At 31.9% G+C, this 57,671-nt stretch carries 54 protein-coding genes and 1 tRNA gene (2 of these 55 only partly in view); 31 read left to right on the top strand and 24 right to left on the bottom strand.

The genetic code is table 11. The features are described from left to right. Positions 1-238 carry the start of an ABC transporter ATP-binding protein gene (locus Q9Q97_RS02455; protein ID WP_306154056.1) on the bottom strand. The gene continues 458 nt to the left of window position 1, outside the view, so only the first 238 of its 696 coding nucleotides appear in the window; it begins with the start codon at positions 236-238; the stop codon falls past the left edge of the window. A gap of 80 nt (positions 239-318) precedes the next feature. Further along, positions 319-1,779 carry a DUF5687 family protein gene (locus Q9Q97_RS02450; RefSeq protein WP_306154054.1) on the bottom strand — a complete coding sequence of 487 codons (1,461 nt, stop codon included), beginning with the start codon at positions 1,777-1,779 and terminating at the stop codon, positions 319-321. Between the two features lie 128 nt (positions 1,780-1,907). Between Q9Q97_RS02450 and Q9Q97_RS02445 the strand changes: the two genes are divergently transcribed. Then, positions 1,908-2,960 carry a ferredoxin--NADP reductase gene (locus tag Q9Q97_RS02445; protein WP_306154052.1) on the top strand — a complete coding sequence of 351 codons (1,053 nt, stop codon included), beginning with the start codon at positions 1,908-1,910 and terminating at the stop codon, positions 2,958-2,960. Positions 2,961-3,111: 151 nt separating this feature from the next. After that, on the top strand, positions 3,112-3,423 hold the full coding sequence (locus Q9Q97_RS02440) for a hypothetical protein (RefSeq protein WP_306154050.1): 312 nt from the start codon (positions 3,112-3,114) through the stop codon (positions 3,421-3,423). A gap of 174 nt (positions 3,424-3,597) precedes the next feature. Here Q9Q97_RS02440 and Q9Q97_RS02435 read toward each other — a convergent pair whose 3' ends face one another. Then, on the bottom strand, positions 3,598-4,605 hold the full coding sequence (locus Q9Q97_RS02435; protein ID WP_306154049.1) for a glycosyltransferase family 9 protein: 1,008 nt from the start codon (positions 4,603-4,605) through the stop codon (positions 3,598-3,600). A 40-nt stretch (positions 4,606-4,645) separates the two neighbouring features. Continuing rightward, positions 4,646-5,251, bottom strand: coding sequence for a DUF4254 domain-containing protein (locus tag Q9Q97_RS02430; protein ID WP_125718547.1), 606 nt, complete (start codon positions 5,249-5,251; stop codon positions 4,646-4,648). 111 nt (positions 5,252-5,362) lie between these two features. Here Q9Q97_RS02430 and upp point away from each other — a divergent pair, with 111 nt between their 5' ends. Further along, positions 5,363-6,016: a uracil phosphoribosyltransferase gene (upp, locus tag Q9Q97_RS02425; RefSeq protein WP_306154046.1), complete on the top strand. Its 654-nt coding sequence runs from the start codon at positions 5,363-5,365 to the stop codon at positions 6,014-6,016. Here upp and Q9Q97_RS02420 read toward each other — a convergent pair. Continuing rightward, complete coding sequence (locus tag Q9Q97_RS02420) at positions 6,011-6,940, bottom strand: DUF6427 family protein (protein WP_306154044.1); 930 nt, start codon at positions 6,938-6,940, stop codon at positions 6,011-6,013. The genes upp and Q9Q97_RS02420 overlap by 6 nt on opposite strands. A gap of 141 nt (positions 6,941-7,081) precedes the next feature. Between Q9Q97_RS02420 and Q9Q97_RS02415 the strand changes: the two genes are divergently transcribed. Further along, a complete protein-coding gene (locus Q9Q97_RS02415; protein ID WP_110308163.1) occupies positions 7,082-7,312 on the top strand; it encodes a uracil phosphoribosyltransferase in 231 nt (76 codons plus the stop codon). Positions 7,313-7,352: 40 nt separating this feature from the next. On the opposite strand, the gene purD is transcribed toward Q9Q97_RS02415, so the two are convergent. After that, positions 7,353-8,627 (bottom strand): phosphoribosylamine--glycine ligase, encoded by a 1,275-nt coding sequence (purD, locus tag Q9Q97_RS02410; protein WP_306154041.1) that lies wholly within the window; start codon positions 8,625-8,627, stop codon positions 7,353-7,355. A gap of 96 nt (positions 8,628-8,723) precedes the next feature. Here purD and Q9Q97_RS02405 point away from each other — a divergent pair, with 96 nt between their 5' ends. From Q9Q97_RS02405 to Q9Q97_RS02380, 6 genes are all read left to right on the top strand, one after another. Next, positions 8,724-9,005: a type II toxin-antitoxin system RelE/ParE family toxin gene (locus Q9Q97_RS02405; RefSeq protein ID WP_306154040.1), complete on the top strand. Its 282-nt coding sequence runs from the start codon at positions 8,724-8,726 to the stop codon at positions 9,003-9,005. Between the two features lie 12 nt (positions 9,006-9,017). Further along, on the top strand, positions 9,018-9,323 hold the full coding sequence (locus Q9Q97_RS02400) for a HigA family addiction module antitoxin (protein WP_306154039.1): 306 nt from the start codon (positions 9,018-9,020) through the stop codon (positions 9,321-9,323). Next, on the top strand, positions 9,323-10,633 hold the full coding sequence (locus Q9Q97_RS02395; RefSeq protein ID WP_306154037.1) for a phenylacetate--CoA ligase family protein: 1,311 nt from the start codon (positions 9,323-9,325) through the stop codon (positions 10,631-10,633). Before Q9Q97_RS02400 ends, Q9Q97_RS02395 begins: the two co-directional genes overlap by 1 nt. A 40-nt stretch (positions 10,634-10,673) precedes the next feature. Next, the gene (locus Q9Q97_RS02390) at positions 10,674-11,195 is read left to right on the top strand and encodes an ORF6N domain-containing protein (protein WP_306154036.1); all 522 of its coding nucleotides are present in this window, start codon (positions 10,674-10,676) and stop codon (positions 11,193-11,195) included. A 185-nt stretch (positions 11,196-11,380) separates the two neighbouring features. Beyond that, positions 11,381-12,469, top strand: a complete 1,089-nt coding sequence (wecB, locus tag Q9Q97_RS02385) for a non-hydrolyzing UDP-N-acetylglucosamine 2-epimerase (protein WP_306154035.1) — start codon at positions 11,381-11,383, stop codon at positions 12,467-12,469. Continuing rightward, the gene (locus Q9Q97_RS02380) at positions 12,469-13,656 is read left to right on the top strand and encodes a glycosyltransferase family 4 protein (RefSeq protein WP_306154034.1); all 1,188 of its coding nucleotides are present in this window, start codon (positions 12,469-12,471) and stop codon (positions 13,654-13,656) included. The genes wecB and Q9Q97_RS02380 overlap by 1 nt, the downstream gene beginning before the upstream one ends. Before the next feature lie 56 nt (positions 13,657-13,712). Here the strand turns inward: Q9Q97_RS02380 and Q9Q97_RS02375 are convergent, their stop codons facing one another. The 3 genes from Q9Q97_RS02375 to Q9Q97_RS02365 all read right to left on the bottom strand — a co-directional run bounded on the left by Q9Q97_RS02375 (position 13,713) and on the right by Q9Q97_RS02365 (position 17,072). Beyond that, the gene (locus Q9Q97_RS02375; protein WP_306154032.1) at positions 13,713-14,696 is read right to left on the bottom strand and encodes a UDP-glucuronic acid decarboxylase family protein; all 984 of its coding nucleotides are present in this window, start codon (positions 14,694-14,696) and stop codon (positions 13,713-13,715) included. 74 nt (positions 14,697-14,770) lie between these two features. After that, positions 14,771-15,886, bottom strand: a complete 1,116-nt coding sequence (locus Q9Q97_RS02370) for a glycosyltransferase (protein WP_306154030.1) — start codon at positions 15,884-15,886, stop codon at positions 14,771-14,773. Between the two features lie 82 nt (positions 15,887-15,968). Continuing rightward, positions 15,969-17,072: a glycosyltransferase family 1 protein gene (locus tag Q9Q97_RS02365; RefSeq protein WP_306154029.1), complete on the bottom strand. Its 1,104-nt coding sequence runs from the start codon at positions 17,070-17,072 to the stop codon at positions 15,969-15,971. 120 nt (positions 17,073-17,192) lie between these two features. Between Q9Q97_RS02365 and Q9Q97_RS02360 the strand changes: the two genes are divergently transcribed. From Q9Q97_RS02360 to Q9Q97_RS02345, 4 genes are read left to right on the top strand one after another with little or no spacing between them, the layout of a single operon-like run. Beyond that, positions 17,193-17,441, top strand: coding sequence for a hypothetical protein (locus Q9Q97_RS02360; protein WP_306154028.1), 249 nt, complete (start codon positions 17,193-17,195; stop codon positions 17,439-17,441). 42 nt (positions 17,442-17,483) lie between these two features. Next, positions 17,484-18,716: an oligosaccharide flippase family protein gene (locus Q9Q97_RS02355; RefSeq protein ID WP_306154026.1), complete on the top strand. Its 1,233-nt coding sequence runs from the start codon at positions 17,484-17,486 to the stop codon at positions 18,714-18,716. Further along, entirely contained in the window at positions 18,713-19,615 is a 903-nt protein-coding gene (locus Q9Q97_RS02350; RefSeq protein ID WP_306154025.1) for a hypothetical protein, read from the top strand. Before Q9Q97_RS02355 ends, Q9Q97_RS02350 begins: the two co-directional genes overlap by 4 nt. Beyond that, positions 19,612-20,829 (top strand): O-antigen ligase, encoded by a 1,218-nt coding sequence (locus Q9Q97_RS02345; protein ID WP_306154023.1) that lies wholly within the window; start codon positions 19,612-19,614, stop codon positions 20,827-20,829. The genes Q9Q97_RS02350 and Q9Q97_RS02345 overlap by 4 nt, the downstream gene beginning before the upstream one ends. On the opposite strand, the gene Q9Q97_RS02340 is transcribed toward Q9Q97_RS02345, so the two are convergent. The 6 genes from Q9Q97_RS02340 to Q9Q97_RS02315 form a co-directional block, all read right to left on the bottom strand. Continuing rightward, positions 20,773-21,963, bottom strand: a complete 1,191-nt coding sequence (locus Q9Q97_RS02340; protein ID WP_306154021.1) for an O-antigen ligase — start codon at positions 21,961-21,963, stop codon at positions 20,773-20,775. The two genes, Q9Q97_RS02345 and Q9Q97_RS02340, sit on opposite strands and share 57 nt — an antisense overlap. A 36-nt stretch (positions 21,964-21,999) precedes the next feature. Next, positions 22,000-22,980 (bottom strand): hypothetical protein, encoded by a 981-nt coding sequence (locus Q9Q97_RS02335; RefSeq protein ID WP_306154020.1) that lies wholly within the window; start codon positions 22,978-22,980, stop codon positions 22,000-22,002. A gap of 7 nt (positions 22,981-22,987) precedes the next feature. Continuing rightward, positions 22,988-24,667, bottom strand: coding sequence for a hypothetical protein (locus Q9Q97_RS02330; RefSeq protein ID WP_306154018.1), 1,680 nt, complete (start codon positions 24,665-24,667; stop codon positions 22,988-22,990). An 80-nt stretch (positions 24,668-24,747) separates the two neighbouring features. Then, positions 24,748-25,230 (bottom strand): transposase, encoded by a 483-nt coding sequence (locus Q9Q97_RS02325; RefSeq protein ID WP_306154017.1) that lies wholly within the window; start codon positions 25,228-25,230, stop codon positions 24,748-24,750. Positions 25,231-25,442: 212 nt separating this feature from the next. Beyond that, positions 25,443-26,930: a GH3 auxin-responsive promoter family protein gene (locus Q9Q97_RS02320; RefSeq protein ID WP_306154015.1), complete on the bottom strand. Its 1,488-nt coding sequence runs from the start codon at positions 26,928-26,930 to the stop codon at positions 25,443-25,445. Between the two features lie 11 nt (positions 26,931-26,941). Further along, a complete protein-coding gene (locus tag Q9Q97_RS02315) occupies positions 26,942-27,448 on the bottom strand; it encodes a peptidase (RefSeq protein WP_306154013.1) in 507 nt (168 codons plus the stop codon). A 213-nt stretch (positions 27,449-27,661) separates the two neighbouring features. On the opposite strand from Q9Q97_RS02315, the gene Q9Q97_RS02310 reads away from it, so the two are divergent. Beyond that, the gene (locus Q9Q97_RS02310; protein WP_008465789.1) at positions 27,662-27,841 is read left to right on the top strand and encodes a twin-arginine translocase TatA/TatE family subunit; all 180 of its coding nucleotides are present in this window, start codon (positions 27,662-27,664) and stop codon (positions 27,839-27,841) included. A gap of 158 nt (positions 27,842-27,999) precedes the next feature. On the opposite strand, the gene Q9Q97_RS02305 is transcribed toward Q9Q97_RS02310, so the two are convergent. Next, positions 28,000-30,123, bottom strand: a complete 2,124-nt coding sequence (locus Q9Q97_RS02305; RefSeq protein WP_306154009.1) for a Tex family protein — start codon at positions 30,121-30,123, stop codon at positions 28,000-28,002. 114 nt (positions 30,124-30,237) lie between these two features. On the opposite strand from Q9Q97_RS02305, the gene Q9Q97_RS02300 reads away from it, so the two are divergent. Beyond that, the gene (locus Q9Q97_RS02300) at positions 30,238-30,507 is read left to right on the top strand and encodes a DUF1294 domain-containing protein (protein WP_306154008.1); all 270 of its coding nucleotides are present in this window, start codon (positions 30,238-30,240) and stop codon (positions 30,505-30,507) included. Positions 30,508-30,649: 142 nt separating this feature from the next. On the opposite strand, the gene rpiB is transcribed toward Q9Q97_RS02300, so the two are convergent. Continuing rightward, the gene (gene rpiB, locus Q9Q97_RS02295) at positions 30,650-31,081 is read right to left on the bottom strand and encodes a ribose 5-phosphate isomerase B (protein ID WP_306154006.1); all 432 of its coding nucleotides are present in this window, start codon (positions 31,079-31,081) and stop codon (positions 30,650-30,652) included. A gap of 812 nt (positions 31,082-31,893) precedes the next feature. Next, a complete protein-coding gene (locus Q9Q97_RS02290) occupies positions 31,894-32,127 on the bottom strand; it encodes a putative signal transducing protein (RefSeq protein ID WP_306154004.1) in 234 nt (77 codons plus the stop codon). Positions 32,128-32,237: 110 nt separating this feature from the next. On the opposite strand from Q9Q97_RS02290, the gene rnr reads away from it, so the two are divergent. Genes rnr through Q9Q97_RS02275 form a run of 3 tightly spaced genes read left to right on the top strand, consistent with a single transcriptional unit; the run spans position 32,238 to position 35,807 of the window. Beyond that, positions 32,238-34,421 (top strand): ribonuclease R, encoded by a 2,184-nt coding sequence (rnr, locus tag Q9Q97_RS02285; protein ID WP_306154002.1) that lies wholly within the window; start codon positions 32,238-32,240, stop codon positions 34,419-34,421. A gap of 22 nt (positions 34,422-34,443) precedes the next feature. Further along, positions 34,444-35,112 carry a head GIN domain-containing protein gene (locus Q9Q97_RS02280; protein WP_306154000.1) on the top strand — a complete coding sequence of 223 codons (669 nt, stop codon included), beginning with the start codon at positions 34,444-34,446 and terminating at the stop codon, positions 35,110-35,112. A gap of 14 nt (positions 35,113-35,126) precedes the next feature. Next, a complete protein-coding gene (locus tag Q9Q97_RS02275) occupies positions 35,127-35,807 on the top strand; it encodes a LysE family translocator (RefSeq protein WP_306153999.1) in 681 nt (226 codons plus the stop codon). A gap of 272 nt (positions 35,808-36,079) precedes the next feature. On the opposite strand, the gene Q9Q97_RS02270 is transcribed toward Q9Q97_RS02275, so the two are convergent. Both Q9Q97_RS02270 and folB read right to left on the bottom strand, forming a co-directional pair. Continuing rightward, positions 36,080-36,150 (bottom strand) — tRNA-Cys (locus tag Q9Q97_RS02270). 94 nt (positions 36,151-36,244) lie between these two features. Next, a complete protein-coding gene (gene folB / locus Q9Q97_RS02265) occupies positions 36,245-36,604 on the bottom strand; it encodes a dihydroneopterin aldolase (protein WP_306153998.1) in 360 nt (119 codons plus the stop codon). A gap of 107 nt (positions 36,605-36,711) precedes the next feature. On the opposite strand from folB, the gene Q9Q97_RS02260 reads away from it, so the two are divergent. The 5 genes from Q9Q97_RS02260 (at position 36,712) to Q9Q97_RS02240 (ending at position 41,504) form a co-directional block, all read left to right on the top strand. Beyond that, entirely contained in the window at positions 36,712-38,829 is a 2,118-nt protein-coding gene (locus Q9Q97_RS02260) for a glutamine--tRNA ligase/YqeY domain fusion protein (RefSeq protein WP_306153997.1), read from the top strand. 1,092 nt (positions 38,830-39,921) lie between these two features. Beyond that, complete coding sequence (locus tag Q9Q97_RS02255; protein ID WP_306153996.1) at positions 39,922-40,401, top strand: hypothetical protein; 480 nt, start codon at positions 39,922-39,924, stop codon at positions 40,399-40,401. 93 nt (positions 40,402-40,494) lie between these two features. Further along, on the top strand, positions 40,495-40,821 hold the full coding sequence (locus Q9Q97_RS02250) for a YtxH domain-containing protein (RefSeq protein ID WP_306153994.1): 327 nt from the start codon (positions 40,495-40,497) through the stop codon (positions 40,819-40,821). A 74-nt stretch (positions 40,822-40,895) separates the two neighbouring features. Further along, a complete protein-coding gene (locus tag Q9Q97_RS02245; RefSeq protein WP_306153993.1) occupies positions 40,896-41,246 on the top strand; it encodes a competence protein in 351 nt (116 codons plus the stop codon). A gap of 3 nt (positions 41,247-41,249) precedes the next feature. After that, a complete protein-coding gene (locus Q9Q97_RS02240; RefSeq protein WP_306153991.1) occupies positions 41,250-41,504 on the top strand; it encodes a DUF6327 family protein in 255 nt (84 codons plus the stop codon). Positions 41,505-41,526: 22 nt separating this feature from the next. Here the strand turns inward: Q9Q97_RS02240 and Q9Q97_RS02235 are convergent, their stop codons facing one another. Both Q9Q97_RS02235 and gltX read right to left on the bottom strand, forming a co-directional pair. Continuing rightward, the gene (locus Q9Q97_RS02235) at positions 41,527-42,510 is read right to left on the bottom strand and encodes an SPFH domain-containing protein (RefSeq protein ID WP_306153990.1); all 984 of its coding nucleotides are present in this window, start codon (positions 42,508-42,510) and stop codon (positions 41,527-41,529) included. Between the two features lie 257 nt (positions 42,511-42,767). Continuing rightward, on the bottom strand, positions 42,768-44,273 hold the full coding sequence (gene gltX / locus Q9Q97_RS02230; protein WP_306153988.1) for a glutamate--tRNA ligase: 1,506 nt from the start codon (positions 44,271-44,273) through the stop codon (positions 42,768-42,770). 163 nt (positions 44,274-44,436) lie between these two features. On the opposite strand from gltX, the gene Q9Q97_RS02225 reads away from it, so the two are divergent. The 7 genes from Q9Q97_RS02225 to Q9Q97_RS02195 all read left to right on the top strand — a co-directional run bounded on the left by Q9Q97_RS02225 (position 44,437) and on the right by Q9Q97_RS02195 (position 56,134). Beyond that, positions 44,437-47,835, top strand: coding sequence for a DUF4175 family protein (locus Q9Q97_RS02225; protein WP_306153986.1), 3,399 nt, complete (start codon positions 44,437-44,439; stop codon positions 47,833-47,835). Further along, positions 47,832-48,251, top strand: coding sequence for an rRNA maturation RNase YbeY (gene ybeY, locus Q9Q97_RS02220; protein WP_306153984.1), 420 nt, complete (start codon positions 47,832-47,834; stop codon positions 48,249-48,251). Before Q9Q97_RS02225 ends, ybeY begins: the two co-directional genes overlap by 4 nt. Positions 48,252-48,969: 718 nt before the next feature. Then, on the top strand, positions 48,970-50,841 hold the full coding sequence (gene mnmG / locus Q9Q97_RS02215; RefSeq protein ID WP_306153982.1) for a tRNA uridine-5-carboxymethylaminomethyl(34) synthesis enzyme MnmG: 1,872 nt from the start codon (positions 48,970-48,972) through the stop codon (positions 50,839-50,841). 343 nt (positions 50,842-51,184) lie between these two features. After that, positions 51,185-52,033: a bifunctional 2-polyprenyl-6-hydroxyphenol methylase/3-demethylubiquinol 3-O-methyltransferase UbiG gene (locus Q9Q97_RS02210; RefSeq protein ID WP_306153981.1), complete on the top strand. Its 849-nt coding sequence runs from the start codon at positions 51,185-51,187 to the stop codon at positions 52,031-52,033. Positions 52,034-52,270: 237 nt separating this feature from the next. After that, the gene (locus tag Q9Q97_RS02205; RefSeq protein ID WP_306153980.1) at positions 52,271-52,855 is read left to right on the top strand and encodes an OmpH family outer membrane protein; all 585 of its coding nucleotides are present in this window, start codon (positions 52,271-52,273) and stop codon (positions 52,853-52,855) included. Positions 52,856-52,957: 102 nt separating this feature from the next. Next, positions 52,958-55,237 (top strand): helix-turn-helix domain-containing protein, encoded by a 2,280-nt coding sequence (locus tag Q9Q97_RS02200; RefSeq protein ID WP_306153978.1) that lies wholly within the window; start codon positions 52,958-52,960, stop codon positions 55,235-55,237. Between the two features lie 135 nt (positions 55,238-55,372). Then, positions 55,373-56,134 (top strand): hypothetical protein, encoded by a 762-nt coding sequence (locus Q9Q97_RS02195; RefSeq protein WP_306153977.1) that lies wholly within the window; start codon positions 55,373-55,375, stop codon positions 56,132-56,134. 42 nt (positions 56,135-56,176) lie between these two features. Here the strand turns inward: Q9Q97_RS02195 and Q9Q97_RS02190 are convergent, their stop codons facing one another. Continuing rightward, a complete protein-coding gene (locus Q9Q97_RS02190) occupies positions 56,177-56,620 on the bottom strand; it encodes a hypothetical protein (protein ID WP_306153976.1) in 444 nt (147 codons plus the stop codon). 120 nt (positions 56,621-56,740) lie between these two features. Beyond that, a protein-coding gene (locus Q9Q97_RS02185) for an SPOR domain-containing protein (RefSeq protein WP_306153975.1) crosses the window boundary here: on the bottom strand, positions 56,741-57,671 show its 3' portion. Its footprint extends 41 nt past the window's final position; 931 of the gene's 972 nt are visible here — the last part of the coding sequence; its start codon lies beyond the right edge, outside the window — the gene reads right to left on this strand; it ends in the stop codon at positions 56,741-56,743.

The raw sequence follows: 57,671 nt of genomic DNA, 5'->3' as shown, positions 1-57,671 counted from the left end.
CTAAAAAAGATCCTGTAAAAGATTTCCATTTTTCGCTTGTATTTACTTGAATATCATTACTTTTAATATATCCCGTTGAAGGCTGAATAAGGTCTAAAAGTAGACTGAAAAAAGTGGTTTTCCCTGCTCCGTTATTTCCCACTAATCCGAAACTCTGTCCTTTTGGAATTTCTAGATTACTGATATTTAAGACTGTAGTTTCGTTATATTTTTTTGAAAGCTGATTTACTTGTATCATTTTAATTTTAGATTTTTGATTGTAGATTTTAGATTACTAATTATCTAATTGACTAATTCTCTAATTAACTAATTGGCTAATTAACTCTTTTGTTTATAAGCACTTATCGTACTGTACTTCTCTATTTTGTATCTCTTTTCTATTAATGAAAAAACTTTTTCTTTAAAAATAAATCCAATAACTCCTGCTCCAGCTACGAGAGACAATCCAATCATTTTGTTTCCGAAATAAAGTCCTAACGCATACAATCCTAGAGGCAACAAAATTTTTGGCAACGACAAAAGCATTGCACTTACATTAAACGCTTTTTTATCTCCAAAAGCTCCGCCAGCATTACTTAAATCGATTGGAGTTTTGGTAAATGCCCCGCCTAAAAGAACCAAATGAGAATTTACTCCAATATTGTAAATGGCTCCTACAACAATAGTTAAGTAAACCTCCCATCCAAAAAACAAATAGAACGATGCCAATAGGGTCGAAATGAAAGTCGCTATAACAATAAGCCACCACTTAGAAGTAATGTAGCCTCTGTACGGAATATTCTGTGTCATCATTAATTGATAATACGAACTATCCCAACTTGGCACAAACTGCCCGAAGACAAATAGAAATCCTCCCGAAACAAATATTCCCGCAAAAATATGCATCGCTTCTGGCTGGTGCGTGTTTCCGAAAAAAATCAATCCGTAGAATAAAAAAATCACACTCATTAAAATAGTGGTTTTTGATCTTTTATTTCTTTTGATGAGTTTAATATCATTTTTAAGAAAAGTGCCTAAAGTTCCAAACTGATTGAGCCACGAAAGATTTTCTGTCGAAGCAATATCTTGTTTTACAGAAAGTCCTGCATCGAGATATAAGTTTTTTTCGAAGTATTTAAAAGTAAAAAAATGCAACGCAATCAATACTAAAATCGGAACCAAAAATAAGCCGTCGATGTCATAAAAGCTTTGAAAAAATGGAGTTGTAAATAATGTAATATCAAATAATTGATAATACTGCGCACCTCCTAGAGCTACAATCAATATTAAAAACAGGGCGAACAGTTTGTCAATATTGCTTAAAATAATATTCAGAAAATTGTTGATGTAAATGATAGACATTACTCCCAAATGCCAGAAAATAATTTCAATAACATCGTAGCCGTTTAAAATCAAGACAACCGAAAACGGAATAAAAAATAAAGCATGAATCCAGTTAAAAAAAGACAAAACCGTTTTGCCTAAAGAAAAATGGACAATCGTTGGTTTCTTTAAAGGAAGAACCAGTAATGGCTTAATATTCAAGACTGGGATTGGCTGCAATAAGAGTCTAATTACTAAATCAAATAGGAAGTAGTAAATCAGAAATTTATTAATGGTTAGTAGTGGCTCCAGTTTCATTTCTTTAAGCATGTAAAATGCCCCAACTCCCATACCAATAAAAATTAATGAAAAATAGGCCATCAAAAAGCCCATTATGATTTTCATTGCCAGATTTTTACCGAAAGATGCCGATCTAATAAAAGCTTTCCATTCGAGATAAATAAACTTCTTAAACATGGTTTATGGTTTTAGTATTTTTGTAGTAAGAGACCAAATGTAGGAAAACGTTACAAAAAAAGTTAAAAAAAATAATTTAGTGGTAAACTTTTAATAGTGGTTTGCTACTTTTGCATAAAAATTCTATCATGCCTTCATTCTTAAAACTTATAATTAAAGAGGTTAAACGCGAAACTGCAGAGGCTGTTTCGATACTTTTTAATGTTCCTGAAGAACTAAAACCAGACTATAAATTTGTAGCTGGTCAATATATAAATTTAAAATTAACACTTGACAATCAAGAAATTAGACGTGCTTATTCTATTTGTTCTGCACCAGACAGCGGCGAACTAAGAATTGCTGTAAAAGCGGTAAAAAATGGTCTTTTTTCTCAGTTTGCCAATACTAAATTAAAAGCTGGAGATGTTCTTGAAGTAGGACAGCCAGAAGGTAAATTTACTTTTGAGCCAGATGCTGAAAGACAAAAAAACTACGCAGCATTTGTTGCAGGAAGCGGAATTACTCCTGTTCTTTCTATCATAAAATCGGTTTTAAAAAATGAGCCAAAAAGTTCATTTGTATTGGTTTACGGAAACAAAACTCCTGAAAACACGATTTTTCATCAAGAACTTCACGATTTGCAATTGCAATACGTAGGCAGACTTTTTGTGCATTATGTATACAGCCAAGCGAAAGCTGAAAACGCATTGTTTGGAAGAATTGAAAAATCGACTGTGAATTTTGTTTTGAACAACAAACACAAAGAACTTGAATTTGATAAATTTTTCCTTTGCGGACCAGAAGAAATGATTAATACCGTTTCTAATGTTTTGAAAGAGAAAAATGTAAAAGAATCTGCAATTAAATTTGAGCTTTTTACTTCTTCTTCTGAAGAACATGCAATTCAGGGTTCTCAAGAAGGACATACAAAAATTACGGTTTTAGTTGATGACGAAGAGACTACTTTCGAAATGTCTAAAAAACAAACTATTCTAGATGCCGCACTAAAACAAGGTGTTGACGCTCCATATTCTTGTCAAGGCGGAATCTGCAGTAGCTGTTTAGGACGCGTTACAACTGGTTCTGCAGAAATGACTAAAAACTCTATTTTAACGGACAGCGAAATCGCAGAAGGTTTAATTTTGACTTGTCAAGCACATCCAACATCTGAAACCATTTATGTGGATTACGATGATGTGTAATTTGTAAAATTCCAAAAAAATATAAATTCCAAATTCCAATGTTAAAATTGAGATTTGGAATTTTTTTTATCGATAATTTATAATCTTTGTCAAAGTTTTCATTTTCCATTTGGGATTTGGAATTTAAAAATTTGGGATTTTATTTTATGTTATGAAATCAATTCGAGAAATATTTAGAAATAATAGAGATCTTCTGGAAGAATCTGAAGTACAACAACTTGTTTCTTATTGTGAAGAACTTCAAGACGAAATTGTAGAATTAAAATTTCAAAAAACGGAGAATAAAGAACTTGCTTTAATTGACATGATTAAAGAAGTTATAAAAGGTTGCGAAGCTTTAGACAAAGAACAAATGGAGCACGAAAGGTTTGGCTATGATGCCCCAGATTATAAATCAACTATTGCGTACTTACAGCGATATATTCATAGCCGATGCCGTGAGGAGAAGATTTGGATAGGATAGTTAAATTCCAATCCAAAAATTCCAAATTCCAATTTTTGACTTGAGTTTATCTTTGTCAAAGTTTAAAACTTTGACAAAGATTTTCGCAAAGATTTTCAAATTGGAATTTGGACACGAGCGACAGCGAACTGGCGAAGCAATTTTTTTTACTGGAATTTTTCTTTCTATTGGAATTTAAATTTGTGCTTCAATTTTAGAAACAACATTTTCTGGTAAAATAGTTCTCATCGCATCCTCATAACCTTCCACAATCTTATTTCCATAAACCGAAGTTGGGAGTTTCGGATATTGATTTCGGTCTGAAGTCAGTGCGTTTTCTAAGCTTTGGTTGAATGGTAAAAATCCCGCAAACGGATGCGTAGCGCCCCAAAGCGTGACTACTTTTACACCCAACATTGCTGCAATATGGGCGTTTCCAGAATCCATAGAAAGCATCACATCAAGGTTGCTGATTAACTGTAATTCCTGCTGAAATTTGATTTTCCCAGCCATATTAATTACATTTTCAAAGGGTTGCGAAATTGAATCTAAAATTTCGATTTCTTTCTTTCCTCCGCCAAAAAGTAAAATTTTGTACGACGAATTTTGAGCCAGTTTTGCAATTACTTCTTTCATCAAATCTAACGGATAAACCTTAGAATCGTATTGAGCAAAAGGAGCAATTCCGATTAATTTTTGGTTTTTGTTTCCGATAATTTCTAAAATTTCCGAACTTAAAATTGCTTTTTCAGGAAAAGTCGGATTTGATAAATCTAACGGAAAACCCAGTTCTTCAAACAATTTTGCGTGTCTTTCAAACATCGTTGGCAGTTGTTTGAAAATCTTATTTTCAGATCGAGTTAATTCTTTTTTTTCTTCTCTTCCTTTGTCAACCGTTGCTCTTTTTTTTCCGCTTAAAGCGAAAAGCAAACTCACAATCTTAGATCTCAACACATTATGAAGATCTGCAAAAGCATCTATTTTGAGTTTTTTTACATCAGAATATAACTTCAAAAGTCCTGGAAAACCTTTATGTCTTTCTTTTTCGTCAAAAGCAAAAAAATCAAGATTGGGAATTCCGTCAAAAAATGGTTTGAAAAAAGGACGTGAGATAACCGTCAATTTCACGTTTGGATATTGTTTTACAAAAGCGCGTAAAACAGGAACCGTCATGGCGACATCTCCCATTGCGGATAGTCTCATGACGGCTATATGCTTAATTTTGCTAGACAAGTCTGCCAAATTATTTTTTGTTTTGATATAAAACTGGGTTCAATTCATCGTCGTTGTACATTTTCATTTGTTTGTACACTTTCATGAATTTATCTCCGTTTTCAATATCTGTCAGTAATTCTTCAATTGCTGTAGATAAATCTGTTCTTTGTTCTAAAAGAATGTTTAATTTTTCCTGACATTTATCTCTATGCTCCTGAGAAGCCTCTGCACGAGTTGCTTCTTCATGCATGTGATAAATTTTTAAAGCTAAAATAGACAATCTGTCAAATGCCCAAGCTGGACTTTCAGAATTGATTTTTGCTCCGTCTTTTACTTTTACATTACTGTATTTTTGTAAAAAGTAACTATCAATATATTCCACCATATCAGTACGTTCCTGATTTGATGCGTCGATTCTTCTTTTTAAAGTTAATGCCGCAACTGGATCAATCTGCGGATCACGAATAATATCTTCAAAATGCCATTGAACGGTGTCAATCCAGTTTTTAAGATATAACAAATGCTCGAACTTATCTTTTGGATAAGGATTATTGATTGGCTGATCTACATTATCAAATTGATGATAATCTTTGATGCTTTGTTCGAAAACAGAATATGCTAATTTTGAAAACATGTCTTTATTTTTTTTACTAAACAAAGATACTTTTTATACTTTTATACTTTCAAAAAAAGCGTTAATTTTTCAATTATTCATAAAAAACAATTGATCTTCTAAAAAAATAGTATGAAAATCCATTATATCTCTGAGAACAACAGTGTGTTAAATCATTTTTTAGGACAGATCCGAAATGTAGATGTTCAAAACGACAGTATGCGCTTTCGCAGAAATATTGAGCGCATTGGCGAAATTATGGCTTATGAATTGAGCAAAATTTTACCTTATAAACAGATTGAAATCCAGACTCCTCTGGGAATTAAGAAGACAACAGAAATTGATGCCGATTTAGTTTTATGCCCTATTTTAAGAGCCGGACTGCCGCTTCATAACGGTTTTCTAAATTATTTTGATCACGCAGAAAACAGTTTTGTTTCTGCTTGCAGATTCCATCCAAACAATGACGATGAATTTGAAATTCGAGTTGAATATCAAGCAATTTCAGATTTAAACAACAAAACGGTTTTACTTCTTGACCCAATGCTTGCCACTGGCCAATCGATTGTGGCAGTTCATAAAAAATTAGTCGAAAATGCTACTCCAACAGAAATTCATATTGTTGTAGTTATTGCTGCTCCTGAAGGTATTGCTCACCTAGAAAAAAATCTTCCAGAAAACTGCCATTTATGGGTTGCCTCTTTGGACGAAAAACTAAATGAGAAAAATTATATTGTTCCTGGACTTGGCGACGCTGGCGATCTTGCTTACGGAAGTAAATTATAATTGAGAGAAAAAAGTAAATAAACTACACACAATCAAGGTGTAATATACAATTTCGTTATTCAGTTTTTGCTGCATATATTCTACATGACTCGTTGCCATAATAGTTAATGGGGCAATGCTAAACAATAATAAATCATTGCTTTTATTTGGCGAAATGATGTATACAAAAGCCGCTATAAAAAAACAAGCCACAATTTTCTTATACGAAGAATGTACAATTTGCGGTCTGTTTGATAAAGTCATTAACATCGAAGTAACAAAAAATAAAGCAACTGCAGTGTAGATTGAAAGTGCTGCGTTTTCGTAATTATTCTTAAAATAATCAATTCTAAAATCAACAACAGCTCTTTCTTGAATGAAAGCTACGGCATCGAGATTTATAATTAAAGATGTCATGTAAAATAAAATCGCTACTGCCAAAAGTGCTATAAAAGGCAAAACCCAGTTTCTATAATCTCTTGAAACGTGAAAAACAATAGATATGTAAACCAATATTAGGAAGAGAATGCTCCAAAATTGAAATAAAGAGGCTACAAAAATCCAAAATGCCGCATCAAATATTTTTTCTTTCGAAGATTTTAACGATTGAAGCGAAATTAATCGTCGAAGTGCCAATAAAATGAAAAAATTGGCATATATAATATTTGGGTTATTAAATATCGTTGGAAAAAATAAAATGAACAATAAGTAGAAAAGTATCGCGTAACCATTGTCTTTACTGAGTCCGTTCTTTTTTACAATAAAATTAATCATAAAAAAAGAAGCCAAAATAAAGCATAATAAACTCACTTTTTGGAAAGCCAAAAAATAAGAAGTAACCCAAGAAGGGTCTTTAATTTGGAACATAAAAAAGAAAACCAGTATTAAAATTACAACCAATGAATAATTTAATGGCGTAGATTTTTTAAAAACACTTGTTATCATAAGGATATTTTATACTTTTGTGATTGTAAAGATACTACTTGTTTAAAAGGAAAAACCTAACAAGTTGAAAAAAGATTTGGTTCGCCGAATTTTATCTTCAAGGCATTACACAACAATAAATAACATATAATTTTTAAAATTATGACAGCTTTTTTCGAAGGAATTCAATACCTATTCGTTAACATTTTGTTTGCTCCTCTTGACTTTTTACGTCGTTTGGAATTAATTACATGGTTTGGTGCAAACACTATCAACTGGATTTTTATGATCATCTGCTCTGTAGCAATCGTATATTGGATTAAACAATTACGCATTTTTGATGATGCTGGAACAGAAAACCAAGATACAACAGCTCATTCATTTTTAAAATAAAAACCAAACCCTTAATTAAAAGGGTTGGTCTGTTTTATTTTTAAATTAGATCGAAGCCAATATCTTTTCTAAAATACATCTTATCAAAGCTTAGTTTATCTATGTTTTGGTAAGATTTTTTTATGGCCTCCTGGAAATTATCTCCATAAGAAGTTACAGCAATTACACGTCCTCCATTAGTAACGACATTTCCATTATCTAATTTTGTTCCTGCATGAAAAACAATAGAATCTGTAACATTTTCTAAACCAGAAATTACTTTTCCTTTTTCAAAATCTTCAGGATATCCGCCAGAAACAACCATTATCGTTGTAGCACTTCTTGGATCAACTTCCAGATTAAAATCTCCTAACTTTTGATCTGCAACAGATAAAAACAATTCAACTAAATCTGACTTTAATCTCGGAACCACAACTTCGGTTTCAGGGTCACCCATTCTTACGTTGTACTCAATAACGATTGGTTCTCCTTTTACATTGATTAAACCGATGAAAACAAAACCTTTGTACTCGATTCCATCTTTTTGGAAACCTTCGATTGTTGGTTTTACAATACGAGTTTCAATTTTTTCCATTAAAACTGCATCAACATAAGGAACTGGAGAAACTGCTCCCATTCCGCCTGTGTTTAAACCTGTATCTCCTTCTCCAATACGTTTGTAATCTTTTGCCGTCGGAAGAATTTTATAGCTTTTACCATCAGTTAAAACGAAACAGCTTAATTCGATTCCATCCAAGAATTCTTCGATAACAACTTTAGAACTTGCTGTACCGAATTTTGCGTGAACCAGCATGTTTCTTAATTCCGTTTTTGCTTCTTCAAGATCTTGAATAATCAAAACCCCTTTTCCAGCTGCTAATCCGTCTGCTTTTAAAACGTATGGAGGCTGTAAAGTTTCTAAAAACTCACATCCTTTTTCAACCGTTTCAGCTGTAAAACTATCATAAGCTGCAGTCGGAATATTATGTTTCATCAAGAATTCTTTAGCAAATTCTTTACTTCCCTCCAATTGTGCACCTAATTTAGACGGTCCAATAACCGGAATATGTTTTAAACTTTCGTCATTTTTAAAATAATCGTAAATACCTTTTACCAACGGATCTTCTGGTCCTACGACTACTAAACTTATATTTTCTTTCAGCACTAATGCTTTTACTGCTTCAAAATCTGTTGCAGAAATGGCAACGTTTTCAGCAATTGCAGCAGTTCCTGCATTTCCAGGTACTACAAAAAGTTTTTCGCAAAGCGGACTCTGAGTCATTTTCCATGCAAATGCATGTTCCCTTCCGCCTGATCCCAATAGTAAAATTGTCATGGTGTTGTTGTATTTAGTTGTGGTGCAAAAATAGTGGGTTTTAACCTTAAATAATAATTTATTTTACCTACCTTTGGCGTTAGTAATGCGAAAGGTATGATAATTTCATTTGGATCTAAAGACACTGAAAAAATTTGGAACGGTATTGTTGTCAAAAAGCCTTCAATAGAAATACAACAGATTGGAAGAAGAAAACTTAGAATGCTTAATAACTCGCAGAATATTGCTGATTTGAGAATCCCACCTTCTAATCGGCTAGAGAAACTTTCTGGGAATCTTAAAGAATTTTATAGTATTAGAATTAACAGCCAATGGCGAATAATTTTTTGTTGGGAAAATGGAAATGCTTCAAACGTAGAAATTGTAGATTATCATTAAAAAATTAAAGAAATGGAAAAATTAAAAAACATACATCCTGGTGAAATTCTATCAGAAGAATTTTTAACTCCGTTAAATATTACGCCTTATCGTTTATCAAAAGAATTAAAAATTCCTCAAACAAGAATATCAGAAATTATTAAAGGAAATCGCAGAATTACTGCTGATACTGCTTTACGTTTAAGTCAATATTTTGGAAATTCTGCTAAATTCTGGCTGGGTCTTCAAGATGATTTTGATATTGAAGAAGAAGAAACTATTAAAGGTCAGGAATTGAGATCAATCAAGCCCTATGACGATATTAAAGAAGCCATTTAATGATTCGACTCTTTGATATTTCACTACAACTAAATGGTTTTCCGATAAAGAAAGCCAAAGCTGAGTTGGATAAAATTGTTCATTTCTCCGAAGAAGAATTTGCAGTTTTTCTTGAAAATAAAAAGAAAGAAATTGTTGATTTTCATCTAAAAAATAATCCTTTTTATAACGAATTGATTGGCAATAAAATTGTAGAAAAATGGGAAGATCTTCCTATTCTAAACAAACAAAATCTTCAAAAACCACTTGAAAAAAGGCTTTCTAAAGGCTATACTATAGAAAATGTTTACCTCAACAAAACTTCAGGATCAAGTGGAACTCCTTTTGTTTTTGCCAAAGACAAATATTCACATGCTCTGACTTGGGCATCAAATATTATGCGTTTTGGCTGGTTTGGAATTGATTTTAATCATTCTTACCAAGCACGTTTTTATGGAATTCCTATGGATTTTATTGGATATCGAAAAGAGCGATTCAAGGATTTTCTAACGCATCGTTATCGTTTTCCTGTTTTTGATTTATCTGATGAAATTCTTGAAAAATTTCTTGAAAAATTCAAGACCAAAAAATTCGATTACCTCAACGGATATACCAGTTCTATCGTTTTGTTTGCTAAATATTTAGAAAGAAAAAATATCATTTTAAAAGAAATTTGTCCAACTCTAAAAGCTTGTTTTGTCACTTCGGAAATGCTTTTTGAATCAGATAAAAAACTCTTAGAAAAACAATTCGGGATTCCAATCATTAATGAATATGGCGCTTCTGAACTTGATTTAATTGCTTTTGAAAACCCACAAGAAGAATGGCAAGTAAATGCTGAAACTCTTTTTGTTGAGATTCTAGACGAAAATAATCATCCTGTTCCACATGGAACGGAAGGCAAAATTGTAATCACTTCTTTATTCAATAAAGCAAATCCGTTTATCAGATATGAAATTGGCGACATAGGAATTTTGGATGAAAAAAGTACTTCACAAAAACCAATTCTTAAAAAATTAATTGGAAGAACCAATGACGTTGCGATTTTGCCAAGTGGGAAAAAATCTCCGGGCTTGACGTTTTATTACGTTACCAAAAGCATTATTGAAGACGACGGAAATGTAAAAGAATTTATCATCAAACAAACGAAGTTAGATACTTTTCAAATTGAATATATTTCTGAAAATGAATTAGTTTCAGAACAAATTCAAAAAATTGAAGAAGCGATTTGTTTGTATCTGGAACCTAACTTAAACTTTACTTTTACCAGAAAAACGGTTTTAGAAAGAACTAATAGAGGAAAACTAAAACAATTTAAATCTTATATTTAATATAAATAAAATCTTACATTTGTTTTTTTAATGAAAACTTATGTACGGTCAATCTTTACTTTCTGAAGAAACAATTTCAGACAAAATATATTTTATCCGTGGGCAAAAAGTCATGCTCGCATTTGATCTAGCTATTCTTTACGATGTTAAAACTAAAAGATTAAATGAACAAGTAAAAAGGAATTCATCTCGATTTCCAGAAGACTTTATGTTTCAACTTACTGAGATTGAATTTGAAAACTTGAAGTCGCAAATTGCGACTTCAAGTTGGGGAGGAAGCAGAACATTTCCTTTTGCATTTACAGAACATGGAATTCTTATGCTTTCAAGTGTTTTAAAAAGCGATAAAGCCATCCAAACCAATATTCAAATTATGCGTATTTTCACGAAAGTGAGACAAATGCTTTTAGACACAACCGAAATAAAAGTAGACATACTTCAGATTCAGAAGAAGTTAGAGAATCATGATAAAAATATTGAATTGGTTTTTTCTTATTTGGATGAATTGACAGAAAAGAAAGAAAATGAAACTGAAAGAGTGAAAATTGGTTATAAAAAGTAAATTACAAATTCTTCAAGGTCGCAAATTGCGACCTTAAACTTGATGTCACAATTTTTGACTTCAAGATTGTAATTAATTCATTTAAATTTTAAAATATTAAGAAAGCGCTTCAATCTATTTAAAATCCAATTTAAACTTTACTTTTGCCATACAAAAAAGTTTATCCTACTTATTGAAGCTAATCTATGAAAATTACCATAATTGCGGGCGCAAGACCTAATTTCATTAAAATCGCACCGATTATTAATGCCATAAAGAAAAAGCAAAATGAAGGCTTTGATATCTCATTTCGTTTGGTGCATACGGGTCAGCATTATGATAAAAATTTAAGTGATACTTTTTTTGAAGAATTAAATATTCCTCAACCCGATGTAAATCTCGAAGTAAAAAGCGGTTCGCAGGCCGAGCAGACAGCGGCGATTATGATTGCTTTTGAAAAAGAACTGATTCAGAATCCTGCTGATTTGGCTTTAGTAGTTGGCGATGTGAACTCCACAATGGCTTGCTCTATTGTTGCCAAAAAATGCCATACAAAGGTAGCTCACGTTGAAGCCGGAATTCGTTCTGGAGACTTATCAATGCCAGAAGAAATAAATAGGATGCTTACAGACAGTATTACTGATTATTTTTTTACAACCTCAACTTCGGCTTCAGAAAATTTATTAAAATTGGGTTCAGATCCTGAAAATGTTTACTTTGTGGGCAATGTAATGATCGATACTTTATATCAAAATATAAACAGAATTTCGGCTCCTGATTTTTGGAATGAACATCAATTAAAAGAGAAAAATTACATCATTCTAACATTGCATCGTCCTGCAAATGTTGATGAAGTTTCATCGCTTATTGAATTACTTCACGGAATTGACTTGCTTATAAAAGATAAAAAGATCATTTTCCCTATTCATCCCAGAACGCAGGCAATTTTAAAAGAAAGTAAAAATGACTTTAAGAATATCATTTTTGTTTCACCTCAGGGTTATTTGAATTTTATGTTTTTAATTAAAAATAGTTTTGCAGTTATAACAGACAGCGGTGGAATTTCTGAAGAAACTACCGTTCTTGGGATTCCTTGTTTTACCATGCGTGATAATACTGAAAGACCTGAAACAGAAACTATTGGAACTAATAAAGTTGTAGGAACTTCATTAGAAAATCTGAAAAAAGTTTTTGGTTCTTTTTTACAAAATGGACTAGAAAAAAGGGGGATTCCCGAATTATGGGACGGAAAAGCATCTGAGAGAATTGTTTCTATTTTATTGGATAAAAAATAATGAAAGACATCCTTATAATATCCAATTATTATCCGCCTGAAAAAGGTGCTGCTGCTAATAGAATAGAACAGTTAGCTTTGAAATTAAACCAAAATGGGTATACTGTTTCGGTGATTTCCCCTCTGCCCAATTATCCAAAAGGAAAACTTTTTCCAGAATATAAAGGCAAATTTTCGTTTATAGAAAAAATCCAGAACATTACTTTAAAACGTCTTTGGATTTATCCGAGTAACAGCTCTAATATTTTTAAAAGAATTATATCTACTTTTTCGTTTTCGACCACTTTATTTTTCTATTTATTGTTTGTCCGAACTCCCAAAAAAGTCATAGTACAATCACCTCCATTACTATTATCCTTTACAGCTGTATTAGCTCTTTGGATAAAAAGAAAAAAGATAATCCTAAATGTTTCAGATCTCTGGCCAATTGCAGCAATTGAACTCAGCGTTTTGAAGAAAAATAGTGTTTCACACAAATTTCTGTGCTTTATGGAGCGTTTTATTTATAAAAAAGCAACTCATATTTTTGGTCAATCTAATGAAATTATCTCGCATATTCATTCCATATTTCCAGATAAAAAGTGTTTTTTATATCGCAATTATCCAGATCATGTTATTGAAAATATTGTTGATAAAAAGCAGAGTTCTGATGAGCCAATAAAACTGTTTTATGCCGGTTTACTAGGAGTTGCGCAAGGTGTTTATGAAATTATTCAGCAATTGGATTTAGAAAACCTTAATGTCGAACTTCATATTTTTGGTGATGGCGCCGAAAAAACTGAAATCTTAAATTATATAAATAAAAAACAAAGTAATAAAATTGTTTTTCATGGAATGCTGGAGCGAAATGTCCTTCATGAAACTTTACAAAACTTGGATATTGCTTTTGTTCCTCTCAAAACCAGAATTTATGGATCTGTTCCTTCAAAAATATTTGAATACACCGCTTTAGGTTTCCCTGTTCTGTACTTTGGTGGCGGTGAAGGAGAATTTATTGTAGAAGAAAATAATCTCGGTTGGGTTGTTCACGTTGAAGATTTTGAATGCCTAAATAATGTTTTAAAACAAATTTCTCAAGTTGGAAAAGATGAAATTCAAAACATGAAAAAATCAATTTTTATTCATGCAAAATCTCATTTCAATCTTAACGAACAAATGAAACAATTAATTGAAAATGATGCTTTTTAATTTCATTTTCATTGAAAAATAAAAGGGGAAATATTTGATAATATTTCCCCTTTCTTTTATTTAATGTAGCTTGAAAAATCTTTATGTTCTTCTTTTGAAAGTTCTTCTGGCGATAACGATCTGAAATAATCGTAAGTGATTTTCATTCCTTCAGAACGACTTACTTTTGCTTCCCAACCTAATAATTCTTTTGCTTTTGTCGTATCTGGCTGACGTTGCAACGGGTCGTTTATTGGCAACGGATGATACACTACTTTCTGATTTGTTCCTGTTAGTTTTATAATTTCTTCTGCAAAATCTTTGATTGTAATTTCGTCAGGATTTCCAATATTTACAGGATATACATAATCAGAATGCAGTAATCTGTAAATCCCTTCAACCTGATCGTCTACATAGCAGAAAGAACGCGTTTGCATTCCGTCGCCAAAAATGGTTAGATCTTCTCCACGAAGCGCTTGACCGATAAAGGCAGGAATTACGCGACCGTCGTTTAATCGCATTCTTGGTCCGTAGGTATTAAAAATACGCACGATTCTAGTTTCTACACCATGAAACGTATGATACGCCATCGTGATTGATTCCTGAAAACGTTTTGCTTCATCATAAACCCCACGCGGACCAATTGTGTTCACATTCCCATAGTATTCTTCAGTCTGCGGATGCACTAAAGGATCTCCGTAAACTTCAGAAGTTGATGCAATCAAAATTCTTGCTTTTTTAACTCGCGCTAAACCTAATAAATTATGTGTTCCTAATGACCCAACTTTCAAAGTCTGAATCGGAATTTTCAAATAATCTATCGGACTTGCCGGTGAAGCAAAATGTAAGATATAATCTAAATCACCTGGAACATGAACAAACTTCGTAATATCATGATGATAAAATTCGAAGTTCTCCAATTTGAATAGATGTTCAATATTTTTAAGATCTCCTGTAATTAAATTATCCATTCCGATTACAAAGTAACCTTCTTTGATAAATCTATCACATAAATGTGATCCTAAAAACCCTGCCGCTCCAGTAATAAGTATTCTTTTCATTGTCATTTTTTATACGAGAACAAATGTACTTTATTTAAAAAAATATTTTTCAATTATATCTCAATTTATCTGTCCTATAATGTTTGATAGTGTTGCTTAAATTTTTCTTCAACAAACTCTTTTATTTCTTTTTCAAACCGCTGTTTTGAAAATTTAACCGCATGTTCGCGAATTATTTTAGGATCAAAGGTTTTAGTCTGAAAATTCAATATTGCTTCTTTAATTTTTTGAGAAGATTGTTCCTCAAAGAAAATTCCTGTTTCATTTTCAATCACAGTTTCGAGCGTTCCTCCTTTGTTCAAAGCTATAACTGGAGTTCCACATGCTTGGGCTTCAACTGGAATAATTCCAAAATCCTCTTCGGCAGCAAAAACAAATCCTTTTGCTTTCTGCATTAAACTTCGAAGCTTTTTATTTTCTACAAAACCAACAAATTCAATATTTTCTTTTGCAATTTTTTGAAGTTTTTCGATCTCTGGTCCTTCACCAGCAACAATCAGTTTAAGATGTGGTAATTCATTAAAAGCTTCTACAATTAATTGCGTTTTTTTATACGGAACCAGCCTAGAAGCTGTCAAATAATAATCTTCTTTTGTTTCTTCTAAACTAAAAAAATCAATATCAACAGGTGGATAAATTACAACGGATTCTTTATTGTAGGTTCTTTTTATTCTTTGAGCGATATGTTTCGAATTTGCAATAAAGTAATCTACGTTCTCTGAATTAGAAAGATCCCATTTCTGAATTTTATCTAAAACCGATTTTGCGTACAAGCCTTTTAAACCTTTTGTTAATCCGGCATCTTTTAAATATTGTTCTCTCAAATCCCAGGCGTAACGCATTGGAGAATGGCAGTAACAAATATGAAGCTGGTTCTTTCCTACTTTTATTCCTTTTGCAACTGCAGACGAAGAACTGATGATTAAATCATAATCACTCAAATCAAATTGTTCAATGGCTATTGGAAATAACTGCAGAAACTTACGATGGTTCTTCTTAACGGTAGGAAGCTTTTGAATAAAACTTGTTTTGACTTTTTTACCATTTAAAATAAACTTTCGATCTTCATCACTCAAAAAATCTATTAAAGCAAAATGATCAAAATCATTCCAAATTGAGTTTATAGAATGAATCACCTTTTCGGCACCTCCATTTACATAATACCAATCGCTGATTAGGGCTTTTTTCATTTTTGTTTATTGGGCAAGTTTTCGGACAAGATAGTAAAAAAATAATGTTTTAATCGTTATTATTTTTCTGAACAAAGTAAGTTCATTTATTGTTATTTATGCTATTAAGAATAGTATTAAATCCTTCTAAATGTCTTTTTACAGATTTATTCCAAGTAAATTTCTCTAATTGAGTTTTCGAATTGTCTACTATTTGAGCATTAAACCCTGGATTTTCTAAAGCAAAACTGATTTTTTGAGCTAATTCCTCTTCATTTTTCGGATTAAAATAAACCACTGCATTACCTCCTACTTTCGGAAGACTTGCTGCATTAGAACTAATTACAGGAGTTTTCGCCGCAAGTGCTTCTAATATTGGTAACCCAAAACCTTCATATAAAGAAGGAAAAACAAATAATGATGCCTTTTGGTAATAAACTGGTAAATCTTGATCTCTAACTTGACCTGAAAAAATAATGTTCTTTTCTAAATGATTCGCTTTTATATAGTTTTCTACCTGATTGTCTTCAGTAATAAATCCCTCTTTTTTTCCAACAATCAGCAGTTTATATTTTTCTTTTAAAATAGTTGATAAAGAATGATAGGCTTTTAATAAAACGATTAGATTTTTATGTGGTTTTACATTTCCAATGTACAAAATATAGTTTTCAGGAAGTTGAATAGCGCTTTCTTTTCCTTTTTCAAAAAAAGGAACATCTACACCGCAATACACCACTTTTATTTTTTCTAATGAAGCATCTGTATGTTTTATAATTTCATTTTTTGAAAACTCAGAAACTGTAAAAATTAAATCTGCTTTTTGAACTGCATTTTTATATAACAAAAAAGCATATTTCCTTTTAAGAAATGACATTGGAGAAATTCCGGTAAGATGATTTACATCGTGAATGGTAACAGCCTTTTTTTTGGCTCGTATTGGGAAAATTGGAAAATTGAAATGAGGACACCAGAAAACGTCACATTTTGGTATTTTAAAAGGATATAAAAATTGTCCCTTTAAAGAATACATTTCAGAATTAAATTCTATAATTTGGACTTCTTTACTCCAATCAAAAACTGCAATTTCGTTTTTGTTTCCAAGGACCGTAACGGTTTTAAATTCTGAAATTATATCTGGAATTACATTTTTTATATAAGTTCCAATACCTGAAGCATTTATCAACCGGGCATCAATTACTAATTTCATCTATCTTAAAACTTTACAAACTGTTTCAAAAGTAAGTTTTAAAATTAAATCCTGTTAATTTTTTTACTTAAAAACATATTCCTCTTTGATAAAAAAAATTACTTTTGAAAAAAAATCCAAATGAAAAAATTAGCCTTTATAATCAGTGCATCTTTGTTAATCGTTTCTTGTCAGGAACCTCAGAAAAAAGAAGAGGAAAAAAGTCAAATTGGTAAATATCAAATGACTGTTATCCAAAGAACAGATACTGGAGAAGTTTGTTTATTTGTTTTAGATACAGAAACCGGAAGAGTTACTATGCGAAATGATAAATCTGGTTCATGGGCGCCTCAGGGAGCTCCGGATGATTCTATAGATAAATCACTTTAATAATTTGGCTCCAAAGATTTGGAGCCTTTATTTTCTAAAATTGTGATTAAAAATATCTTCTATAGCTTTAGTATTAATTTTATTAATTTTCTATTTCCTTTAATTCTTATTCCATTTTACATTCATGTATTTGGAATTACAAATTATGGGCTAATCGCTATTTCGTTTTCTTTAATCAATTATATTTCTGTAATTAATGATTATTCTTGGAGCGCTTTAGGCCCAATTAAAATTGGAAAACTCAATTCAGATGTTAATGCTATCAGCAAATATATTTCGACAGTAATAAATACTAAGTTTTTATTAACCATTCCTACTTTCTTATTGCTCTTTTTATTGGCGCATTTATACAAGGATATTAGCAGTAATTCTCTTTTTTTTCTTTCGCTGTTTGCCATGCTTTTTTCTCGCACGCAAAATGCGCACTGGATATTTATTGGTTTAAACAAAGTCAAAATATATTTTATCATAAACTCCATATTTAAAATCAGCTGTCTGTTAACTATTTTATTTTGTGTAAAAAGCAAGGATTCTTTTCAAATCTTATTTTTTATTCTTGGTTTTTTTGATTGTGTAATTTTTTTTACTGCTTACATTTATTTGTTTGCAAAAGAGAATTTTACCTATTCTTTAACGTCTTTCCAAGAAATTTACGAAGAGCTTCAATACGGTTTCAAAATGTTCTTGACCAATTTGACAATTTGTTCTATTTTAAATTCGGGAACTCTTATTTTAGGTGCATTTTTTAACTCTAAAATTGTTGGGATTTACAGCGTTGCCGAAAAAGTTATCATGCTCGGAAAACATGCTATTGGAGTATTATTTCAAGGGGTTTTTCCAAAAATTTGTACTGTTGGTGCGCGTTCCATTTCTGAACTCAATAAAAACCTGAGACAGATTTTTAAATATTATATATTGGTTTTCGCTGCTGGAACCTTATTTTTAATTGTTTTTTCAGAGCAGATTATTTCTGTTTTAAGCAGTTCGCATATTTTAGAATCGAGCCGTTATTTAATATTACTTTCTCCCATTCCTTTTATTGCATCTCTTAATCAGTCGGCTTATATGTCGTTGCTGATGCATGAAAAAAAGAATATCTATTTTACAGGCTATTTTTGGGGGTTGTTAATTAATATTTCTCTTTCGTTTCTTTTATCTTATTTCTTTAAAATTGAAGGAATGATTGCCGCACTTATTTTAACCGAATTATTTATTACATTGTTTCTTAATTATAAAGTGCTTCGTAATAAAAATTTAAATTTCTTTCGCAAATGATTAAAGTTGGATTTCTAGTTTCTTACGATTTTAAATACTTATACAAATCGATACCTTTAGTATATGAGGCTTCTGACTTGATTGTACTTGCTGTTGATAAAGATCGCCTAACATGGAGTGGCAATCCGTTATATATTGATCCTCTTTTTTTTGATTGGGTAAAAGAATTTGATACTTTAAAAAAAATTGTAATCTATGAAGACGCCTTTTATATAGCCAAAAATACTCCTGCTGAAAATGATACCAGAGAAAGGAATTTACTCGCAAAAGCAATGGGCGAAGGAGGCTGGCACATTCAAATTGATAGCGACGAGTATTTTAATGATTTTAAAGGTTTTGTTTCTTTTTTAAATGAGAAAAAACAATACTTAAAAAATCCTAAAAAACAGCCAATTGAAATTCATGTGCAATGGATTACGCTGTTTAAAAAAGTAAAAGGCGGTTTTTTATATATTAAAGATTCTTTGGATGCTGTTGAAGTGGCTACGAATTATCCAAAATACAAATATATGAGAGCCACCAGACACTCCAAAAAAATTATAACCAAATTTATTTTACTTCATCAATCTTGGGCAAGAGACGATGACGAAATTTATACCAAAATAACCAATTGGTCACACAGAGACGATTCTGATAATGTGGCATTTTTCGAATTTTGGAAAAATATCAGTTTAGAAAATTATAAAGAGGTTACTAATTTTCATGAAAATGATCCAACCAAGTGGAAAGCATTGGAGTTTGTCTCCGAAGCTGAACTCGATTCTTTAAAAATAAATATTAGTGATTTTCAATTATTTAAATTAAAAACGAAAAAATATTTAGTGCAGTTTATACGAGAAAATTTATCTGCTTCAACTCAGGAAAAAATTAAAACTATTTTTAAAAAATTGGTCAAATGAAAGAAACTCAAATAAATAAGATCATTGTTTATTTCTTGTATCTTTTGGCTTTTGCTTCATGCTTTTATATGTTCGAAGCAATACAAGCCATTATAATGTCTGCAGCAAGTTTCTTTTTACTGCTTCAATATACTTCTAAAAAAAAACTGCTTTCAATAAAGACATTGCCCTTTATTTTATCGTTTTTACTTTTACTGATTTACAATCTTTTTTATTTCAATTCCAGAAGTTTACAGAGCATTTCAAATAGTCTTTTGATTTTTGTTGTTCCCATTTTCAGCCTCTTTCTTTATGATTCTTCTTTTTTTAAAAAACATAAAAACAATATCCTTTTAAGTTATTCTTGCTGCATTTCAATACTCAGTATTTATATTCTTGGGTTTTATATTAATGATATTCCAAATCATCATTTTAACTGGTATTTTGCACGTTTTAATTTAGAAAAGAACATTCATATTCACGGCACCTACATTAGTTTATGGATTGCCGTTGCATTACTTTTTGTTTTTGATTTTCTGGCTAAAAATAAAGACCTTCATGCAAAGTTTAAAATCAGTTTACTAATCCTCGCCTTTTTATTGCTGGCAAGTATGGTTGTAATTAATGCAAGAATGATTCTTTTTTCGACTTTGATTCTGATTGCTTTAAACGCTTACTTTTTGTTTGTTAAACAAGGTCTTTTTAATAAAAAAATCATTCTAATCCCTCTTGTTTTGTTATTTACCGGAGTTATCTTTTTATCACAGCGCTATAAAGATGATCTAAAGTTTTTGAATAAAAATAAAATCGAAAATTCTTCTAGATATACCATTTGTTATTGTTCCTTAAAAGTGATTAGAAATTCAAATTTCTTGGGCACAGATAATAGTACGATACAGCCAAAACTCAATGACTGTTATGATGAATATGGTTTTGAGGATTTATCAAAAGAAAAATTAAACTCTCACAATCAATATCTTGATTATTTTATGAAAGGAGGAATTTTGCTTTTTATTGCTTTTATAGTGACGCTTTTTGTAAAACTCCGATATGCTTTGAAAAGTAAAAACTACCTCTATTTTTCGATTTCCTTATTGTTTACTTTTTCTTTTTTGACAGAAAATATTTTGGTACGCCAATACGGAATTTATCTCTTTTTGTTCTGTGATATTTTATTCCTAGGTTCTGTTTTGATTAATGAAAGCCATTGTACAGATGAAATAGAAAAAAACTAAAGTCGGAATTAATAACATACAGCCGTCACTAAAACAAACAAAGAGATAAGTTAAAATGCCAAATAAATAGACCTGATTATTGTTTTTGGTTTGAAAAAACAAGTAAACCGGAGCAAAAAAGGATACACAAAAAAGCAGTAAACCGACAATGCCAAACTGCCTGAAAATAGACAAATAAACAATTTCTTCGATTATTTTATAGGGTCCGTTTCCAAACAAGGTAATCTCATTGAATTTTCTGATCTGAAGCATTCGTCCTCCTAGATTAGAATCTAAAATAAAACCTTCTAAAGAACCGTATTGGAAATATTTTGTCATAAGAAAAGATCCGATAACCAATAATAATACTACTCCAGCCAGATAAACCTTGACAAGTTGCTGGAGTCTATTTCTATAAATCATTAAAAAATAGAAAATTAGACCTATCCAAACGGTGCGGGACAAAGTTAAAATCAAAGCTAAAATGACCACAAAAATTTTAATCTTTGAGGTTGTTCTTTTGTAAAAAACAGGAAATAACATTAGCGTGCAAACCCCAAAAATATTTCCATTATTGTAGGTTGAAATCAATTTTGAAACCGATCCTCTTCTGTTAAATTTTGACCCCGCAAGTTCTCCTAAATCGTCTGCATTAACTGTAATATAAGGTATTTCTAAAAAATGACCCATATATTGCTTGTATATAAACAGAAAAATTCCGTACAAAGCAACAATGAAAACGGAATTGGCTATTAGTTTTTCTATATAATCAATATCAATCTTGGTTAAAAAATAACCCAATATGATGTAAAACAAGAAAGGCAGAAAAACAAAACTAATATAAAAGGCAATAAAATTTCCTATAGATCCTTCATAGCCAAAAAGCAATAAGTGAAAAGAAAAATAAACAACAAAAGGAATTGTTGCCACAAAGCACATAAAATGCTTACTGTTAACTGGAAATCTAAATTTGCTACCAATTACAATTGCAGTAAGAATAAATAAAAACCCTAAGTAGATATAACCCCAAGTCAAAGGAATACCCGCTACTTTAATACCTCCTTTTGGAAATATAACTAATAACAAAACGGCTAAAAAAAATAAAATTTCTCTTAGCCTTTCGTTGTTTAGTTTAAGGGCAAAAATATTCTTCATTTTAAAATAATAAATAACTATTTAAAATAGAAGTAATTAAGAATGAAGTGCCTTTTGCTTATTATAAAATCTTCTAACCAATACCATTCCGATAAAACCAATCAGGAATATAAATGGAATATAGAATTTTAATTTACTATTAATCGATTTTTTACTTTCAACATTAATAATCCTTCCAATTTCTTTAATTGTATTTTGATAACTAACCAGTTTTAATCTGTTTCTTCCTTGTTCTTCGATTAATCCCTGTTTTGTCTTAATCAGATCATTCAACTGTGTGTTTTCATTATAATATACTAGACTATTATTCTTTGGAGATCCATTAGTTTTATCCGAAAAATTGCTTAAAAATGTATTAATCTGTTTAATTATAGAATCATTTTGAACAATACTAGCTTCCAAATTTTTTAATTCTATTTTCTGAATGGCATTAAAATGTTCAGAATCATTTAAAAAAATCAAGATTGGGGCAACAAATTCCTTGTCATTTCCCACTTCACTAGTTATTAAAGAAATAGTGTGATATCGGTAATTTTTACTAGTTATAGTGTCTACTAATATTTTGTTGATATCACCATTCTCAGCCATAAGTTCCAGTAATTGAAAATTACGCTCTTTGTTCTCTACCAATTTATAGGCTTCAACAATGGGTCTAATTTGAATTTTTTTGATCAGTTTTGGCTTTTTAACGCCAACCACATTTTTGAGAAAAACGGTATCATTTGAAATTACTTTAGACTGTAACAAATCAATTTTGGAATACAAATAATCTACACTTTCAAAATTGGGTTCTACAATAATTTGATTACTGTACGTTTTTCTTGTTGAATCCAAATACCAACCAATTGCAAAACCAGATACAACCAAAACTAAAACTATAATCCAATTTCTCAGAAAAAATTGAATCGTTCTAAAAATAGAACTGTTTATTCTTCCAAAAAAATTACTTATTTTTTTGGAAATCTGCACCAAATCAATCTCCTGATCTTCCAAATTCTGCGGTACTTTTGTACTCATTTACAATTTATTTTATATTGAAAATCTGTTCTAAAATTTTAATCGTAATCAAATAAGTAGGTTTTACGCCAGTTGTTCCTAAACCTCCAGAAGCCAGTGTACTTCCAGTTTCTAACGGATTATCTGAAGCGTAATACGCATAACGAACCTTAATATCGTGCGGTACGCTTTTTCTAATTTTTGATGCTGACTGAATTGCTTTTTGGTAATATGATCCTTCCATTTCAAGACCGATTACGCCCCAAGTTGATTCATGGAAAAATTTCAATAAATCTCTGTTTTGCAGCGAAGTTCCTAAAACGGTAACCATTGCTCCTTCATAAATATCAATTTCATTTCCTTCGAACATCGAGCCAGTTAATTCATTTTCAAAGAAATAATTATCCGCTGTCCCCTCGTTGATATGTGCTGTCGGAATCATGATATCGCCTTTTCCACCTTCTAGAATTCCGGCTTTACCCATTATAGAAACCGATTTTACATTTAGTAAAGTTTCTTTTTTAAACGGTTTTAAAAGCTCATCGATGGTTTCGTAAGCCTGTTCGCCAAAAGCATAATCCATTACTATTATGACTGGTTTTTCTTCGCCCACATTCGCATGAGAAAATGCTGTTTTTGACCAGTCAACTTTGGCTGTATCAAAAATCTGAACATCGATATTAGTTCCAGAAGTATCTGGTAACGAAATCATTCCGTTTTTAATAGCCAAATCTTCTACTTGAGTTCTAATTTCTTTTGAACCCGAAGCGCTTAATTCTTCATAAATAAAGAAATCTGTTTTTCCTTTATATTTTGTTTTTAACAATGGAGTTGCAAAAATCGAATTCATCACGCTATGCATGTTCGCACTAATGACGTGAATTGGTCTTTTTAGCAAATCGTTTGCCTTTAAAACTTCTTTTATGTTAGTTGCCCAGATTTCTCCGTGAATATGATGTCCCAAACGCTCACGTAAAACAGGACTAAAAGTAATTGTACGTTTATTGTTTTCAACAATTTCTTCAATCGCTAATTTTCCTAACCAATAAATAACATGCAGAAAACGATCTGGTGCAGTTTCAGAACCGAAAGCGTCATAAATATCTAAAACTTCCTCAAAAGTTCTAGCCAAAATATTTGCAACGTGCGAAATAGCTTTTTCTTTTTCTACCAAAGAAAGCTTTTTGGTCTGCATCACAGCTTGCTCCAGTTTTTGCCAATCGCGCGAAACCTCTCCTCCATCGTCTATTAAAACTCTATTTTTAATTTTATGAGATTCGATAAAAATAAAAGTCAAATGTGTCAGGATATCATAAATATCTGAACGCCCGCGTGTGATTTCAACATTCATTTGCTCCTCGTCTATTCTGTAACAGTTTCTTCTTCTTTTTGGAGGAACAATTGGCTGAAAATGCGATTTAGAATATCCTTCGTCTGACGTTAAATTGATAAAACGGCACTGCTCAATTCCGATTGGAAGACGTTCTATAACGTACAAAAGCCCGTTAAGTTCCACTTTTTCTTCGGCTATATTTCCGTAAATTTCTGGGCGTAATGCCAATAATGATTCTCTTAAACTATCGCCCGAAACTCCCATTGGTTTGTAAAACCCACGGTTGAATAAATGGCGCATTGTAATGTACATTTTTTCAATAGCCGCAGAAGATTCCTGCGCTCTTGATCTTGATATATGTTTGGTTTCTTTCATTCTATTTAATTTATAACTCAAATGTAAGCAAATACAGTGCATACCTTGTATCTACAACATTATTTTTTAAAAAATCATTTTTATTTTGATTTATCTTCTGTTTTAAATTTATCCTTTACCCAATTTTCGGGATTTGAAACAATATAATCAGAAATTCTTTGATAATCATTATTGCTTCTAATGATATTGTCATAAAATAATTTTTGCCATTGATGCGGATATCCTAATCTATTGGCATGTTTGGTTACCGCAGATTTATAGGATCCAACAATAGACGAAATGGTGTTTTTTCCAATGTTTTGAAAACGTTGCGAACCTGGTTTTTCAAACGTTATGATCGGTGACGGCGGTGGTAGATACAGGGCATGCCCTGTATCTACATCGTTCGCATCATTCATATTATTCACGTTATCCAAATCGATATTATTTTGTTTATCAATAATCAAAATTCCGTGAATATGATTTGGCATGACCACAAAATCGCCCAATTCTACATTTTTATGGTGCATCGGAATTTGATGCCACAATAAATCGGCAATAATGCCAACTTCTGATAAAACCATTTTATTATTTTGAATTTCTCCAAAATAATGTTTTCTGTCCTGTGTACAAATTGTTATAAAATACGCTCCGTTCCAACCATAATCCCATCATTGGGCTCTTATTGACGAAATACGATATTTATTTTGAAACTTTCCTTGACTCATTAATTTTCCTTTACTTATCCATCTCAAATTCATTGGATAAATAACTGCATAATCTTGGAAATATTGTTTTATTTTGTAAGATTATCCGCAATATTTCTGTCGTTCGACAATCTCGGTATTTTATTTTGACCTCCCAATTTTCCTTGCGATTTCATATATTCCTGAAATCCATTTTTGGAGACCTTTGTGATCACAACTTTTCGCAACACATTTCCTGTAATTAAATCGTCGTAATAAATATTTTGTTTTCGCATCGAATTGTCTAACGCTTCCGCGAAAGCGTCAAAATTGTCTGGCTCTCTTTCAAATTCAATCAGCCATTCATGATAAGGTAATCCGCTGGCAGGCGTAATTTGCGGTGCCACAGTAAATTCGTTAATAACAATATTAGTTTCTGCAACTGCTTCTTTCATTGCATTTTCAACTTCATTGGCAATTACGTGTTCTCCAAAAGCCGAAATGTAATGTTTGATACGTCCAGAAACTATAACTCGATACGGAGCCAAAGATGTAAACTGAACAGTATCGCCAATATTATAGCGCCAAAGTCCCGCATTCGTAGAAATAATCAGCACATAATTTACTCCCACCTCAACCTCACCGATTGTATATACTTTTGGATTTTCGGTAAAAAATTCATCAGCTTTTATAAATTCGTAGAAAATACCTGAATTCAGTAACAGCAACATTCCTTTTTCTTTCTGCGAATCCTGATACGCAAAAAATCCTTCAGAAGCCGGAAATAACTCTATACTGTCTACTTTTCGGCCAATCATATTTTCAAATTTGGCGCGATACGGCTCGTAGTTAACTCCTCCGTAAATAAACAGATTAAAGTTTTTGAATATCTTGCCTATTTTCTTCCCTCCGCTTTTCTTTTCCAAACGCTCAAAATACATTTGTACCCAAGACGGAATTCCAGAAATAACAGACATATCTTCTTTTATCGTTTCGTCTACAATCGCATCTACTTTCGTTTCCCAATCTTCAATACAATTAGTTTCCCAAGATGGCATTCTGTTTTTCTGAAGATATTTAGGAACAAAATGAGCTACGATTCCAGAAAGTCTTCCAAATTTAATTCCGTATTTCTCCGTTAAAATTGGACTTCCCTGCAGAAAGATCATTTTTCCGTCAACAAAATCGGCTTTTCCAGTTTCATGGACATAATGCAAGATCGCATTTCGCGCCGCTTCTATATGATAAGGCATTGATTCTTTGGTCAACGGAATATATTTTGCTCCCGAAGTGGTTCCCGAAGTTTTAGCAAAATACAATGGTTTTCCTTTCCATAAAATATCCGATTCTCCTTTTACAACCTTTTCAACATAAGGCTTTAAATCTTCATAATCTCTTACAGGAACTCGTTTCTGAAAATCTTCGAAAGTTTTTATTTCATTGAAATGATGATCTTTTCCAAATTCGGTGTTTTGGGCACTTTCAATTAAATTTTCAAAAACCTTTTGCTGAGTTTCAACTGGCTTGCTAGCCCATTTACGCGTTTTATTGTATATTTTTTTAGCAAATATTTTTGCCGCAATTGACTTAATTGACATTTTCAGTGGTATTATTTTTTATCACTTTTCTTTTTGTCTTGAGATTTTGCTTTTAGTTCTTTTTCTGTTTCGGCAACGTCTTCTCTTAATTTTATCTCAGCCTCCGAAGCTTTCATATTTACATCTGAAGCATCTTCTACAGATTCTGCTAGTATAGAATCTTTATTAAATTTTGAATATTCTAATTCTCCCTTTAAAACTCTTTGAATCCCTTTTATATAAGCTTCATTTTGTTTTAAAGCCGTTTCTAAAGAATCTGATTTAATGGCCAGTCTTGTGGCATTTCTTTTCAATTCTGTAGAAGAATATCCCGGAATAAATTCGCGAAGCGGAGTAAAAGCAATAATGAAAGTAGTAACCAAAATTAGAAATATTCCGCCAAGAGTAAACGTTACGAAAACATTCATTAAAGTAAGCCTCAAAGAAAATAACTCTTCAAAAGTCTCCTCATTTAAAATAACTAAACGGTTTTTAATGAACAGTTTTTTCCTAAAATTCTTTTTCTTTTTTTTAGTCATTATCCTTCTTTATGCTAGCAAATATAGTAATTAATCGTCATGATATTTAGTCGAAAAATTTTATGAAGAGCTATAATTTACGATTTTATAAAATATTTAACGTGGTCTAATACAAATATTTTAAACTAAAAATACTTCTATTTCGTATATTTCTATATACCTTTGCGGAATAATTAAGAAAAACAATTTGCTTCGGCATTAAATATAATAGTCATGGGAAGATTAGGTCTTACAGAAATCCTTGTTATCGTAGGTATTGTGATTTTACTTTTTGGAGGTAAAAAAATTCCAGAATTAATGAAAGGTTTAGGAAGCGGAATTAAGGAATTTAAAAACGCTGCTAAAGACGATCAACCTGCTGCTTCTAAAAAACAAGAGGAAGAAACGAAATAATAAATTCGAAAAGCTTATTAAATCCCAAACTGCAATCGTAGTTTGGGATTTTTTATATCTATAATGAAAAATAAAAACGCCTAACTACAATTGTAATTTAGGCGTTTTTATTAACAATTCCAGTAATATTGGAATTTAGAATTTATTTTTTTGAATTTTTAAAGTACCATCGTCAACTGAATTCTCTTTCTATCTTCATCAACTTCAGTAACCTTAACATCAACATGCTGGTGCAATTTTACCACTTCATTTACGTCACTCACAAATCCGGCTTTTAACTGAGAAATGTGAACCAATCCGCTTTCTTTGATTCCGATATCCACAAAACAGCCAAAGTTGGTAATGTTATTAACAATACCTGGTAAAATCATTCCCGTTTTCAAATCTTTGATCGATTTTACGTTGGCGTCGAATTCAAAAACCTTCGCAGACTTTCTTGGGTCCAATCCTGGTTTTTCAAGCTCTTTAATGATATCTTTTAGCGTTAATAAACCAATTTCTGGCGTAACATACTTTTCTGGCTTAATAAGCGCTGTTTTTTCTTTATTGGCAATTAAGTCGTTTAGAGAAATATTCAAATCTTTCGCCATCTTCTCCACAACTGGATAAGCCTCTGGATGCACTGCAGAATTATCCAGCGGATTTTTAGCATTTGTAATTCTAATAAACGCTGCCCCTTGCTGATACGCTTTGTCTCCTAAACGGGGCACTTTTTTCAGCTGTTTTCTATCTTCAAAAGGTCCGTTTTCAGAACGATATTGAACAATGTTTTCAGCAAGCTTCTCCCCGATTCCACTCACATAACTTAGCAAATGTTTACTCGCTGTGTTAATGTTAATTCCAACTGAGTTTACGCAACGAATTACGGTGCTGTCCAATTCTTCTTTTAATTTAGTTTGGTCAACATCATGCTGATACTGCCCTACTCCAATCGCTTTTGGGTCGATTTTCACCAATTCGGCCAACGGATCAGAAAGTCGTCTTCCAATCGAAACCGAACCACGAACGGTTACATCATAATTAGGAAATTCTTCTCTCGCAATTTTTGAAGCCGAATATACAGAAGCTCCAGCCTCAGAAACTACAAAAACCTGAATCGGCTTGTCGAACGCGATTTTTTTGATGAAAAATTCAGTTTCTCTCGAAGCAGTTCCGTTTCCGATAGAAATCGCATCAATCTGATACGCATTTACCATCGAACGGATTTTTTTAATCGCCATTGTTTCCTCATTTTGAGGCGCGTGCGGATAAATGGTTTCGTTGTATAACAAATCGCCTTTTTCGTCCAGACATACTACTTTACAACCGCTTCTAAAACCTGGATCGATTGCCAAAATTCGTTTTTCTCCCAACGGCGGTGCTAATAGTAACTGCCCTAAATTGTTAGCGAAAACCTGAATAGAATTTGCATCTGCTTTTGCTTTTGCTTCTTGTAAAGTCTCGTTTCCAATTGCTGGATTCAATAAACGCTTGTAACTGTCTTCAATCGCCAGCTGTAAGTGTGCTGTAGAATTATTTTGTTTTTTAATAATGATTTCGTCGATAACATCGTAGGCATCATCGATATCAACATCGATTTTCATTTTGATAAAACCTTCATTTTCTGCTCGAAGCATCGCTAACAAACGATGCGCCGGTGCTTTTGTTAACGGCTCTTCCCAATCAAAATACTGGCTAAATTTCTGCGCTCCTTCTTCCTCCGCTTTCTTTTTAACAACTTTAGTTCCAATAGTAGCTTTTCGCTGAAACAATCTACGAAGCTGTTTACGAACATAAATATTCTCGTTGATCCATTCAGCTACAATATCTCTCGCGCCTTGAATTGCGGCTTCTTCGTTAATTACATTTTCATTTAAATATTGTGTCGAAATAAAATCGAAATCGGCATCACTTTCAGACATTATTAATTTAGCCAAAGGCTCCAATCCAAATTCACGGGCAACATCTGCCTTTGTTTTTTTCTTCTTTTTATACGGAAGATAGAAATCTTCAATTTCCTGTAAATCAAAACTATCTTCAATCTTTTTCTTCAAATCTGGAGTAAGCGCTTTTTGCTCTTCAATAGATTTTAAAACTGCTTCTTTACGTTTAATAAGCGTATCGTATTCTTTTTGCAATTTTGCAATAGCTTCAATTACAGTTTCATCAAGATTTCCCGTTGCGTCTTTTCGGTAACGAGAGATAAACGGAATTGTACAATCTTCTTCTAAAAGTTTTACCGTGTTTTGAATACTAACAGCCGGCGCCTGTACAGACTTGGCAATAAATTGAATATTAGTCATAGATTTAATGAAATAATTTCTTGTTTATAAAATGACATTTTCTGTTTATTTTAAAACTTAAACAGACATCATTCGGATGGCTAAAATAATATCTTTGTTTCTATTTTTTAGCCAATGGAAGTTTTATTACTATATTTTTTAATTATAAATGTTCTTGAGTTTATAATTGCGGGTTACGACAAATTTCTCGCTCGCAAACAAAAACGCCGAATCCCAGAAAATACGCTATTTTTCATTGCTTTTATCGGCGGAACAATCGGGTTATTAACAGCAATGTTACTCTTTAGACATAAAACGGCTAAAACTTCTTTTATTGTAAAGTTTGCCGGAATTATTTTAATTCAGATTGTCGTTATTTATTTAAAATTCAGTCATAAAATATAGATATCAACATTGTTAATAACTACAAATTTTATATTTAATTAATTGATTTTAAATATATTAAATAAAAAACCGGAAAGATTTAAAAAAATCCGCCCGGTTTGCTTTTTTATAAGGTGCGAAGCACCGAATTTTTTTGACTTTTTTACGAACAAGCGATTTTATTCACTCTATTTTGGTGTCTTCCTCCTTCAAAAGCTGTATCAAGGAAAGTTTCAACAATTTCTACCGCTTGTGCAATAGAGGTGTATCTCGCCGGAATACTCACAATGTTTGCATCATTATGTAAACGCGTTAAATAAGCAATTTCTTTAGTCCAGCATAAACCAGCTCTCACTTTAGGGTGTTTATTAACAGTCATCGCGATTCCGTTACCGCTTCCGCAGATTACGATTCCAAAATCAGCTTTTCCTTCAGATACATCATTCGCAACAGGATGTCCAAAATCTGGATAATCTACAGAAGCATCTGTATCTGTACCATAGTTAGTTACCTCATATCCTTTTGCTTTAAGCATTTCAACAATTGCTTTTTTATATTCTGGCCCTGCGTGATCGTTTCCTATCGAAATTTTCATTTTTTAATACTATTAAGTTGTGTACTGCAAATTTACTTAATTAATATAGGTTTGCCACAAATTGAAGTAATTTTCACTAATTTCTTTTATTCTCAAGAGTTTTAAACATTATTAAAATCTAAAATTATAATTAGTGTACATTCGTAAAATTCTTGGCTATAAAAACCAAATATATAAAGCACTTGATACCAATATCTTATCACTTATTAATAATTTTAACAACTTCATAAGTATCTCACAATCAATAAATAATAATCAGAATATTTGTTAAAATTTTGAGATGTTAATATGGATTTCTAATTCGTTGATATTCAGTTAACTTTAAGTTAACAGAAAATGTTAATAAGTTCGAAAAGAAAATTAGAACTATTTTTTGGTTATTTAAGAAAAATGCTTAATCCAAAATAGGTTTTAAATACGCAAGAAAAGTTTCGTGAATTTTTGGAAAAGTTATCAATACCAAAAATGTCATTTTCAACAGAAATCAACATATCAACTTATCTACAAAATGAATTCATTTTTGGTTGTCAACCGTTGTTAATTAAAATACAAAAAGTCTTATAAATTAATCATTTAACTAAAAATAACTATGTTAATAACTCAGAATAAATAAGTAAAACGAGATTTCAATGACTTCAAAAAAAAATTTATTCGACATATTAACACACTATAATAACCAACAAATTTTTTTAAATTTTTAAAAATCTTTTTTGTTGTATTTAATATATGTTGAAAACTAAAAAAGTTTAAAATGAAAAATTTTATTTTTTGAATTGAATTTTTCTGAATCGATTCTCTTTTGAATTTTTGTTTCAGACGATTTTAAGCGGATTGTTGAGATTGTCCAAAATTTCTTGAACTTGTTCGAAATCGTTTGGATGTACTTTGAGTTTGATTCCGCCCAGTGCATTGGAGTAAAGCGGTATAACGGAAAGCGTCATTTCGTTTTCGAAAAAATAGGGGATTCCTTCTTGTTCCAGTAAGTGTTTGAGAACCACGGTTTCGTGCAGATAATTGAATACGGCGATCGTTTTAAAGCTTTCCATATTAGGTCTTTTTGTAAATGTACGAAAAGTTATATTTTTAATAATTCTATTTGTTAAAAAGTATTATCTGATATCTTATTTGTAATTTTAAGCCTTATTAGAAAAGATATATGAGTAAGAAAATTAGAAAGCCGATAAAGAAAGAGAAAGATTTCTCTGGAAAAATACTTAAGATTTTATCGCAACATGCTAATAAACCATTCAATTATAAACAAATAGGAGCAAAGCTAGAATTAGACGATACAAAAAGCAGAAATCAGATTATAAAAGATTTGAAAATTCTTGCAGCTCAAAAGAAGATTATAGAAACAGAACCTGGAAAATACTTAATTAAAGCAGTAAGTCAGGACTACTACGAAGGAACGATAGATATGACGAGCAGAAAAACGGCATATTTTATTTGTGATGAATTTGAAGAAGATGTTTTTATTCCGACCAATAATTTGAATCGTGCTTTAGATAAAGATAAAGTTAAAGTTTACGTTTATAACAGAAGAAAAGGAAAAAGACCTGAAGGTGAAGTAATTGAAGTTATCGAAAGAGACAAAACAGAATTTGTAGGTGTTATTGATATGCAGCCAAATTTTGCATTTGTTTCTACTGCAAATCCTAAAATGTACACGGATATTTTTATTCCGAAAGATAAATTGGGAGAAGCAGAGAACGGTGATGTAGTTTTAGTCAAGATTGAAGACTGGCCAAAAAGAGCTGACAGCCCGTTCGGATCTGTAATTCGAGTACTTGGAAAACCGGGTGAACATAATACAGAGATTCATGCTATTTTAGCTGAGTATGGTTTGCCTGCAGATTTTCCGGTAGAAGTAGAAGTTTTTGCACAAAAATTAGATACTTCAATTCAGGAATCTGAGATTGCCAAACGTCGTGATATGCGTGATACACTTACGTTTACGATAGATCCAAAAGATGCCAAAGATTTTGATGATGCATTGTCTTTCAAAAAGTTAGAAAACGGTAATTTTGAAATTGGTATTCATATTGCCGATGTTTCGTATTATTTGGAAGAAGGAACAATTCTAGATGATGAAGCCTATCAAAGAGCAACTTCGGTTTATTTGGTGGATAGGGTAGTGCCAATGCTTCCAGAAGTATTGTCTAACTTTGCTTGTTCGCTTCGTCCGAATGAAGAGAAATATACTTTCTCTGCCATATTTGAAGTTTCTCCAACAGCTCAGGTTATTAACCAATGGTTTGGAAGAACAGTAATTTATTCAGATCAGCGTTTTGCTTATGAAGAAGCACAACATATTATTGAAACTAAAGGAAATAATACCATTCCAGTTGATATTTCTATTACTGGAGAATCGTATGTTGTTTCAGACGAAATAGTTGAAGCTACTTTAAAATTAGACGAATTAGCTAAAATTCTAAGAAAGAAAAGAATGCAGCAAGGGGCTATTTCTTTTGATAAAGTTGAAGTGAAATTCAATTTGAATGCTGAAGGTGAACCTGAAGGCGTTTATTTTAAAGTTTCAAAAGATGCCAATCATCTGATTGAAGAATTTATGCTTTTAGCTAATAGAAAAGTGGCTGAATATATTGGAAAACAAAAGAAAACCTTTGTTTACCGTATTCACGACGAACCAAATGAAGATAAACTGATTGCTATGCAGCAAGTTATTGCTAAATTTGGTTATAAAATTGATTTTAGAACAAAAGGTGATATCGCAAAATCGATAAATGCTTTGATGGAAGAAGTAAATGGTAAGAAAGAACAAAATCTTATTGATACTCTTGCCATTAGAAGTATGAGTAAAGCTAAATATTCGACAGATAATATCGGGCATTATGGTTTGGCTTTTGATTATTACAGCCATTTTACATCGCCAATTCGACGTTATCCAGACGTAATGGTGCATCGTTTGTTACAATTTTATCTGGATGGTGGTGCTTCTGTAGATGAAGAAACCTATGAAACCAAATGTCTGCATTGTTCTAATATGGAAAGTTTAGCTACAAATGCGGAACGTGACAGTATCAAATACATGCAGGTTAAATACATGCAGGATCATCAGGATGAAGAATTCCTTGGCGTTATTTCTGGTGTTACAGAATGGGGAATTTATGTTGAAATCGTTTCTAATAAATGCGAAGGAATGGTAAGAATCAGAGAGATAAAAGAAGATTACTATACTTTTGACGAAAGGCAATATGCATTGGTTGGAGCTACTTCAAACCGATTATTGCAATTAGGAGACGAAATTTATGTTAAAGTAAAAAATGCAGATTTAGTTAAAAAACAGCTGGATTTTCATTTTTTAAGAAGAGCAGAATAAATATTAATTTAAAAATAAAAGTATGAAAAAGCTAATTATTGGTGCTGCAATTTTATTTGTACAAATGTCTTTTGGTCAGGTTACCAAAGAGTTGGGAGATTTTGATACCGTAAAAGTATTTGATAAATTAAGTGTAAAATTAGTTCAGTCATCTGAAAATAAAATTGTTATAAAAGGAGCGAGAGAAGCAGAAGTAGAAGCAGTCAATAAAAATGGTATTTTGAAACTAAGAATGCCTTTTCCAAAATTGCTTTCTGGAAATGATCTTGATATTACTTTGTATTACAAACACATCGAATTGATTGATGTGAATGAAGGAGCAGAAGCAAAAAGCAGCGAAACTATTAAAGCTACTTCTTTTAAAGTAAGTGCTCAGGAAGGCGGACTTATAAATGTTGATTTAAATGTTGATAAGCTTAAAGTAAGCTCTGTTTCAGGAGGTTCGATCACCTTAACAGGAAAAGCAGAAAACCAGGTTGCAAGTTTAGGAGCTGGCGGATATTTGCTAGCAAGTAAATTAAATACTTCTCAGACCACTGTAAGCGTTTCTGCGGGCGGAAAAGCAGATGTTAATGCTTCTACTCTTGTAGATGCAAAAGTGAGCGCAGGAGGCTCTATTTACATTTATGGAAAACCAAAGCAGATAAACCAAAAAACAGTTTTTGGCGGTAAAATCGAAGAAGTAAAGTAATTAATTGTATTTGAATGATAAATGATATACTAACTGGACTTCCATGGGGACTTTTTCTAAGTTTTATGGTGGGTCCAGTATTTTTTATACTAATTGAAACCAGTATTACTAAAGGATTTAGAGCCGCAATGGCTTTTGATTTAGGTGTTGTTTTAGGTGATATTTTCTTTATAGGAATCGCATACTTAGGAAGTTACAGACTTATTCAGAGTTTAAAAGATAAACCGGCATTGTTTATTTTTGGCGGAATTATCATGCTGGCTTACGGCATTATTTCTTTCGTAAGATTAAAGAATGATGAAAAAATGGATGCCGAAGAAATTGATCGTGATATTATAAAAAGAAATTACGGAAGTTTGTTTATAAAAGGGTTTATTTTAAACGTTATCAACATCGGAGTTCTTGGTTTTTGGTTAGCTGTTATTATTTCCGTTGGACCAAAATTAGAAATGGTGAATTCAAGAATGTTTACTTTTTTCACATCGGTTATCATTACTTATTTATTAGTCGATTGCATTAAAATAGTATTAGCCAAACAGTTAAAATCAAAATTGACCCCAAATAATATTTTGAAAATTAAGAAAGGAATAAGTGTCGTTTTAATGGTTTTTGGAGTGGTGTTAATAACTCAGGGATGGTTTCCAAAAGAAAAGGAAATGGTGAAAAATGCCTTCGAAAGAATAGAAAATAAGTAGTTGTTAATAACTCAAAATTATAAAATTAAACCTCTGAATTTCAGAGGTTTTTTTGTGTTTAGTCCTTGCGAGGAACGAAGCAATCTCACTAACATATCAACGTTGTAATTATCATAATGGAGGTTGCTTCGTTCCTCGCAATGACGCATAAAAAAAGAGACACATTTCTGTATCTCTTTTAAAGGGTTGGTCCGGATTCGAACCAATATCTTTAATTAATTTTTCCTAAAAATTAAACATAAAAAAACCTTCAAATTGCTTTGAAGGTTTTGAGGCATCGTCCGGATTCGAACCGGAGTAGGAGCTTTTGCAGAGCCCAGCCTAGCCGCTCGGCCACGACGCCATTACTTGAACGGATGGCAAAAGTAACTAAAATCTTTAAATTTCAAAAGTTTCGAATAAACTATTTTAAAAATTTAAGATTTTAATTTTAAAAATTACTTTCTAATTTCCGTCATTTTTATCGTAACAGATTCAACATCACCACCAATAGGCGGATTAATTTTAGAAACCCAAACTGTTGTTTTTTCTACAGTTTCTATCTCATTTAATACGCGAATATTGATTCTTTTGGCAACATGTTCTAATAAATGCGAACGAATTGCCATTTCTTCAGCAACAATTTTGTTCAAATGAACATAATCTACCGTGTCCAAAAGATGATCTGTTTCGGCTGATTTCTGTAAATTGGTTTTAATTTTTAAATCAACTGTGTAATCAGAACCAATTTTTCCTTCTTCAATTAAACATCCGTGGTAAGAAAAAGTACGGATATTTTTAAGTTTTATAACTCCCATTTTTTTATTGTTTCACGTTTAAAGTTTCAGGTTTTATGCGAGTTAGATAACTTTAAAACTGAAACCTGAAACCTTTTTTTTATCTTTGCTAAAATTACTATAAAATAATGGCATCAGAAGAGAAATCACTCAATTTTATTGAACAAATCATAGAGGAAGACGTAAAATCAGGTCTTTCAAACACTAAACTTCGCTTTCGTTTTCCACCAGAACCTAATGGTTATTTACACATTGGGCATGCAAGTTCTATTGCGTTAAATTTTGGTTTAGGAATTGATTATCAGTCACCTGTAAATTTACGTTTTGACGATACCAATCCAGAAAAAGAAGAACAGGAATTTGTTGATGCAATTAAAAAAGATGTTGAATGGTTAGGTTATACTTGGGCTGAAGAATGTTATGCTTCAGATTATTTCCAACAATTATACGATTGGGCTGTTTTATTAATTAAAAAAGATAAAGCCTATGTTGACAGTCAGACTTCTGAAGAAATGGCTGCTCAAAAAGGAACTCCGACAACTGTAGGTACTGATAGTCCGTACAGAAATCGTTCTGTTGAAGAGAATTTAGATCTTTTTGAAAGAATGAAAAACGGTGAATTTGAGGCTGGTACACATATTCTTCGTGCTAAAATTGACATGAAATCAACAAACATGTTAATGCGTGATCCAATCATGTATAGAATTTTACACAAACATCACCATAGAACGGGAGACGATTGGAAAATCTATCCAATGTACGATTGGGCACACGGACAGAGTGATTATTTAGAGCAGATTTCTCACTCATTTTGTACTTTAGAATTCTTGCCTCACCGTGAACTTTATGATTGGTTTTTAGATCAGATTTTTGACGAAAATAAACTGCGTCCAAAACAAAGAGAATTTGCTAGACGTAATTTATCACATACCGTTGTTAGTAAAAGAAAATTACAGCAACTGGTTAAGGAAAAGCATGTTAACGGTTGGGATGATCCAAGAATGTCAACCATTTCTGGATTAAGAAGACGTGGTTATACAGCAGCATCTTTACGTAATTTTGCTAATACAATTGGTATTGCAAAACGTGATAATTTGATCAATGTATCGGTTTTAGAATTCTGTATTCGTGAAGATTTGAACAAAATTGCACCTCGTGTAATGGCTGTTTTAGATCCTGTAAAACTGGTAATTACCAATTATCCAGAAGGAAAAGAGGAGTGGTTAGAAGCAGAAAATAACCAGGAAGATGAAAATGCAGGTTTCAGAAAAGTGCCTTTTTCTCGTGAATTATACATAGAAAGAGAAGACTTTTTAGAAGAAGCTCCAGCTAAATATTTCCGTTTGACTTTAGGAAAAGAAGTGCGTCTTAAAAATGCGTATATCATTAAAGGAGAATCAGTTGTCAAAGATGATGCAGGTAATATTACAGAAATTCATGTAACTTATGATACCGATTCTTTAAGCGGAAGTGGGACAGAAGCAAGCCAAAGAAAAGTATCTGGAACATTGCATTGGGTTTCTATCAAACATGCTTTGGAAGCAGAAGTTCGTTTATACGATCGTTTGTTTACAGACGAAGCTCCGGACAGTTATAAAGAGAAAAATTTCTTAGACTTTGTGAATCCAAATTCGTTAGAAATTGTTACTGGATATGTGGAACCAAGTTTATCAACAGCTCAAAACGAAGATAAATTCCAATTTCAACGTTTAGGATATTTTACTGTTGATAAAGACTCAACTCCTTCAAAATTAGTGTTTAACAAAACTGTTGGATTGAAAGATGCTTGGGAAGAAAAAGGTAAAAAAGAGGAAAACAGCATTAATAATTCTTTGAAGGAAATCAACAAATATTTTAAAGTTGAGAGTAAGCCAGAACGAATTGCAATAGAAAGTGCAATAGGAGAGAACATCAAAAATATATCAAGTTTCTCTTTGATACAGAATTCATTAAAGAAAAATATCAACAATAATAAGGCTTCGCTGTTGTTTTCTCAGTTTATTTTAAAATATTCAAACTGGAAATCTACAGATTTTGAAGAAGAAGATATCAAAAAATTATATTCGATGTCTTTAAAAAGTGAATCGACTTATGTTCGTTCAAAAGCACTTTTAAATTTAAGAGATATTGAAAGTGAAAGTTTGAGAAATCAATACGATGATGAAATTTTGAAATTATATTCAAATCCACCAAAAAATGCTTCTGAAAGAGAAATTGAAATTCTTTCAGAAATGGTGAAGAAGTAGTATCAACTAAATTTATGAAAAGCGCTTTTATAAGCGCTTTTTTTTATTATATAGATTTACTATTAAAATTTTAAATTTTATAATTTTTATAGATTAAAAGTGACTTTCATAAATTGATTTTAATAGAAAATAAAATTTTATTGGATAACTAATTCATTTTTTAAATTTAAGTTTATTAGAAGTCTTTAATTTAGTTTTTAGTTTTTTTGTCTTAAGATTTTGCAGTTAAATTTATTTTTATAGTTTTTAATAATATTATTTTATATTTTTAATCAATTTAATTTATTATTTATAAAAACTATTAATATTTTATTTTTAATTAATTTTATAGATAAAAATAGACCTCCATAAATTAATATTAAGCAAAAATAAAAAATAGTTGAGTAGAGAAGACCTTTTTTACATTTTCATTTATTTAAACTCTTTATTTTAATTTTCTAACTTTTTATTCTCGATTTTCCTTTCGAATAATTAAAATTAGAGTTTTTTCTTATTTTTTTAATTTTTGCCCTCCATTTTATAATAATAAATTTTTATTATTAAATTTTTATAATTTTAGTTTTTAACTATTATTTATAAAAACGATGGTAAAATTAAAAACAATAGTTTTTATAGATTAATTTTAGCCTTCATACATCAATTTTAAGACGTTTTTAAAACTTAGCTGATAGATAACTCATTTTTTATATTATTGTTTATTTACAGTCTTTATTTTAATTTTTACTGTCATTTTAGTCAGTTTAACGGCTTGTTAACACACAATTGTTTATAAAACTGCTATTTTTAACTCACTATCAAAAGTCAGAGATGATTTTTGTAAAAAATTAAAATTTGCCGTAAAGAATCTAAGTTGAAATTTATTGTTTTTAGAAACTCGTAATTTTTATAACAATAGTTTTCAAAATTGATTTCCCAAAAAGACAATTTTATGTTCTGATTTTTATTGTGATGTAAGTTTTGATAATTTCTATCGTAAAAAAGATATTTTTCAAATTATATCATAATGTACAAAATTCCATAATGTTGAATTTGTGTGAAAGTTTAGTTTTTAAATTTCAAATCTGACAATTTTTAATTTTAAATCTAATTATCATGAAAATTTTATATTTCACACTAGCATTGTTATTTGCAAACGTAGCAATTTCACAAACACATCAAATTACAAAACACAATGGAGAAGAACTTGATGTAAATTTTATTAAAAACGAAAATGGTTTTGTTTATTATAATTTAAACGGAAGTTCTGAAGAAATCAAAATTAGTAAACACGCCGTTTCATCAATTACTAACAAACAAACAAAACAAACTCAGAAAGTTTCTGATAAAATAGTAGTAGATTCAAAAGACGATTACAAAATGGTTACTGTTTTACCACAAGAAAAAACAATAGGGCTGAAACAAGCTGCTAGTTTTACTGGGGTCTCGACTAGGACAAAAGGCGAACCGCCAATTGCAAATCAGAACCAAACTGCTATGAGAATCAAAACTAAATCGGCTTCAAATGGTTATCCTTTTGTTAGCATTGTTGATAAGGGAGATGGCAAATACGAAGCTGTAGGTTATGTGTATTAATAATACTGTTAAATTTTTGTAAATTACAATTAATCAAAGTTTTATCAGTTTAAAAAAGAGTATCTTTATTAATAATTTTAAATTGTAACTATCATGTCTAAAAATTTAAATACAGCAGCGGCAATTTTAGCAGCGGCAGCGGCAGGAGCAGCGATCGGGATTTTATTTGCTCCAGATAAAGGATCAAAAACCAGAGCTAAATTAAAAGAAGGAATTGATGACGCCAAACATAATCTAAAAGATTCGTTTGATGCAAGTTCTGAAGTTCTGCGTGAAAAATTTACTGGCGCAACAAAAAACCTGGATGGAACTTTAAATGATTTATTATCAAATGTTAGTCACAAAACAGAAGAAGTAATTACTTTTTTAGAAACTAAACTTGCTGAATTAAAAGCACAGAACGCTAAACTTCAGAAATAATATTTTTATAAAGCACAATACTGGCTTATTTTTATAAGATAGTTTGTGCTTTTTTTTTATTTAAAATTTTAATTATGGCTTTTGAAGAATTAAAAGAAAACACTGAAAAAGTTCAGGATCAGGCTAAAGAATATATTGAAAGCCATTTAGCGTATTACAAACTTTGGGGCTTTAAGGTTGCAATGAAATCTACAACTCTGATTTTTAAGTTTACTTTGATTTTGTTGTGTTTTAGTATGGTCTTAATTTTTGGATCTTTTGCTGCAGCTTATGCTTTTGGTTCTTTGTTTGAAAGTAATGCTCTCGGTTTTTTAACAGTAGGAGGAATCTATTTGGTTATAACTGTTTTACTTTTCTTTATAAAAGATAAGATGGTGGAGGGACCAATTTTAGAAAAATTTTCAGAAATCTTTTTTAATGATTAATTTATGGAAAGAAAAAAATACTCTTCGTATGCTGAGATTGAAAGGGATCTGGAAATTCTAAAACTCGAAAAAGAAATCAATTATCAGAAATTGGTTTTGAGTTTTCAGAAAACTAAAGAAAGCATCACACCGCAAAATATGGTAAATGGTTTTATTTCATCTTATACAGGTTATGTCAAAAAATCATTTCCAGAAATTTTACAATCGCTTTTACCATTTGTTATCAATTGGTTTATGAATAAAAAAAGAGGCAATTAAGCCTCTTTTTTTATTTCAATTATTATTGAACTTCTGGTTGAGTGTCATCTTCATAACCAGATTGCTGTTGAGTTGGTTTATGTTTTTCTACTTTTTTAGGAGTATTCTTTTTCATCATTTCTCCAACTTGGTTAGAAGCTGTAAACGAAGCAACCATATTATTTAGCATATCGCTTCCAGCTTGTGGAGAATTTGGAAGAAGAATCAAGTTAGAGTTTGTATCAGATCCAATAGATTGTAAAGTATCATAATGTTGAGTTACTACAATTAGGGCAGAAGCTTCTTGAGAATTAATACCCACATTGTTCAAAACTTCAACACTTTCTACAAGACCTCTTGCAATTTCACGACGTTGATCTGCAATACCTTGTCCTTGCAAACGTTTACTTTCAGCTTCGGCTTTTGCTTTTGCAACGATTCTAATTCTAGAACTTTCAGCTTCAAATTCTGCAGCTGTTTTTTCTCTATCAGCAGCGTTGATTCTGTTCATTGCATTTTTTACCTGGATATCTGGATCAATATCAGTAACCAAAGTATTGATGATATCGTATCCGTAAGTAGACATTGCTTCGTTCAATTCACGTTTTACTGCAACTGCGATATCATCTTTTCTTTCAAATACGTCATCCAATTTTAGTTTCGGAACTTCGGCACGAACAACATCAAATACATAAGAAGTAATCTGATCGTGTGGATATTCTAGTTTATAAAATGCTTCGTATACTTTTTCTTGAATCACTTTAAACTGAACTGAAACTTTCATTTTGATAAAAACGTTGTCTCTAGTTTTAGTTTCGATGATAACATCCAGCTGCTGAATTTTAAGATTTACACGTCCGGCCAATCTATCAACAATCGGAATTTTTAATTGTAATCCTGAATTTCTAACACTTTGAAATTTTCCAAATCGTTCGATAACAACTGAAGTTTGTTGTTTTACAGTAAAGAAAGACGACATAAAAATGAAGAATGCCAATACTAAAAAGATAATTAATCCTGTACCCATGGTTATTTAATTTATGTTTATGATTCTGGTAAATTACGAAAATTCTTCTAAATGAAAATTATTAAACATTAAAAAAACGCTAAGAACATTTTTGAGATGTTACTTAGCGTTTGATTTTTTTTTGAACCATTAAGGCATTAAGGTAATTAAGACAATCTTTGTCAAGACAATTAAGCTTTATGATCTTAAAAAAACTTTCTCAATTTTTACCATCAAGTCAAGCTTAATTATCTTAATATCTTAATGGTAAAATTTCTTTATAAAATTGAAATCGCTTTCTGAATTCTAGAAATAGTTTCTTTTTTTCCAATGATTTCTACAATGTCAAATAGGTGAGGACCTTTTAAAGCTCCAACCAAACTAAGACGGAAAGGTTGCATCACTTTCCCCATTCCGATTTCATTTTTAGTTAACCAATCTTTTACGATGGCTTCGATATTAGCAGAATCAAAACCATCAATATATTCAAGAGTCGAAATCAATTCTTGCATTAAAGCTGGTGTTTCTTCCTTCCAATTTTTGCTTGCTTTTTCATCGTAAGCTGTTGGTGCTTGGAAAAAGAAATCTGTTAAATCCCAAAAATCAGAAACAAAATTGGCTCTTTCTTTAATCAAAGAAACAATTCTTGTAATATCATATTTAGAAATGGCAACACCTTTTTTTACTAAAATAGGAGTGAAGTCTTTTGCTAAATCTGCATCATTTTGTTTTATTAAATATTGGTGGTTAAACCATTTATTTTTTTCAGGATCAAATTTTGCTCCAGCTTTGTGAACTCTGCTCAAGTCAAAAGATGCAGCCAATTCTTCTAGAGAATAAATTTCTTTATCAGTTCCATCATTCCATCCAAGTAAAGCAAGGAAGTTTACAACTGCTTCTGGGAAAAATCCTTTTTCTCTATAACCAGATGAAATGCCTTCTTCTGTTTTCCATTCTAAAGGAAATACTGGGAATCCCATTTTGTCTCCATCTCTTTTTGATAATTTACCATTTCCAATTGGTTTCAAAATCAAAGGTAAATGTGCAAATTCTGGAGCTTCCCAATTAAAAGCTCTGTATAATAAAACGTGAAGTGGCATAGAAGGCAACCATTCTTCTCCACGAATTACATGTGAAGTTTCCATTAAATGATCATCAACAATATTAGCCAAATGATAAGTTGGCATTCCGTCACTTTTGAAAAGAACTTTATCATCCAAAAGATTCGTTTCGAACTTAACATCGCCACGAATAATATCTTTCAAATGCAAAGTTTCATCAACTGGAGTTTTAAAACGAATAACATAATGTTCACCATTTGCAATTCTCTTAGCCGTTTCTTCTGCAGAAATTACTAAAGAAGTATCTAGTTTTTCACGATTATGATGATTGTAAATAAATGTTTTTCCTTCTGCTTCATGCTGTTTTCTATGAGCATCCAAAGCTTCCGGAGTATCAAAAGCATAATATGCCCAACCCGAATTTATTAATTGATCGGCATATTGTTGGTATAAATCTTTACGTTCGCTTTGTCTGTACGGACCAAATTTTTCATTTTTTCCAACTGTTTCTTCAGGAGCAATTCCTAACCATTCCAAAGCTTCCATAATGTAAGCTTCAGCTCCTGGAACAAAACGGGTCTGATCTGTATCTTCAATTCTCAGATAAAAAACACCGTTATGTTTTTTGGCAAATAAATAATTAAATAGGGCAGTACGCACTCCGCCAATATGTAATGGTCCAGTCGGACTTGGTGCAAAACGCACACGAACTTGCTTTGACATTTTGTTTATATTTTGATGCAAAGATACAACATTACTTAAATTCCAAATTTTTTAAAATTCCAAATTCCAAGCTTGCATTGCAGTTGGAATTTGGAATTTATTTTTTGGAATTTGAATCTCAATAATTACTACTTTTATAGGTTATAATTAAAATAGATTTATTTTGAAAACATCATCTGCGATATATCAAAAGCTAGAGGCTTTCATTAAGAAATATTATACCAACGAATTGATAAAAGGGATCTTACTTTTTACTGGATTCGGACTTTTGTATTTCTTGTTTACGCTTTTTGTAGAATACTTTCTTTGGTTAAAACCATTAGGAAGAACGTTTTTATTTTGGGTATTTATTGCTGTTGAAGTTTTCCTTTTAATTCGTTTAATTGTATTTCCATTATTCAAATTATTCAAACTTCAAAAAGGAATTGATTATACCCAAGCTTCTAAAATTATTGGAAATCATTTCACAGAAGTGAGTGATAAGCTGACGAACTTTTTACAATTGTCTTCAGAAAATAATGCTGAAAGTTCTGAGTTAGTTTTGGCTTCGATAGAACAAAAAGCAAATTCTCTGCAACCAATTCCTTTTGGAAATGCAATCAATTTTAAAGCGAACAAAAAATATTTGCCATTGGCTTTAGTTCCAATTTTACTTTTTGCAGTGTTTTATATTTCTGGAAATAGCAATGTAATTTCTCAAAGTTTGAATAGAGTAGTGCATTTCAATTCTGCATTTTTACCTCCAGCTCCTTTCAAATTTGTAGTTCTAAATTCTAGTTTACAAGCAGAACAAAATAGAGATTTCGTTATCAAAATGGAATCTGTTGGAAACATTGTTCCAGAAAATGTGATGATTCATGTTGGTGACGAAAGCTATTTTATGGAATCTTCTCAACCTGGAAAGTTTGAATTTAAAGTTGAAAAACCAACAGAGAATATCCAGTTTTCTTTTGAAGGAAATAATGTAGTTTCGGAAGATTATGAATTGACAGTAATCACTGTTCCGTCTATTGCAAACTTCGAAATGGTTTTGAATTTTCCTTCTTACCTAAAGAAAAAATCAGAGACAATTCAAGGAACTGGAAATGCAATTATACCTGAAGGAACGACTGTCACTTGGAGAATGAACACCAAATCTACACAAGAAGTAGTGTGGAAAAGAGAAAATGAAGTTTTGAAGTTCAATAAGGCAGAAAATGAGTTTAAATTGGCTAAAAATATTAGTCAAAATACCGAATATCAAATACTTACATCTAATTTTAAGGTTAAAAACTACGAAAAACTAGATTATCAGCTTTCTGTTATTAAAGATCAGTTTCCAACCATCAATGTTGGGCCTGCGCCAGACAGTTTGAAGCTAGATAAGAACTATATTCTAGGAAGAGTAGGAGACGATTATGGACTTTCAAGATTACAGATTGTGTACTACGAACGTAACAAACCACAGTCTGCTAAACGTGGAAATATCAATGTCAAGTCAGGTGTATTCGATCAGTTTGTTTTTAATTTTCCAAGCAATCTTCCAGTTGAAGAAGGAGTATCTTACGAATACTATTTTGAGGTTTTTGATAACGATGCACCACACGGATTTAAGAGTACAAAGTCTTCTACGTTTTCAGATCGCGTAGCTACAACAGATGAAATTCAGGACCAAGAATTACAGCAGCAAAATAATAACATCAATAGTTTATCTAAATCTTTGAAGAATCAAACCAAGCAGATTTCTGAAATGGATAAGCTTCAAAATACAGGGAAAGAAAAAGATAATCTAGAGTTTAAAGATCAGCAGAAGATCAATGATTTTATCAAACGTCAGAAACAGCAAGACGAAATGATGAAACAATTCTCTGAGAAAATGAATCAGAATTTGGATAAATTCAAAGACGATAAGAAAGATAAAACCGCTGAAGATTTACAAAAGCGTTTAGATAATGCACAGAAAGATTTGGAAAAGAATCAGAAATTATTAGATGAATTGAAGAACTTAAATGATAAATTAAACAGCGAAGATCTGTTTGATAAAATGGAAAAGTTCAAACAAATCAGTAAAAACCAATCTCGTAATCTAGAACAATTAGTTGAGCTGACGAAGCGTTTTTATGTTTCTAAGAAAGCAGAACAAGTTGCTGAGAAACTAAACAAACTGTCAGAACAACAGGAACAGTTATCAAATAAAGAGAAAGAAAATACAAAAGAAAAGCAAGATGAAATCAATAAATCTTTTGATAAGATTCAGGAAGATTTAAAAGATTTGAAAGAAGAAAATAAGACTTTAAAGAAACCTTTAGATATTCCTTCTGATGCTTCTAAAGAGAAAGATGTAGATAATGATCTTCAAAAAGCTTCTGAGGAATTGAGTAAAAAGAATACTTCTGGAGCCAAACCAAAACAGAAAAGTGCTGCCAAGAAAATGAAGAACATGGCTCAGGAAATGCAGAGCGAAATGGAAGGTGGCGAGCAAGAACAATTGGAAGAAGATGTAGCAATGCTTCGTCAGATTCTGGATAATCTTTTAGCATATTCTTTGTCACAAGAAGATGTGATGAAACAGTTCAAAGCAATGAAATTAGGTTCTTCTACATTCACAAAAAATATCAAGATTCAGCAGAATTTAAAACAACAGTTTAGACATGTTGATGATAGCTTGTTTGCACTTTCATTACGTAACCCAAAGGTTGCAGAAGATGTAACAAAAGAAATTGGTAATGTACAATACAACATGGACAAGGCTATTGAAACCTTAACTGATGTTCAGATTCCGAGAGGAGTTTCACACCAGCAATATGCAGTTTCATCTGCCAATAAGTTAGCCGATTTCTTAAGTGATTTGTTGAATAATATGCAAATGTCTATGCCTAAACCGGGAGCTGGAAAACCTAAACCAGGAGACGGACAAGGAATGCAATTGCCAGATATTATACAAAAGCAAAAAGGTCTTGCTGATAAAATGAAAGAAGGAATGAAGCCTGGAAGTAAACCTGGAGAAGGGCAACAAGGACAAAGTGGAGAAGGTAAACAAGGTCAGGGACAAGGTAAAGATGGCAATGGAAAAGAAGGCCAAGGCAAAGATGGAAAAGGAAAAAGCGGACAAGGTAACCAAGGTTCTGGTAATGGTAAAGATGGAAAGGATGGAAAAGAAGGTGAAGATGGGGAAGGAGATGCAGAGGCTATTATGGAGATTTACAAAGAGCAAGTTAAACTTCGTGAAGCATTGCAAAAAGAATTAGCAAAGAAAGGTTTGGACTCTCAAGGGAAATCTGTAATAGACCAGATGAAGCAATCTGAAAAACAGATTTTAAATAAAGGTTTTAAGAATGAGAACTTGCAACGTATTTTAAATATTCAACAAGAATTATGGAAATTAAACAACGCGGTTCAGCAACAAGGACAAGATACACAAAGACAATCTGAAACCAATAAGGCTGAATTTACTAATCGTTCAAATGCTTTACCAAGTTTATTATTGGAATATTTAAACAGTGTAGAGATATTAAACAGACAATCACTACCTTTGCGCTCGAATTTTAATCAAAAAGTTCAAGAATACTTTAATATAAAATGATAAATTTTAATTACGAAACAGATTTTACTTTAGGAGACGAGCAGGCTTTTAGCGATTGGCTAAGTGCTGTAATTGTTTCTGAGAATAAGACTGAAGGAGAAATCAATTATATATTTTGTGACGATGAATATCTTCATAAGATTAACGTTGAATATCTAGATCATGATACGCTTACTGATATTATCAGTTTTGATTATACTGTTGGTAACGAGTTAAATGGAGATATTTTTGTTTCTGTAGAGCGTGTTGCAGACAATGCTAAAGACTTTAATGTTTCATTTGCTGAAGAGCTTAAGAGAGTGCTCTCACACGGTATACTTCACTACTGCGGGTACAAAGATAAATCTGATAAAGATGCTCAATTAATGAGAGCAAAGGAAGAGGAAAAGATGAAGATGTTTCACGTGGAACAGTAATTAAACTTCTTTAAAATTATGTTCCATGTGAAACGTTTTAAGATTTGGTTTTTAAAATGTTCCACGTGAAACATTTTTGATTCAGAATAATATAAACGTTCCACGTGGAACGTTGTAAAAGAGAAGTGATTCTTTGATATAAATCGTTCCACGTGGAACGATATTTAAATCTGATATTTAGAAAAGATGAATAGTGTTTCACGTGGAACATGATTTTAGAAGTTCTGTTTGAGAGTTCTATTGAAAGTTCTATTGAAAGTTCTATTGAAAGTTCTATTGAAAGTTCTATTGAAAGTTCTATTGAAAGTTCTATTGAAAGTTCTGTTTGAAAGTTTTGTTTGAAAGTTCTATTAAAAGTTCTATTTAAAAGTTCTATTTGAAAGTTCTATTTGAAAGTTCTATTTGGAAGTTCTATTTGGAAGTTCTATTTGGAAGTTCTATTTGGAAGTTCTATTTGGAAGTTCTATTTGGAAGTTCTGTTTGGAAGTTCTGTTTGGAAGTTCTGTTTGGGGTTTTTTGGTTTTGATATAAAGATGTTTCACGTGGAACGTTTGGATTTGAAGATTACAGTTTGAAGATTTACAGTTTGAAGATTCTAATTTTGGAATTTAGAATTTTAATATTGAAGATTAAAAAATACACGTTCCACGTGGAACAAAGAAAATAAAATGTAATTCTAGAAACCGCTTTAGCGGTTTTTGGAGAATAATAAAACAAAATGTTTTTAGAAGAATACGATGTTATTGTGGTTGGTGCAGGCCATGCTGGTTCTGAAGCTGCGGCTGCGGCTGCAAATTTGGGATCAAAAACTTTATTGGTTACAATGAGTTTGCAAAACATAGCACAGATGTCTTGCAATCCTGCGATGGGTGGAATTGCAAAAGGACAGATCGTTCGCGAAATTGATGCGCTCGGTGGATATTCGGGAATTGTTTCCGATCGCACGGCAATTCAATTTAAGATGTTGAATAAATCGAAAGGACCTGCAATGTGGTCTCCAAGAGTTCAAAGCGACAGAATGCGTTTTGCAGAAGAATGGAGAATGATGTTGGAGAAAACTCCAAATCTTGATTTTTATCAAGAGATGGTAAAAGGGTTAATTATTGAAGACGGAAAAATAAAAGGAATTAGAACTTCGCTTGGTGTAGAAATCAAAGCGAAGTCTGTCGTTTTAACGAATGGTACTTTTTTGAATGGTTTGATTCATATCGGAGAAAAACAATTCGGTGGAGGAAGAGCAGGAGAAAGTGCTGCAACTGGAATTACCGAAGATTTGATCAAAGCGGGTTTTGAAGCAGGAAGAATGAAAACAGGAACGCCTCCTCGTGTAGATGGACGTTCTTTGGATTATTCTAAAATGAACGAAGAAAAAGGAGATGCAAAACCAGATAAGTTTTCATATTCAGATTTGACAACTCCATTAACGCATCAGCGTTCTTGTTTCATGACGTATACTTCGTTGGATGTTCATGATATTTTGAGAGAAGGTTTCGATCGTTCACCAATGTTCAACGGAAGAATCAAAAGTTTAGGTCCCAGATATTGCCCTTCTATCGAAGATAAAATTAATCGTTTTGCAGATAAAGAACGTCATCAATTATTTGTGGAGCCAGAAGGATGGAATACTTGCGAAGTTTACGTAAACGGATTTTCAACTTCACTTCCAGAAGATATTCAATTTAAAGCTTTGAGTTCTGTTGCTGGATTTGAGAAAGTAAAATTCTTTCGTCCAGGTTATGCAATCGAATATGATTTCTTTCCTCCAACTCAATTGAAACATACTTTGGAAACGAAGTTGGTTGAAGGTTTATATTTTGCTGGACAAATTAACGGAACAACAGGATACGAAGAAGCAGCTTCTCAAGGTTTGATGGCCGGAATAAATGCACACTTGAAAGTGCACGAAAAAGAGCCACTGATTTTAAAACGTGATGAAGCGTATATCGGAGTTTTAATTGATGATTTAATTACGAAAGGAACAGAAGAACCATATCGTATGTTTACATCAAGAGCAGAGTATAGAACTTTGTTGCGTCAAGATAATGCCGATTTTAGATTGACTCCAATGTCATATGAAATTGGTTTAGCTTCTGAAGATCGTTTACGCAGAATGGAAAGAAAATTAAACGAGTCTGAAAAGATGGTTTCGTTCTTTAGAGAGACGAGCGTAAGTGTTGCAGAAACCAATCCGATTTTAGAATCGAAAGAATCTGCGCCGATTTCGCAAGGAGATAAAATGTTCAAGATTTTTTCTCGTCCACAAATCGAATTAGAAGATATGTTGAAATTTGAAAAGGTTTCAGAATATATCAAAGAAAATGATTTGGACGAAGAAATTGTAGAACAAGCCGTAATCCAAGTAAAATATTCTGGTTATATCGAAAAAGAAAGAAATAATGCAGATAAACTAAATCGTTTAGAAGAAGTAAAGATTCCAGAAAATTTCGATTACGATAAAATTAAATCAATGTCGATTGAAGCAAAACAGAAATTAAGCAAGATTCGTCCTGTAACCATTTCTCAAGCTTCAAGAATAAGCGGAGTATCACCAAGTGATATTTCCGTGCTTTTGATTTATATGGGAAGGTAATTTTCTGAGTTAGATTTTAGATTTAAAATGCAAGTGTTCCACGTGAAACTATAAAATCTGAATTTTGAATCTAAAATATTCTTGTTCCACGTGAAACCTTTTCTTAAAATTGAAATGATTTTATAAAAATAAATATCATTTTTAATTGTTTTTTAAATTTGATAAACTGAATTGTAAAGCAAATAAAACTGTTTTTGAAAGCTATCAGAAGATTGCAATAAAGTTGAGTTATCATATTTTTGAAAAAGATTAAAAAATAAACTAAAATAAAAATCCTAAAAGCGATAGAATTTCGCTTTTAGGATTTGCTATAAATTAAACCCAATATCTATAAATTTAAAAAATGAACGTTTTAAATAAAAAACACTTTCTTACAGTAAAAGACCATTCTGTTTCAAAAGAAATTTTTGAATTATATCAAGATGAAGAGTTAGATATGCTAATTACTTCTCCACAACCTGAACTTCAAAATTTAGGAAGATATTACGAAAGCGAAGATTATATTTCGCATACAGACAACAAACGTTCGTTATTTGAAAAAGCATACCACTTTGTAAAAAATATTGCACTTCAAAATAAATTGAATTTAATAAATAGCCAACAAGCGCAAAAAGGTAAAATTTTGGATATTGGTGCTGGAACAGGAGATTTTCTTTTGACAGCAAAAAATGATGGTTGGCAAACCGTTGGGGTAGAACCCAGCGATCGGGCAAAAGATATTGCAAAGCAGAAAGGAATTTCTTTTGTAGAAGAAACAAGCACTTTAGAAAATAATTCTTTTGATGTAATTACAATGTGGCACGTATTAGAACACGTTCCAAATTTAGAATCACAAATTGCAGAATTAAAGCGTTTATTAAAACCAACTGGAACTTTAATTGTTGCGGTTCCAAACCATAAATCTTTTGATGCGCAACATTACGGAACTTTTTGGGCAGCTTATGATGTGCCAATTCACTTTTGGCATTTTTCAAAAAAATCTATTCAATTGCTTTTTGAAAGAGTAGATATGAAATTAGAAAAAATACTTCCAATGAAGTTCGATTCGTTTTATGTGAGTCTTTTATCCGAAAAATACAAAACAGGAAAAATGAATTATATCAAAGCTTTTTTCGTTGGTTTAAAATCAAATTGGAAAGCCAAAAACACAAAAGAATATTCATCGCATATTTATGTTTTAAAGAATAAATAAAACCTAAAAAATCAGCAAAAAGCTATTTCTTCAAAACACTTGAGAAATAGCTTTTTTATTTTAAAAAATGTCAAAAAAAATGGCCGTATTTATGCTATAAAGTTGAATTATTGCTATTATTTTTTCTATAAATAAAAACAATATCATAAAATTTGAGCATTTTTTAAACTTTATGCTGATGCTATTGATTTTTTTATATTTTTGTCTTCAATACTTAAAAAATAGAATTTAAAAAAAATGAAAAAAGCATTAGTTATTATCGCACTTTCAGTTTTCGCAGTTTCTTGTAACAAAACAGCAGAGGTAAAGGAAGTAAAAACAGCTTACGTGGATACTTCGGTTTTGATGAAAGAATACACTGAGGCAAAAGATTTAGAGGCAAAGTACAAAGCTCAAGCGGAAGAAAAAGGTAGACAATTACAAGCTGAGATTTCACGTTTTAAACAAGACGCTGCTAATTTTCAAAGCCAGGCACAAGCAAACGGTCAAGCTTGGGCACAGCAAAGAGGTGCTGAGTTGCAAAAAAGAGAGCAGCAATTAGGTTATGCACAACAAGCATTAGCACAACAATTACAACAAGAAAGTGGTGTAGAAATGGATTCTCTTGTTAGTGGAGTTAAAAAATTCATCAAAGAGTACGGAAAGAAAAACGGTTACTCTTACATCTACGGAACAGGAGATGCTGCAACAGTTTTGTATGCTGAAGACAAATATGATATCACAAAAGAAATCATCAAAGAATTAAACGATAAATACAAAGCGTCACCAAAAGCAGATGCTAAACCAGCAGCTGAAACAAAAGAAGGCGAAGCTAAAAAATAACACTACCAAACTAACTAAATTACTGAAAACCTAAATCCACTAAAGATTTAGGTTTTTTCTTTTTATAGAAATGCGGTAATTTTATTTTTCAATACAGGCAAAATGCAGAACGTTTCAGAAGCGGCAGCTTACACTTTACAATTCATCAATCAGACTCAAAAATCTATTTTTCTAACCGGAAAAGCAGGAACAGGAAAAACTACGCTTTTGCGCGAAATTATTGCGACGACCCACAAGAATACTGTAGTTGTTGCGCCAACTGGTATCGCGGCTTTGAATGCGGGCGGAGTAACGATTCATTCCATGTTCCAGCTTCCGTTTTCTGCGTTTATTCCGTCGTACGATGCGAGCGCGCAATTTACAGAAACGGTAAAGTTTGAAAACAAAGAGACACTGCGCCGTCATTTCAAAATGAATAACGTCAAGCGAAATGTAATCAAAAACATGGAGCTTCTGGTTATTGATGAAGTGAGTATGATGCGCGCCGATTTGCTAGATGCTGTCGATTTTATGATGCAGACGGTTCGTAGAAATACACAGCCTTTTGGTGGAGTTCAGGTTTTGTTTATTGGAGATTTGTTACAGCTTCCGCCAGTAATTCGAGATGAAGAATGGCGAACACTGAAAAACTATTACCGAGGAAAATTCTTTTTCCATTCTCATGTCCTGCAAACCTATCCGCCGATTTATATCGAATTGTCAAAAATCTATCGCCAGACCGATGATACGTTTATTTCGGTTTTGAACAATCTTCGAAATAATCAAATTACTCCAGAAGACATAGCTGTTCTAAATCAGTATGTTAAGCCAGATTTTGACTTCAAAGAGAACAAAGGCTATATCACGCTGACAACACACAATGCCAAAGCAGATTCTATCAACTCACAGTCAATCAATGATTTAGATGGTAAAGAATACGTTTATACACCATTTGTGGTTGGAGATTTTCCAGAAAAGATCTTTCCTGTTGAAGAAGAACTGAAATTGAAAGTCGGCGCGCAGATTATGTTTGTTAAAAATGATTTGTCTTTTGAAAAAAGATATTTCAACGGAAAAATGGGCGTAATCAAATCTTTGTCTGACGAAGAAATCTTTGTTCATTTTCCAGAAGAGAACATGACGCTCGAAGTCGAAAAGTACGAATGGAAAAATATTCGCTACAAAGTCAACGAACAAACCAAAGATATCGAAGAAGAAGTTTTGGGAACTTTTGCCCATTATCCGATCAAGTTGGCTTGGGCGATTACAGTGCACAAAAGCCAAGGTTTAACTTTTGACAAAGCAGCGCTCGACGTATCTCAAGTTTTTCTGCCCGGGCAGGCCTATGTAGCACTTTCACGTTTGCGTTCGTTAAACGGGCTTATTTTGCTTTCTCCGATGCAAATGAATGGCATTTCCAACGATCAAGATGTGATGGATTACGCTTTGAACCGAGCAACCGAAGAAACTTTAAAAAATTCGCTTCACTTCGAAACCAAGAATTTTATTCATAACTATTTGATAAACAGTTTTAATTGGAACGATTTAGCACAAGAATGGCGCAATCATCGTTTTAGTTACAACGAAAATGCGGCTGGTTCCGAAAAAACAAAACACGCAGTTTGGGCGCACAAACGTTTGGACACGATTGAGCAGCTTGCCGAACCTTCACAGAAATTCATCATTCAGCTCAACAAAATCTTCAGCAAAGAAACGGTCGATCTACTTTTTGTGAAAGAAAGGGTAGAAGCGGCCTACGATTATTTCTTCAAGCCAATGGACAAATTGGTGGATGATTTAATTTATAAAATGGCTGAAATTCAAAAATTTAAAAAAGTAAAAGAGTTTTACGAAGAATTGAATTTTCTGGAAGATCTGCAAACAAAAGCAGTTTTACGATTGATGAAAGCGAAATTATTGATCGAAGTTGTGGTTGCTGGCGAAGCGATCAGCAAAGAAAAGCTGTCGTCGCCAAATATTAAAAATTACAAAATCAACAAAGCGGAAAGAATTCGCGGAGAGCTTCAGACGACAAATACAGACATTTTTAGAGCAGAAGAGCCTGTTGTGCGATACAAATCAGCTAAAGCGGAAAAAAGCGAGCTTAAAACGGCTAAAAAAACGACAGTTGAAGAAACACATGATCTGTGGCTTGAGAAACATTCGATTGAAGATATTGCAAGAATGCGCAAACTAACTGTTCAGACTATAGAAACGCATTTGATAAAATTGATTCAGGTAAAAAAAGTGGATATTAACGATGTTTTGCCTTACGATAAAATTTTGGCCCTTCGCGAGGCTTTTGAATTTTATCAAGAAGAATCTTTGAGTCCGTTGAAAGAAAAACATGGAGATGAATTTACTTGGGATGAACTAAAAATGTTCAAGGCAAGTATTAATTAATTTTTTGAGAACGGTCTTTCTCAGTCCTACGTGAAACAAGCGGAAATGTGATAATTCGAACCATAATTTTGTAAAATTTTGTGATTGCATTTTTATTAAATTTGATGTATGATTTTGATTCTTAAAAATTTAGCTATGAAATGTAAAGCACTTTTTTTCTTTTTTCTGATGGTCTGTTCGCAGTTTGTACAAAGTCAGGAACTGAAACCAGAATATCAAAAGTTTATTTCAACGTTTATTTCTGAAGTAAAAAATAATAATAAAAATGCGGTTGCGGCACGAATCACTTTTCCGCTAAATCGCGAAAATCCAATTCCGTCGATTAGGAATAAGACGGAATTTTTAAAAAGATATAACGAAATTTTTGATAAGACTTTGATTGACAAAATCGTCAAATCTAATCCGGCAAAAGACTGGTCAGAAGTGGGATGGCGCGGAATTATGTTATATCAAGGCGATCTTTGGATTGATACAAACGGAAAAATTATCAGTATCAATTACCAGTCAGATGCCGAGAAGAAACAGAAGAATTCCTTAATTGCAGCACAGAAAAAAAATGTCAATTCTTCGATTTCAAATTTCAAAAAACCTATTGCTATTCTCGAAACCTCAAAGTTCAGAATTAGAATTGATGATTTGGGAAATGATAATTATCGTTACGCTTCATGGTCAATCAAAAAGAAAATGACCGATACTCCAGATTTAATAATTGAAAATGGAGTTTTCTTCGCAGACGGAACAGGAGGAAATCATCATTACGAATTTAAAAAAGGCAACTATGTTTATGAATGTCATTTTATTGTTTTGGGAGAAGATAACTCGCCTCCAGCTCAATTGATTATAACGCAAAATGATAAAACAATTTTGGAACAGAATGCAAAAATTGTTTCACGATAAACAAAAAGCCAGATTCAAAAGAATCTGGCTTTTTGTTTTGAATTATACCGAAGCATTAAGTTCTTCTAACTTCTTTTGCTGTTGAATTTTCTTCAATTTTAATTTTTGAATTTCTAATTCCTGCTGTTTTATTTTTACTTCTTGTTTTTGCAAAGCTTCATCAGAAACCGAAGTCGTATTTATTTTATTTCTAAGTTTTTGATTGTCTGCTTCTAACTTCTCAATTTTTTTATTGGTATTCTGAAGATCTTTTTGGGAGTTTTGAAGTTCCTTCTGCTGTTTGTCTAATTTTTTCTGCTCTTTTTTGAGTTTATTCTGTTCGTCTCCAAGTTTTCTGTTGCGATCATTGATCGTTCTTTTTGACTCGTCGGTTGTTTTTTTGATCGCATATTGCTGCTCTTGTTCAGTAGTATTTTGTTGAGCAAAGAAAGTATTAGAATTTAGAGCAATTGCTATAACTAAAGCAAGTTTTAAAATGTACTTCATGATTTAAATTTTTTGAGCAAAAGTAGAAGTGGAATTTTGCACAAAAGAGAACAGAAAGTCATTTTATGAATAGAATAAGCCAAAAAAAATCCCGTTCAGAAGAACGGGACTTTTTGAGATTTATAGGTTTTCGACCAGAATCCAAGCTTGAGGATTTTCGCCTTTTTGTATTTCTTTTTGTGCTTGTTCCGCTTCTTTCATTGTGGCATAACTTCCGTACAAAACAGGAAACAATCCGTGTTTGTTTTCTTTTAGCATTCTAGCTTTGAAACCATCTTTTATCAGTTGGTTATAAGCCTTTCTTGCATTTTGCTCACTTCTAAAAGCGCCCGCCATAATATGATAAGGCATTGTTGGTTCAACAGTTTCGACTGCTGCAGAATCAACAGAAAGAGTTACAGCAGGAAGCGGACTTTTGATAAAAAAAGTAGCTTCTTGAATTTTGTTCTGTACTTTTTTCTGAACTGCCTGTTCTACAACAAGTGTCTGATTGTCAATTTGATTTTGATATAAAGGATATCCGATGCTTCCTGTAATTCCAAGTCCTAAAACAAGAATGGCAGCATAGCGCAAAAATGGATTTGAAGATTTGGTTTCTTCATCATGTTCATCCAATAAAACAGCATCTTTTTCTTTGGCCGCGATCCTTTCGATTTTTTTCTCGAAAACCTCTTTTTTCACCATAGGAGAAACAAAAGGGCTTAACCCAAAAGAAGTTGCCAAGTAATTGGTATGATCGTTTGGTTTGAAAACAATATTGCTTTCAGAGTTTAAACGCAGTTCGCCAATATTTTTTAGAAGAATCACACCTTCTTCTTCCAGTGTTTTTTTCCAGTTTAAAATTTCAAACGCAATAGCACTTACTGCAAAACCGTAAGATGTTTTTTCGGCTTGTGCAATATGATTTGCCAACAGTCCATCATTATTTTTGATTCGGCTGTTGAAAGAAATAGTCTTTTTTGGAGGAAAAAACGAATTAGTGCTTTCATTCAGCTGAGCCGAATGCGTTTCTGTTAAAAATGCACCAAATCCTGGAACCGTTACACACTGA

The organism is Flavobacterium sp. DG2-3 (assembly GCF_030730925.1).
In the GTDB taxonomy this organism is placed as follows: domain Bacteria; phylum Bacteroidota; class Bacteroidia; order Flavobacteriales; family Flavobacteriaceae; genus Flavobacterium.
The sequence above is the reverse complement of the archived record's forward strand: the minus strand, read 5'-3'. Positions and strand labels throughout refer to the sequence as shown.

Bases quoted from the DNA above. Each gene is read 5' to 3' on its own strand.
- Q9Q97_RS02450 (WP_306154054.1), bottom strand. From the start codon at position 1,779: ATGTTTAAGAAGTTTATTTATCTCGAATGGAAAGCTTTTATTAGATCG.
- Q9Q97_RS02445 (WP_306154052.1), top strand. From the start codon at position 1,908: ATGCCTTCATTCTTAAAACTTATAATTAAAGAGGTTAAACGCGAAACT.
- Q9Q97_RS02440 (WP_306154050.1), top strand. From the start codon at position 3,112: ATGAAATCAATTCGAGAAATATTTAGAAATAATAGAGATCTTCTGGAA.
- Q9Q97_RS02435 (WP_306154049.1), bottom strand. From the start codon at position 4,605: ATGAGACTATCCGCAATGGGAGATGTCGCCATGACGGTTCCTGTTTTA.
- Q9Q97_RS02430 (WP_125718547.1), bottom strand. From the start codon at position 5,251: ATGTTTTCAAAATTAGCATATTCTGTTTTCGAACAAAGCATCAAAGAT.
- upp (WP_306154046.1), top strand. From the start codon at position 5,363: ATGAAAATCCATTATATCTCTGAGAACAACAGTGTGTTAAATCATTTT.
- Q9Q97_RS02420 (WP_306154044.1), bottom strand. From the start codon at position 6,940: ATGATAACAAGTGTTTTTAAAAAATCTACGCCATTAAATTATTCATTG.
- Q9Q97_RS02415 (WP_110308163.1), top strand. From the start codon at position 7,082: ATGACAGCTTTTTTCGAAGGAATTCAATACCTATTCGTTAACATTTTG.
- purD (WP_306154041.1), bottom strand. From the start codon at position 8,627: ATGACAATTTTACTATTGGGATCAGGCGGAAGGGAACATGCATTTGCA.
- Q9Q97_RS02405 (WP_306154040.1), top strand. From the start codon at position 8,724: ATGATAATTTCATTTGGATCTAAAGACACTGAAAAAATTTGGAACGGT.
- Q9Q97_RS02400 (WP_306154039.1), top strand. From the start codon at position 9,018: ATGGAAAAATTAAAAAACATACATCCTGGTGAAATTCTATCAGAAGAA.
- Q9Q97_RS02395 (WP_306154037.1), top strand. From the start codon at position 9,323: ATGATTCGACTCTTTGATATTTCACTACAACTAAATGGTTTTCCGATA.
- Q9Q97_RS02390 (WP_306154036.1), top strand. From the start codon at position 10,674: ATGTACGGTCAATCTTTACTTTCTGAAGAAACAATTTCAGACAAAATA.
- wecB (WP_306154035.1), top strand. From the start codon at position 11,381: ATGAAAATTACCATAATTGCGGGCGCAAGACCTAATTTCATTAAAATC.
- Q9Q97_RS02380 (WP_306154034.1), top strand. From the start codon at position 12,469: ATGAAAGACATCCTTATAATATCCAATTATTATCCGCCTGAAAAAGGT.
- Q9Q97_RS02375 (WP_306154032.1), bottom strand. From the start codon at position 14,696: ATGAAAAGAATACTTATTACTGGAGCGGCAGGGTTTTTAGGATCACAT.
- Q9Q97_RS02370 (WP_306154030.1), bottom strand. From the start codon at position 15,886: ATGAAAAAAGCCCTAATCAGCGATTGGTATTATGTAAATGGAGGTGCC.
- Q9Q97_RS02365 (WP_306154029.1), bottom strand. From the start codon at position 17,072: ATGAAATTAGTAATTGATGCCCGGTTGATAAATGCTTCAGGTATTGGA.
- Q9Q97_RS02360 (WP_306154028.1), top strand. From the start codon at position 17,193: ATGAAAAAATTAGCCTTTATAATCAGTGCATCTTTGTTAATCGTTTCT.
- Q9Q97_RS02350 (WP_306154025.1), top strand. From the start codon at position 18,713: ATGATTAAAGTTGGATTTCTAGTTTCTTACGATTTTAAATACTTATAC.
- Q9Q97_RS02345 (WP_306154023.1), top strand. From the start codon at position 19,612: ATGAAAGAAACTCAAATAAATAAGATCATTGTTTATTTCTTGTATCTT.
- Q9Q97_RS02340 (WP_306154021.1), bottom strand. From the start codon at position 21,963: ATGAAGAATATTTTTGCCCTTAAACTAAACAACGAAAGGCTAAGAGAA.
- Q9Q97_RS02335 (WP_306154020.1), bottom strand. From the start codon at position 22,980: ATGAGTACAAAAGTACCGCAGAATTTGGAAGATCAGGAGATTGATTTG.
- Q9Q97_RS02330 (WP_306154018.1), bottom strand. From the start codon at position 24,667: ATGAAAGAAACCAAACATATATCAAGATCAAGAGCGCAGGAATCTTCT.
- Q9Q97_RS02325 (WP_306154017.1), bottom strand. From the start codon at position 25,230: ATGGTTTTATCAGAAGTTGGCATTATTGCCGATTTATTGTGGCATCAA.
- Q9Q97_RS02320 (WP_306154015.1), bottom strand. From the start codon at position 26,930: ATGTCAATTAAGTCAATTGCGGCAAAAATATTTGCTAAAAAAATATAC.
- Q9Q97_RS02315 (WP_306154013.1), bottom strand. From the start codon at position 27,448: ATGACTAAAAAAAAGAAAAAGAATTTTAGGAAAAAACTGTTCATTAAA.
- Q9Q97_RS02310 (WP_008465789.1), top strand. From the start codon at position 27,662: ATGGGAAGATTAGGTCTTACAGAAATCCTTGTTATCGTAGGTATTGTG.
- Q9Q97_RS02305 (WP_306154009.1), bottom strand. From the start codon at position 30,123: ATGACTAATATTCAATTTATTGCCAAGTCTGTACAGGCGCCGGCTGTT.
- Q9Q97_RS02300 (WP_306154008.1), top strand. From the start codon at position 30,238: ATGGAAGTTTTATTACTATATTTTTTAATTATAAATGTTCTTGAGTTT.
- rpiB (WP_306154006.1), bottom strand. From the start codon at position 31,081: ATGAAAATTTCGATAGGAAACGATCACGCAGGGCCAGAATATAAAAAA.
- Q9Q97_RS02290 (WP_306154004.1), bottom strand. From the start codon at position 32,127: ATGGAAAGCTTTAAAACGATCGCCGTATTCAATTATCTGCACGAAACC.
- rnr (WP_306154002.1), top strand. From the start codon at position 32,238: ATGAGTAAGAAAATTAGAAAGCCGATAAAGAAAGAGAAAGATTTCTCT.
- Q9Q97_RS02280 (WP_306154000.1), top strand. From the start codon at position 34,444: ATGAAAAAGCTAATTATTGGTGCTGCAATTTTATTTGTACAAATGTCT.
- Q9Q97_RS02275 (WP_306153999.1), top strand. From the start codon at position 35,127: ATGATAAATGATATACTAACTGGACTTCCATGGGGACTTTTTCTAAGT.
- folB (WP_306153998.1), bottom strand. From the start codon at position 36,604: ATGGGAGTTATAAAACTTAAAAATATCCGTACTTTTTCTTACCACGGA.
- Q9Q97_RS02260 (WP_306153997.1), top strand. From the start codon at position 36,712: ATGGCATCAGAAGAGAAATCACTCAATTTTATTGAACAAATCATAGAG.
- Q9Q97_RS02255 (WP_306153996.1), top strand. From the start codon at position 39,922: ATGAAAATTTTATATTTCACACTAGCATTGTTATTTGCAAACGTAGCA.
- Q9Q97_RS02250 (WP_306153994.1), top strand. From the start codon at position 40,495: ATGTCTAAAAATTTAAATACAGCAGCGGCAATTTTAGCAGCGGCAGCG.
- Q9Q97_RS02245 (WP_306153993.1), top strand. From the start codon at position 40,896: ATGGCTTTTGAAGAATTAAAAGAAAACACTGAAAAAGTTCAGGATCAG.
- Q9Q97_RS02240 (WP_306153991.1), top strand. From the start codon at position 41,250: ATGGAAAGAAAAAAATACTCTTCGTATGCTGAGATTGAAAGGGATCTG.
- Q9Q97_RS02235 (WP_306153990.1), bottom strand. From the start codon at position 42,510: ATGGGTACAGGATTAATTATCTTTTTAGTATTGGCATTCTTCATTTTT.
- gltX (WP_306153988.1), bottom strand. From the start codon at position 44,273: ATGTCAAAGCAAGTTCGTGTGCGTTTTGCACCAAGTCCGACTGGACCA.
- ybeY (WP_306153984.1), top strand. From the start codon at position 47,832: ATGATAAATTTTAATTACGAAACAGATTTTACTTTAGGAGACGAGCAG.
- mnmG (WP_306153982.1), top strand. From the start codon at position 48,970: ATGTTTTTAGAAGAATACGATGTTATTGTGGTTGGTGCAGGCCATGCT.
- Q9Q97_RS02210 (WP_306153981.1), top strand. From the start codon at position 51,185: ATGAACGTTTTAAATAAAAAACACTTTCTTACAGTAAAAGACCATTCT.
- Q9Q97_RS02205 (WP_306153980.1), top strand. From the start codon at position 52,271: ATGAAAAAAGCATTAGTTATTATCGCACTTTCAGTTTTCGCAGTTTCT.
- Q9Q97_RS02200 (WP_306153978.1), top strand. From the start codon at position 52,958: ATGCAGAACGTTTCAGAAGCGGCAGCTTACACTTTACAATTCATCAAT.
- Q9Q97_RS02195 (WP_306153977.1), top strand. From the start codon at position 55,373: ATGAAATGTAAAGCACTTTTTTTCTTTTTTCTGATGGTCTGTTCGCAG.
- Q9Q97_RS02190 (WP_306153976.1), bottom strand. From the start codon at position 56,620: ATGAAGTACATTTTAAAACTTGCTTTAGTTATAGCAATTGCTCTAAAT.